Source organism: Clostridiales bacterium (assembly GCA_018333995.1).
In the GTDB taxonomy this organism is placed as follows: Bacteria; Actinomycetota; Coriobacteriia; order Anaerosomatales; family SLCP01; genus JAGXSG01.
This window is the reverse complement of record JAGXSG010000008.1, coordinates 57672-115151: the sequence shown is the minus strand read 5'-3', so window position 1 is coordinate 115151 and position 57480 is coordinate 57672. Positions and strand designations below refer to the sequence as shown.

The window sequence follows — 57480 nt, the reverse complement described above, 5'->3', positions numbered from 1 at the left end:
GCAGCCAAGCATGTCCGCGAAAGCCGCCGCGGGCAGTTCTTCCAGCCGCCCTGCTTGAAACTCCTTGAACACGTAATGCTTTTTCGTCCTCGACACGATCCGCTTCACATCGTTCGGACGACCACTGGACGATGGTGCAGAACGGCCTAACCGGGCTGCCACTTTGTCGCCATGCACTGCGAACCACTTCACGCCAGCCGGCGTGAGCCGCCAGTAGCCAGCCTTTACCGAGCCGATGACCAAGCTGCCACACTTATCTCTCGAAGCGTCTACAAGCGCCACGCGGGCAATGTCTTTGTCCGGCAGGTGCCGGTATTCGGGCAAGGTCCACGAGAAGCGATCTGGCGCAAGTTCGAACGCCCTGTACGCGAGTGCCTCGTGCGCCACCTGAGTCACTGTTCCGCCCAGGTCAGCAAGCGCGTACACGATCACGTCGACGTTGGAGAGCGAGGACTGAGCGACCATCTGCGACTACGCCTCCATCTCGAACGGAGGCAGTGAGTCAAGTACGTCCCACCACTCTTTGGGACCTCCGGTGTTCGGACCAAGTGAGTACATGCCTCGCTTGACTTGACGAAGGACTCCCGCGGAAGACAGCGCCGCGATCAGCAGGTACGTCTGATAGGCGGGAACGTGCTCACTCAGCTCTAGGTCTGCATCCTTAGCCAGCCATTCTCGACGACCGGCAACCGATTGAGATTCGATCCACCGAGCTAGCTGATCAAATGATCTCTTCGTCGCCTCGTGCCGGTACTCCTTGGCCGACTTCTGCTTGCCTTTGCCAATCTTGACAACGCGGTCAGAGCTGACGAAGAACCGAGGGTACTTGGCGAGGGCGGGCTTCCGACCATTCGCTCGACGCTTCGGTTCAGATGAGGTCCCGCTGGTGGCCGTGGTAGTAGTCACCTCTTGGAGAAGCTCATCCAATCGCGAGGCAATCCTGCTCACATCGCTCGCCACCACAATCAGACTTTGGGCTCGGTCGTACGACCCCTGGACTCGCAGCAGTTCGAACGCGTGCTCTTGGATCGCGGTCTCCAGCTGTCGGGCGCTTCTAACAAGTTCCTCTTCGGTCAACACGGCGAATACCTCCTGCATGTCGGTTAGACAGTAGGAGTATATTGCGCTCTACTCTATTATGTCAACTCTCTCTAAACTCTGTCTAACTACGACGGGGAACAAGTACTCCGTCCACGAAGTCGTAGAAGTCCGAGTTGCGGTCTGCCACGATGCTCAACAACTCTGCGAGTACGTGACTCGCGTCAAGGGCGGGTTCATCGAAACGGCCAGCTTCACGAATCTCAATGCTTTCGCTTCCTGGCGTCGCGTCGTAGGTGACGACGTAGAGGCGCTCCAGCTGCTCTTCTCTTCCCGCTGGATCCGGCCTGCCGCTGAAGAGGCGCAACAGGTCATGCGCGTTCTGTACGGTTGAGGAGCGCCGATCCGTGTGGTCCGAAGTGGCACCAACATCCAAAAAGAAGAGTCCGCCGAGCACAGCAAACGGAAACCGCCGGTGCAAGGTGACCGCCTCAAAGAGCATGTCACCGCGCCGATTTGAGAGGTTCTTCTGATAGTTGCCGGAGCGAGCATCGGGGAAGCTGATCGTCTTGATCGAGATACCCAGCAGCAACCCACTGGTGTCCGTCGACCATGACACGTCCACCTTCTTCGCACCTATACCGCCTGCGATTCGACGCTCTGAGCCGTACGCGGCTCCGTCTTCCTTCACGAGCGGTGCACAATCCATCACGCCAGCCATACGCAGCTCCCCGGCGAAGGCTCTCGCGATCGTGTTCGAGAGCCGCTCGGAGTAGTTCTTCTTCTCAGACTGCTTCGCCGACGCATCCGGCTTCGGAGCGGCCGCTCTGATTGCCCCTATGAGCGCCTCGTGTACCCCCATCGCTCTCCTATCCTTGGCTGCGCTTCTTGCGCCGACCGAACAAATGCTCTCTACCGTGCCGCAGCCCCTCAACGACACAGGGGTGGAGCGACATCCCCTGCACGAGGATGATGTCGTCAACGACCTGCACCGCGTCCTCGAAGCGGCCCTGTCTCAAGTACAGGTCCACTGCGGGCTTGGCATTCATAAGCTTCTTCTTGCAGCTCTTGATCAAAGCGGCCGATGGAATTGGGAGGTTCAGCGCCTCACGCGGCTCGAGTTTCAACAGACCGCCGCCGTACGACCTGCCCACGAGTTCTGCCCCGAGTAGGGTGAACGTCGAGAGCGACGCCGTCGGTAACACTGAGGCCAAGCCCCGACATGCTGTATTAAGGTACAGGCCGTGAACCGAGTTAACGTTGAGTACCCTCAACGGATTCTCAATGAACCGAGGACCCGCATCGGCCATATAGACCATGAAAAGATCCGGTGCCTCCACTGTCGGGACACGGAACCAAGGTGTTCGCACACGACACTTGTACGCTTGGTCTAACTCAAGTTCTTCACCTTTTCGGATATATGCTCGCGCCGCATTGCTTGGATAACCCGACGGAGAGAACAGCCAGACTCTCGAGCCTTCGTCCCTTGCGTGCTCCCAGTGCGCGGATGTGTACTCGATGCCGCGTGCATGCTTGGACCCTGGCGGCAGCATCCTGCGCAGCTGAGCATGACTTAAGTTGTGAGCGATCCTTTCAGCTTCGCTGATGCAGAAGTAGTCGTTGCGTCCCGTGACCATTCCAATTGAGAGCGTGCCTGCGTCACTGAGTGAAGTGAACCCTCCGAGAGCGTCGATCGCAACAACCGCTTCACGCGTTGACTCCGGAAGCAACAGCCTTGTCCACTTCCCGGCATCGGGCGACGTTGACCACTCCCGCTTCTCGAGGGTCACAAGATCGGACAGGCCGGCGACTTGTACTATGTCGAACCTGTCACACGGTCCTTCACCCTCGGCGAGCAGGAGAACCACTTCCTCGAGTACACCCGGGAACACCCGTTCTTCGAAGAGAATGACTCGAACACACCCAAAATGATCGAGAAAGTGCCGACGAACGGGGGCTGCGTAGTTGACCGATAGCAGCTCTGCGGGCAATACAAGTCCTAACCGACCGCCAGGCTTGAGGAATGACGCCGCATGCACTGTGAACGGCGCCCATGAGCTAGCGAGCCCATCTATTGGGACGCCAGCCGCAAAGGCTGCCTCTCGACCCCGTTTGCGGGCATCGCCGACAAAGGACTGGTAGCGGATGTACGGCGGATTGCCGATGCACGCATCCATCAAGGGCAAGTCGCGCCCTGCACGCGCCTCGAAAAAGTCACCCACGCGGACCCGATCAGAGATGCTAACGCCGGTGGATGAAAGAATTGCCTTGCAGGCGATCTTGGCAGAAGGGGCATGAAGTTCGGCACCCCACACCTGCTGCGAGATGCCCAGATCGTTCTGGCCGAGTGCGCGCAGCCGTTCGATAGCGGGCAACAAGAACGCGGCTTCGCCGCAAGATGGCTCCAAGACCCAATCTTCCGGTGTTCGGAGCGCCCAGTGTGCAATGAACTCGGCCATCTCCGGGGGGGTGAAGAACGCTCCCCTCAACTTGCTCGCCGCCTGCGGATTCACCCTTCACACCTCCTCGACCTCGGGTCGCCAATCCTAGTCTCTCAGTCTGACATGAAGTGGTTTGCCGCGCGACACGACCGGCGGCGGTCCGAGATCAAAGCGGCGTGTTAGGCAGGGGTTAGACAGGGGTCTGACATGACAAAACAGGCCAGCTCCCGTTTCCGGTGCTGACCTGCAAATTTCTTGGTAGCGGGGACAGGATTCGAACCTGCGACCTTCGGGTTATGAGCCCGACGAGCTACCAGACTGCTCCACCCCGCAATATCCGATTCGCCGTGCGGCGGAACGTATGTATACCACACCGCCCGAGCGTGGCGCAAACGCCTGTCCACGCCCTGTCCGCAAACCCCCGTCCGCGCCCTCTACCACCACGATCGCCTTCGCACCGCACTCTCCCGCCGAGCGCTCGCAAGCGCGCCTATCGCACGATCTTCGTGATGGGGATCTCGAGGATGTCTTCGGCGCCGGCCGCCTTGAGGGCCGGGATGAGCGTGTTGACCAAGCACTTCTCGGCGACCGTCGTGACCTCAAAGTCCTCCGACCCGTACAGCATATTCACGGTGGGGCGCTTCATGGCGGGGAGCACCGCGACCACGGTGTCGATCTTTGAGGCCGGAACGTTCATCGAGAGCAGCACACGTCCCCTCGCCTCGATGACACCGAGCAACAAAGTGCGCACTTCTTCGATCTCGCGGCGCTTGACCGGGTCGGCCCACGACTCCCTGTTTGCCACAAGGCGCGTGGTCGAAGTGAGGATGACGTCAATGACCTTCAGACCGTTCCGGCGAAGCGTGGAGCCCGTCTCCGTGAGGTCGACGAGCGCGTCCATCATCTCAGGCACCTTCGCCTCGGTTGCGCCGTAGCTGAAGTAGACCTCGACCGGTATGCCGAGGTCGTCAAAGAATGCCTTGGTAGTTCGGGGGAACTCGGTAGTGATGCGGCTACCTGGGGCGATGTCTCGTGCCGAGGTCACCGGCGAATCCTGCGGCACAGCGAGTACCATCTGTACAACGCCGGCACCCGTCTTCGCGTACGGGAGCTCAGCGATCTCAACCACGTCCGCACCGGACTCGCGAATCCAATCGTGCCCACTGATCCCCAGGTCGAAGTAGCCATCCTGCACAAACACCGGAATCTCCTGTGGACGAAGAATCTTCACGCGTTCAACTCTGGGATCAGAGCAGGTGGGATTGTACGCGCGGCTCGATTTCTTGATCTCAATGTCAGCTTGCGCGAATAGGAACAGTGTCTGCTCTTCGAGCGATCCTTTGGGAATGGTGATCGAAAGCAACGTAGTCTCCCTCACTCTTAGTCGTGCCCGAGGCGATGTGTACCAGCTTACTACCACTCACCTGTCGACCACGACTGCCTCGTTCGCTCGTTGCTCTTCAATCGGAAGTTCGTTTAGGTCCTCGCGTGTAAGGAACACCGTGTCGTCCTCGTGACACGCCTCACACGAGGCGTTCTGCCCGGTCCGCCTCGCTATCGAATGCGGGGTCGCGTACTTGTATGTGGGCAACACCTCAAAGCGGTCGAGCGCATCTTCGACGTAGTACTCAAATGTCTCCGAGAAGACCGGCACTCGCCGCACAACCACGTAATCCCAGGGCCTCTCGGCAGACCTTGCTGCGTTGCGACCGATGTTGAAACCAAAGTACGACCGCTCGTTAACATAGTACGGCAAGCCTCCGTCGTCATCTGCCACGTGACAGTTCGCGCAGTTGTTGTAGGGTTGCGCGTGGCACACCTGGCACTGGAGCCAGACCTCAGCGAGCGGGTGGGCGTGTTCGCGGTGGTACTCCACGGCCATGAACTGATCTGAGGCCTCGTGACAGTTGACGCATCGCGGCGGCTCGGGGTTGTCGTAGCGCGCGTCGTACGGCGGGCCGTCCCCGTGTATCCACTCGCGGGTGTGACAATCCACGCACTCCTTCTCGGCCTGGAGACGATGCACGTCAGGTTTCCGCTCGCCCCGATCGACGTCCTCACCTCTGCCGATGAACTCTCGCTCAACCCTGCTGCCATGACAGCCCACGCAGTTGAGCGTCGTGCTCGGCGAACGCTGGAAAACGTGCCCGTCGATAAGCCCGCCTTCCGCCTGACGTGGTCGAGAGACGTGGCAGTCGCCGCACCCGCTCACATGACACTGGCCGCACTGCCTGTCGAGAACCGGCACGAGCGCCGAGCGGTTCTCGGCCCCGGCGCGTCCCAGCACGATCGCCTCGGTGTCGCCCGAGAGCCCGCGAGTTTCAGCGTGCAGCGTGCGGGCGAACCGCGATACGGTGGCCGCATGGCACGCATAGCAGACTGAGTCCTCGTATCCCGCCGAGGGGACCGGATCCATGTCTGAGTGCGCCTCCCGACGGCTTGTCGCGGGTTCGACACCGCCGTGGCACTCCACGCACCTGAACCTCGCGTGCTGCGTGTCGAAGAACTCATCGCTCACGAGCACCGCGATGTCGGGCCCCAACTGGGGCAGTTGTCCGCCTCAACCCTCACCGCTTCCCTGCACGGATGTCTCTACGATTTCGCAAGGATGCGCCATGATGTCGGCGCGGAGCATCTGACGGGTGGTGTGGCACTCTGCGCACGTGACCGAGTCACCGTACACGACGTCTCGGGCCGCAATCCCCATCTCGGGATAGACGTTTCGCTCGTTAGTGTGGTACGCCTCGCGGTGACACGCCCCGCAGCGGGCATCGACGGTCGGATGCGACGCCGCAAACGCCTCGTCAGCCCACGCATCGGCATGGCATCGGACGCACCGCTCGGAAGGAACCGTGGCGGCAAGCTCGTGATTCGCAGGAGCATCGACCGCGTACCTCACGAGTTCGTCCGCGCCGTTCAGGATCGCACCCGCCCAACCGGCCGGGCCAAAGTCCGCGTGACACTGGATACACCACACGTCCGAGTGCGCTGACGCCTGCCAGCCCTCGTACGACGGTGCGACCGTGTGACAGGATCCGCACAATAGTGGCGTCGTCGACACACCAGCCACCCCGACCAAGGCGACAACGGCGAGGGCTATCGCGGCGACAAGCATGAGCCTGCGGTTTCGAGGTCGTGTGGTCCCGGACTCCTCAGACACGGACACGGAAATGATCACCCCTGCGTGTGCGAAGCCCGCGCGCACCACTTCGGCGCGGGCGGTGACTTGGTCATGACGTATGCGAATATCGGCAGCTACACCGATGGACTACAGCGATTCGTTCACATGCCAAGACCGGCTCAGCGCGACAGCTCGTTTAGTGAGGCGAAACGATAGCCCTCCGCGCGCAGGCGCGTGATGATTCCTGGCAGCGCCTCGGTGTTGCTCGACGAGACCGCGTGCAGAAGGAGGATCGCCCCGGGGTGCGCTCCATTCACGACACGCGCAAGCGTCGTCGCAACCGGCGGCTGCTCATCGGTAAGCCAGTCCCTGTGAGCAAAACTCCACATTACGGTCGTATAACCGAGCCGCTCGGTCATACACAAGCTACGGGCGCTGTACTCGCCCATCGGCGGCCGGAAGAAGGGCGCCATGCTCACGCCAGTGAGTGCGCGATATGCATCCGCGCAACGCGTAAGCTCCGCTTCGAACGCCGCTGGGTCGTGCGCGATCTCGGGCATCGACGGATGCGTGGCGCTGTGATTCGCCACGACGTGACCCTCGGAGGTCATGCGCTCGACGAGATCCGGGTTGTTTTCGATGTAGCCACGCGTCACAAAAAATGACGCCGCAACCCCCTCGCGTTTGAGCACGTCGAGAATCCGCCCCGTGTGGCCTGCCTCGTACCCCTGATCGAAAGTCAGGTACACGACCTTAGCCGAGGTATCAGCGCGCCACACCCCTCCGTACCGGCCGAGGAGGGCCGCCGCATCCCGCGGCACGGCCGGACGGCCTCCGGACGAAGGCGAGGGCGTGTAATACCAGCTCCGTGACACGTTGTCGTCGGTACACTCCGCTAAAGGCGGCGTTTCAGCTGGAGGGGGTGCGGGCAACTGAGCTCGGGCACCAGGCGTCGGCACTTTGTCGACGGGGTCGTCGCCGCGTGGCGTCACCGTTACCGGATCACTTCCGGCAAGCCCGGAAAGAGACGGCGGCCCTCCTGAGTGGCGCGAACCAGGGGTAGCGCACGACATCAGAACCGCAATGACACCAAGTGCCACAACGGCCATGACAGCGGTTGGAGACACGTGCGCCGGGCCGCGCGATGGCGCCTTACGCGGACCGTGCGTGCCCGTATCTTTGCGTATGGTTTCCATGTGGGTTCAGACGAGCCCAGACGCCGATCCGTTCACCGCGCGCATATACGGATGTACCCGCCTGACAGCGCCTAATCTCCCGCGAATCTCCATGCATCGTCCTAAGTCTCGCCATGCGCATCGTTAGAATTGATGATAGGCGTACCACACCGCTCCCACCCAGGCGATTTGGCCCGCGGTTTGCGTGTGTTTCGTGATAGAATTGATGATTGGGGGCGCGGTGTGACAGCCGATGCGTACGGAGTACCTCGGCTACGTCCCGGGAAACAGAAGGGCAACGCGTGACGGAACGGATGAGGGTTCGAACCTCCCTCTCGTCCCAAGTGATGACTATCACACTGGCGGCGGTTCTATTCGTTGGCGCGGTCACCGCCTACGCGGCCCCGATCACTGGAGAATCTTCCACAAGCGAGTCGGCGAATCCGGCATCGGAACTCCGCACCCCGCCGTCCGCTGACGCCACCACCCCCGTAGATGTCGCGGTCAATTCCGAGACACTGCGCTTCCGGCAAGAATTGGCCCGTCGTCAGGCTCTGCTCGATGAGTTCCTGGCCCAGCTTGATGATCTCGACCGCGAGCTCGCGCTCGCAACGGAACAGTACAACGCCGCGGTCTACCGCCTTGACGCCACCCATGAGCGCGTCTCAGTAGCCGAATCGGACCTCGACGAGGCGCGCGAAGCCTACGAACTCCAACACGAACTGGTCGGAAAGCGCGCGACAAGTCTCTACAAGCACGGCTCTTTTGGCGCGGTGGAGCTCTTGTTAGAGGCGGAGTCGTTTTCGGATCTTGTGTCCCGCGTCAAGTTCCTCAACACCCTCGGCACGGCCGACGCGGATATCGCTCACGGCCTGCGCGCGCAGCAGGAACTCCTCGAGAAGACGGCTGAACGCCTGAAGACCGCGTCAACCGAAGCCGAAGCTCTTGAGTTCGAACTGCGCGCCCGCCAGATCGAGATCATGCTGCGCATACAAGACCGTCAACAGATGCTGGCCGAGGCTCAGGGCGAGCTCCTCGAACTCCTCGACGCGGAGGCAGCGCGGAGACAGCGCGAGGAAAGCGAACTTCTGCGGCAGATTTTGAGCGGCGCGGCTTCCTCGGGCATCGTCGTGGGGCCGGGCTCCCCAGTTGAGACCGCCCTCGCGTACCACGGGATCCCGTACCTGTGGGGAGGCAAGACGCCAGCTGGTTTCGACTGCTCGGGGCTGTTGTACTGGGTGTTCAAGCAGCACGGCGTCAATCTGCCTCACTACTCCGGAAGCCAATTCCTGGTGGGCGAGAAGATAGTCCCTGCGGCACTACAACCTGGAGACGCGGTCTTCTTCGGTTCGCCGATCTACCACGTGGGCATCTACATCGGTGCCGACTACTTCATCCACGCGCCGAGAACTGGCGACTTCGTCAAGATTGCTCGGCTCTCAACGCGACGCGATTACGCGGGTGCCCGCAGATATGACTGGACGCCGAGAACAGCGCCGCCTCTCGGTGCCGCGACACCCCGTACGGCTCCGAACTTCTAGCACGGCGCTTTCGGTAGCGACCAGCTCTAAAGGGGGGTAGCATGTGGGACCTGATCGATGCCGCACTCGACGCGGCCCGATTCGCGGGCGCGACATACGCTGACGCACGGGTGGTAACGACGCGCACCCAGAGTGTCGCGATAGCTGACGGGCGGCTCGACGCCGCCGAAGCCAACGAATCCGCAGGCATCGGCGTCCGGGTCATCGCGGATGGTTCGTGGGGGTTTGCCTCCACGCGCGACCTAAGCGTAGCGGCAGCTACTCGTGTCGCGCGCGACGCAGTGATGCTGGCTCGCGCGAGCGCCCGCGTGACGCGCGGTCCAATACGTCTCGCGCCCGTGGCCGCGTACCGCGACACGTGGCAAGGCCCATGCGAACGTGACCCGTTCTCCGTTCCTCTCGAAGACAAGATCGCGCTCCTCATGGAAGCAGATGCGGCGCTTCGCAATCATGACTTGGTTAAGCTGACCCGCGCATCGATGGGGTTTTTCGCGGTCCACACGTATTTTGGTTCGACCGAGGGTAGCCGCATCGAGCAGAACCGCACCGAGAGCGGTGGCGGTATCGCGGCCTACGCAATCTCAGACGGCGAGGTACTGACGCGCTCGTATCCCAATTCACACGGGGGGAACTGGCGTCAGGGAGGCTACGAGGTAGTCGACGGCTTCGACCTCATCGCTCACGCCCCGCGCGTAGGAGACGAGGCTGCCGCACTCCTCTCGGCCGCTTCGTGCGCACCGCGGACGACGGACCTCATCATCGATGGTAGCCAGCTCGGCTTGCAGGTGCACGAATCCGTGGGGCACCCCACCGAACTCGACCGAGTGCTCGGTGACGAGGCTGCGTTCGCCGGAACGTCGTTCCTGCAACTCGAGGACCTCGGCAGACTCCGGTACGGATCAGAGCACGTCTCGATCTCCGCCGACGCGACAATCCCCGGCGCGCTCGGCTCGTTTGGATACGATGATGAGGGCGTTCCCGGCCAACGTGATCTACTTGTGACCGATGGCATTCTGACCGGCTTCCTCACCTCGCGAGAGTCCGCTCTCGCCATCGGACGGACGAGCAACGCCTGCATGCGCGCTGATGGATGGAGCCGCATCCCCCTCATACGCATGAACACGGTGTCCCTGGAACCAGGCGAATGGTCGCTGGACGACCTCATCGCAGACACGGAACGCGGCCTTTACGTCGAGACCAACAGCTCATGGTCGATCGACGACAAGCGACTGAACTTCCAGTTCGCATGCGAGATCGGATGGGAGATCGAGAACGGCCGGAAGACCCGCATGGTCAAGAATCCAAATTACACCGGGATCACCCCGCGCTTTTGGAACTCGTGTGACGCCGTGTGCTCGGCGGAACACTGGGACGTATGGGGACTACCCAACTGCGGAAAGGGAGAACCGATACAGGTTGCGCACGTCGCTCACGGTGCCGCTCCCGCCAGGTTCCGCGACGTAGAGGTAGGAGTGGGCCGATGAGAGCAAAGCCCTGCGTCGCCGCTCAGGAACTGGCGTTGAAGAGCACACAGTATGTTGATGCCGACGCGGCCGAGGCCGTAGTCGTATCCAAGGATTCGGCTCTCACTCGTTTCGCGGGCAACCGTATCCATCAAAACGTCGCTGAATTCGACACGAAGGTCTCAATCCGTGCGATCGTGGGATCGCGCACAGGGAGCGCATCCACCAACCTGCTCGATGAGCGGTCCTTGCGCGAGTGCGCCGCCTCCGCGGTCGCGGCCGCGCGAGTCTCTCCGCCAGATCCGGACTTCACCAACTTGCCCGGTCCGGGCGAATCAGGCGCGGCGGACGTACGCGAGCCCGGGCTCATGCTCGACCCGGATGAGCGTGCGGATGCGATCCTGTCGATCGTCGAGCAGTCGCGCGCGCGTGGTCTCGAAGCCGCCGACGGGATAGAGACGTCGATCGACACCGTGGCTGTCGCCAACTCTCTCGGAGTCATGGCGTGTGCTACGGTCGCGACATTGCGTGCGACCGTGCTCTCATCTGGCCCGGCCGCCGGCACCGGATGGGCGTCCTACTACGGCGCGGACATCGAAGGTTTCGACGCTGTTGCGATCGGTGACGAAGCGGCCACGCTTGCACTACGCGGCGCGAACCCGATCGACCTTGAGCCCGGCGCGTACACCGTCGTGCTGGCGCCAGAGGCGGTCGCCGATATCGTCGACTTCCTGGGTTACGCTGGCTTCTCTGCAAGATCGTACAGTGAAGGCCGGTCGTTTATGAGCGGGCGGCTCGGGGAGACGATCGTGAGCCGCGCGATCACGATCGAAGACGACGCGCACGCCCCCGGATCATGCGGCATACCCTTCGACTTCGAAGGGCAGCCCCGTCATCGAGTGACGTTGATCGGCGATGGCGTCGCCATGACTCCTGTCACAGACTCCTACTGGGCTGCGCGCATGGGGTCGCACAACACCGGTCACGCCCTTCCCGCCCCCAACTCCCTTGGACCGTTGCCGCTCGACATGAGGATGCGTCCCGGAGACGTGTCACTTGACGCGCTCATCGCGCGCGTGGAGCGCGGTGTCTATGTGACACGGTTCCACTATGTGAACATCGAAGACCCCGTCCCGGTGACACTCACCGGGATGACGCGTGATGGCACGTTCCTCATCGAGAACGGAGCGCTGACCGCGCCTCTGAAGAACCTTCGTTTCACCCAAAGCGCGATCGAGGCGCTCGGCCAGGTAAAGGGAGTGGCTTCGGGCCTCCACCGGTACAAGATTATGCTTGGATGCGCATGCGTACCCGGACTGCTCATCGACGGATGGACATTCACCGGCCAAACCGGATGAAGGGGATGCTTGGCTGATGCACGCGGGTCCCGGCGATCGTCTCACGCCGGGACCCGGTGGTGAAGACGGTCCCTCACGTTGGAGGGGCGCCGACGAGTCGGGGCCGTCTTCTTGTCGTCAGGAGGCTCGTAGTATCCCTGACATCCCATTTATCGGCCCCACGCCCGTCGAGCTTTATACCCCGCCCGCCGATGGCGGCCGCTGTGTGGCGGAATCACGTCGGCCCTGCGCCTCAATGATCTCCTTGACTTTCATGAGCCTAACGAGATTAGCGCGCTCGACCTCATCAAGTCTCATGCCGATGCCTCGGATGTCCTCGTCCAGCCGAGGAATGAGCACGTGTTCGATCGCGTTGACGCGGCGCCGGGTGCGCTCGATCTCGGCGGCGAGCAGCTCTATCGCCTTCTCCTTCTCGGCCAACTCCACCAGCCGAGGCGCCACGCCCGCAAGCGCGCTGAGCGCCGTATCCATGAGCACCGGAGTGGTCGCCAGGGAGTAGCCGCCAGGCCTCGGCAACGCACCCATGTTGAACAGCGGAATCCTTACACCCATGACGGCACGCTCGGTGACGTTGATGAGGCCTGTTGGGCTACCACTCGCGAGCGCGCCAGCGAATGTCGTCCGCCCCGCGCCACCTCGGGCGAGCGCGAGGATTCCGTACGCTGCCGAAAGCTCACGCTCCACGAGAGCGCGCAATGTCCGCACCTCACCGATACGGGAGAGGAACTCCTTCATGAGCTCATCGAGTTTGTCTTTGAGCAACTTGTGACCGCGCTGGGCCACTTGGCGGCGGCGGCGGAGCCTCATGAGCTCCATCCGATTAGGATTCACCCGGAGCTGGGCCATTTCAGCTCGCCTGCTTCCAGTACGCGAACACGACGACCGCAACGAGAGCGACGACGTTCAAGACCCGCAAAACCTGTACGGCCGGCGAGGGCGAAACTCCCCATGACCGCAGAGCGCGGGCGCCCGCGACCTGCAGCACAATGAACACCGCCACCAGCACCAGCACCGCTGTCCACATCACCGTCACGACGCGTCCATCGCCGCCTCAACCGCTACGGCCTCCATCGCCGGCAGATACTGATCGATGTACTCGTCCTTGATGCGCTTAAGCTCACCGCGAGGCAGCAGCGTCGCAAGCTGCCAGCCTATCTCGAGCGTGCGCTCGATAGTGCGGTTCTCGTGTCCACCCTGACGGATGAAGCGGTCCTCAAACGCGTTCGCGAACGCCGAGAACGCCTTGTCGGACTCGGACAGAGAGGCCTCACCGAGGATGACCGCGAGCTCCTTCGCCTGGATTCCGCGAGCATAGGCTCCAAAGAGCTGATTAGAAAGGTCGGCGTGATCATCGCGTGTCTTGCCCGCCCCAATGCCCTTCTGCTTCAAGCGCGAGAGCGAAGGCAAGACAGCGACCGGCGGATACACGCCACGTCGGTGCAGGTTGCGGTCGAGAATGATCTGGCCCTCGGTGATGTAACCGGTCAGGTCAGGAATGGGATGGGTCTTGTCGTCCTCGGGCATGGTCAAGATGGGTATCTGAGTGATCGAGCCCGCCTTGCCCTTGATGCGCCCCGCCCGCTCGTAGAGTGTTGCGAGGTCTGTGTAGAGGTAGCCCGGGTACCCTCGACGGCCCGGAACCTCTTTGCGTGCCGCCGAGACCTCTCGCAACGCTTCGCAGTAGTACGTCATGTCGGTGTAGATCACGAGCACGTGCATGTCACACTCGAACGCAAGGTACTCGGCGGCAGTCAGCGCCATGCGCGGGGTGGCGATTCGTTCAACTGCGGGATCATCGGCAAGGTTGAGAAAGAGAACCGCTCGTTCGATTGCTGCGGTCTGCCGCAGCTCGCTCATGAAGAAGTCCGCGTCCTCAAATGTAACTCCCATCGCTGCGAACACCACAGCAAACGCTCCCGCCTCCTCGCCAGCAACAGCGGCCTGGCGCGCGATCTGCGCGGCAAGCTGGTTGTGCGGAAGTCCGGCGCCCGAAAAGATCGGCAGCTTCTGCCCGCGCACGAGCGGGTTCAAGCCGTCTACCGATGAGATACCTGTCTGGATGAAATCGTCGGGAAAGTCGCGAGCGGTGGGGTTGATCGGCGAGCCATGGATCGAGAGGCGCGCCTCAGGAAGTATCTCCGGACCGCCGTCGCGCGGACGCCCAAGGCCATCGAAGACGCGTCCGAGCATGTCGCGCGACACGCCGAGGGTCATGCCCCTGCCCAGGAATCGCACAATCGTCTCCAGAGGGTTCGATCCGCGCGTTCCCTGGAACGACTGTACGAGCGCTACATCCCGATTCACCTCGAGCACATTGCCGAGAGTGCGTGTGCCATCGGGAAACTCAAGTTCAACAAGCTCACCGTAGGTAACGCCCGTGACGCCCTCGACTAAGAGCAGCGGCCCGACGATGTCGCGCGTGGTCCTATACTCCCGCTCCACCCTAATCCCTCTCCTTACGGCATAACGCCAGAAGCTGCGTCTTGATCTCGTCCTCGATCAGGGCAAACTCACCGGTTTGTTCCTCGGCCAGATACTTTGCACGGCCAATGCGTTCCCGCACGGGCACCGAGAACAGTTCCTTGAGTCCCGCGCCGCACCGCCACGACTCCAGCGCGGTATCGTGGAAGTGCAAGATCAGCTTGAGCAAGCGGTCTTGCTTGGCAAGCGATGTGAACTGATCGTCGTCGCGAAACGCGTTTTGCTGGAGAAAATCCTCCCGGATCGACTTCGCGCTCTCGATGATGATCTGCTCTTCGGCCGAGAGCGCCTCGACGCCCACGAGCCGAGCGATCTCAGCAAGTTCGCTCTCGCGCTGCAATAGCTCCATGCACCGATCGCGCCGTCGGCGGTACGCCTCGCTCACGTATTCGCGCCAGTAGCCCTCAATCTTGTCGAGGTACAGCGAGTAACTCACGAGCCAGTTAATCGACGGGAAGTGCCGCTCATAGGCGAGCCTGTCCTCCAGCGCCCAGAAGACTTTCACCACGCGCAAGGTGTTCTGCACGACCGGCTCGGAGAGATCGCCTCCTGGCGGTGACACCGACCCTACAATCGACACCGATCCGGCGCGTTCGCCGTGACCGGCGCCGTTCGCGCCGTCGTCTTCGATCGGCCGTCCGAGTGCCACGACGTTGCCCGCTCGTTCGTAAAACGCCGCCAATCTGGTGCCGAGGTACGCAGGGAACCCTTCTTCACCGGGCATCTCCTCGAGGCGGCCGGAGATCTCGCGCATCGCCTCGGCCCAGCGCGAGGTGGAGTCCGCCTGAAGCACGACGCTGTAGCCCATGTCACGGAAGTACTCGGCCATCGTGATGCCGGTGTAGACGCTCGCTTCACGCGCCGCGACCGGCATGTTCGACGTGTTGGCGATGAGCACGGTACGGCGCATCAGCGGCTCGCCAGAGTAAGGGTCGTTGAGTTCCGGGAACTCTTTGAGGACGTCGGTCATCTCGTTACCGCGCTCCCCGCACCCGATGAAGATGACGATATCAGCGTTCGACCACTTGGCGATCTGGTGCTGGGTGACGGTCTTGCCCGCGCCGAAGGGGCCCGGAATGCAGGCGACACCTCCTTTGAGCAGCGGGAAAAACGTGTCTATGATGCGCGTCCCGGTCACGAGCGGCTCGCTGAGCGAGATCTTGCGACGGTACGGACGGGGCACGCGCACGGGCCACGTCTGCATCAGCAGAAGTTCGTGGGGGGTGCCGTCATCGGCGATCAGGCGGCCCACCGGGTCAGTGACGGTGTAAGTTCCGCTCTCGAGGTGCTCGAGTCGTCCGTTGACGGTCGGCGGCACCATGATGCGTTGCGAGATGACGTTGTTTTCCTGAACGACTCCGATGATGTCGCCAGCCTCAAGGTGCTCACCAGCTCGCGCCAGTGCGTGAAACGTCCAGCGCCTATCTCGATCAAGCCCCGGCGCGCTAATTCCACGAGCCAAGAACGCGCCTGCCATCCGTTCGAGCACATCGAGAGGGCGCTGCACGCCGTCGTAGACCGCGCCCATCATGCCGGGCCCAAGCTCGACGGAGAGCGGCGCGCCTGTCGAGATCACCGGATCCCCCGGTCCAAGACCCTCGGTCTCCTCGTACACCTGCACCGAACACAACTCTCCGCGCATCTCGATGATCTCGCCCATGAGCCCCTCGGCCCCGACGCGAACGAGGCCGTACATCCGGGACCTCGCGAGCCCCTCCGCCACCACAAGCGGACCCGCGACTTTGACGATGCGTCCCTGTTCGATCTGTGTCATCTACCTGTCCTCTGCTCCGATGGTGACGGCGGCACCGAGCGCACGCTCGATCGCGGCACTGATCCTCGCTTCTCCGGCACCGCCCGCGCTCCCTGCACCCGGTATGATCGTGATCGCCGGTAGCGGCTGCTCGGAGCGCGCCGAGACGAGTTCGGCAATCTGTTCGTAGACCGCCTCGGTGATGAGCACGACAGCGTAGTGGCCGCTGGTGAGCTCAGGCCACAGCTGCCGAGCCGCCGCGGGGACGGCAAGCGGGAAGACCGCAAACCCCAAGGGCCGAAAACCAGTTACGGTCGCCTCGTCACCCACGATGGCAATGGTGCGCGCGCTCATCTCACATCACATCCTGAAGTCGCGCTCTCAGCGCGTTCCGGTCAACACCGGCGAGGGAGCCTAGGAGTAACGTGCGTACCGCGGTCACCTCGGCAAGCCGGGACATCACGTAGCCAAGCACCGGCTCAGGGCCGATCGCGAACATGCGGCTTGTGCGCACCTTGCGCGCAAGCAGGGCGCTCGCGGCGACATCGAATCGCTCGATGTCGATGACGGCCTCAGGGTCCATTCCTCTAAGCGGCCCAGCGGAAGTCAGGCGCCGCGCGACGTCCTCAAGCGGCAAGCGATGCGCGGCCACAAGCGCGGAAACCGGGATCCGGCCCCCAGGCACCAAGCGCTCCTCGGCATACGCCGCTGGCGCCGCGCGTACCCGCGCACGCAGGATGACCCGCACGTTGGCGAGATCGGCTTCGAGGGCGAGAAGGTCGTTGAGAAACGGATTCCTCACGCGCTTCGCGATCCTCCCTAGCTCTGAGAATAGTTCGGCGTCGATCATGTCATCGATGCGCCCTGGTGCGAGTGCGCCGTCTTCGCCGGTGGCTGCGGCACGGATGCGGGACTCAGCCAACCTGAGCGGGCCGGAGAGCAGCTCGGCGGATCCGGTGAAGACATCGGGCGGTTTGGAGCCAAGCCGAGTGAGCATGCCGGACACATCCACGCCCAAGGATTCCGCCTTGAGGCGGCCCTTGAGATTGTCGAAATCGTGGCGGATACGGAAGTAGGCCACGACCTCCTCGGGTAGATGCGAGCGGCACAGGAAGCTCTCGTACAGTTCAGTGACGGCCGCCTCGAGCCCTCGCTCGACGCCCTCGGCGTTGTTCGCACGCTCGAGAAAGCCGCCGTAGACCGTCTCGCTCAAGATTCGACGCTGGCTCGTGATGTCGCGCGCGTCGATGAGGCGCTCGTACGTTGCCGACGAGAGCATTCGCGTCTCAAGTACGCGCACTCGGCCCACGGCAAAACCGTACCTGACTGGGTCGCGCACCATCCGGACGACGCCAGCGCCAGCGCCCGCACTGGTCCTGGTCCCGGTCCCGGTCCCGGCCCCGGAAAGCACCTCACTCACCTCGATCGAAGAGCTCGGCGGCGATTACGGACACCATATCCTCGGCATGACCCGCTACCACCGCGGCGGGCGAGACCTCGACGCGCACACGATCACCCTCGAGCACGACCCCCCTCGAAAGCGCCGCGGTCGTACCAGCCTCTTCGATTTCGATGCCGGCGTTAGCGAGCGCGACGGCGAGAACGTTCACGAGGCGATGAGCGTCCGCTTCCGCCACAAGCAACCGCTCCCCTCCGCGCGCCACACCCGCGACCTTGCGCACGATGAAGTCGGCGTACTCATCTGCGGGAAGCGACTCGAGCCGGGTGACCGTTTCCGCGAGCGTCCGGTCCACCATCTCGCGACGAGACGCTAGCGCTCGGTCCCGGGCCGTGATCCGGGCGCGCGCAAGCCGCGCCTGAGCGCCTTCTGTTGCCGCTCGCCGCGCGGACTCGACCGTGCGCTCGTGTTGCGCGGCCGCCTTCGCGTACGCGTCCGCGCGTGTGCGCTCGGCGGCCTCCTCGGCGCTACGGACGATGGTGTCCGCCTCGTGAGATGCGTCCTCGGCGATACGGCGCACTATATCTGCAAGCGCCACAGCAACCTACCCGGCGGTCACGTAGAGCATCATGATGATGGTGACGATGAGCGAGAAGACCGCGTACGTCTCAACGAGCGCGGGAAAGATGAGCGCCTTGCCGGCGTCTTCGTCGCGGCGCGCCACCATCCCAGCGGAACCAACCGCCGTCGATCCCTGGTAGATGCCGGACACGAGACAGACAAGCGCAACCGGGAGGCACGAGAAGAACACGCGCAACCCTTCGTGAGCACTGAGGTCGACCGAGCCGTCGAAGACGCCAAAGAAAATGAAGACGAGTAGCGCGGTGATGAACCCGTAGATGCCCTGCGTCCCCGGCATCGCCGCCAGCGGCAAGATGCGGCCGAACTTCTCGGAATCCTCGGAAACGACCCCCGTCGCCGCGTGGCTCACGATGGTGATGCCGATGGCGGAACCTATACCGCCCCCGCTCGCGGCGAGCGCCGCCCCAAAGTACGCCCAGTCGATTCCGGACAACCCCATGATGGTCTCATCCACTACCGTACGCCTCCTTTCGCCTCACCCGTCGCCGGGTGCAAGACCACTTGTTTGGTGCGCGGAGCAAACGGCGCAAACGGCCGTCCTCCGCCTTCGTAGAACTTGCTGAAGAACTCGACGAACTGCAACCGGGTGGGGTGCACGAACGCGCCGAGCAGACCGATGACCACGTTGAAGGTGTGGCCCACCACGAGGATCAGCACAGCGGCAAGGATCCCGATCCCAAATGGCACGTCGACCACAAGGCCCGCGAGCCGGTTCATCGTGTCGCCAACAAGCAGGCTTGCAAGCCCGAGTGCGGCAAGACGCGTATAGGACAGGAAGTCCGACGCGTACCCCACGAGACCATACAATCCGAGCAACCCTTTTCCCACGCCGAGAAGGACGCCGCCCACAGACCGGTCAAAAACTGCCCGCTCGATCACCCTGCCCTTGAGCACAACCGCCGCTACCAGCGACCACGGCAGCAGCCACCCGGCGGTAGACGGAAACGCCACCACCACGCCGACAGCCACAAAGAGAGCGAGCGTGGTCACGTCCTCGCAGAGTGCGCCGAGCACGTCTCCGGCCTTCACTTTCCGATACGCGTTGACGGCGACCCCAAACGAGATGTGCACAACGCCCAGCGCGACCGACACCACGAGCATCACCATGACGTCGCGCAGCGGGTCCAGCAACGGCTCGTAGCGCAGAAACGTCGGCAAGGCCTCCTCGGCGAGCGCAAAGTACGAGCGTGTGGCCACACCAACCATCACTGAAGCGACGCCGCCAAGCATGAGGAGGTCCATGAATTTGCGCACACCGGGCGCTACATCGAGCCGCGTCTTGATGAGCCAGGCGGCTACCGCGAGTATCACTCCGTATCCGACGTCGCCTATACACATGCCAAAGAAGATGAAGAAAAAGCCGGCGAGCAGCGGCGTGGGATCGATGTCTCCGTAGCGCGGACGCCCGTAGAGGTCAGTGAGCACCTCAAACGGACGGATAAGAGCGGCGTTGTGGAGCCGCACCGGTACGCGATCATCGGGTGCGGGGTCGGCGAACTCCAGATCCACGGCACCGCTGACCGGCGCAAGCGCTTCGATGAGCGCCGAGCGCTCGCGCGCAGGCATCCAGCCGCTCGCGACGAACACGCACTCGGAAGTGCAGACGTGCTCGATGACCTGCTCTGCGTCCCGGCGCGTAAGGAGGGCCTGCACGAGGGCCATCGCGTGCGTGTAGTACTTCGCCGCGAGCCGCGTCGCGGACGCCTCAACCTCGACGAGCTCAACGTCCAGTGCCGAGGCCTCCGAGAGCGCGCGCTCCCGCTCGGCCGCGGGCGTCCCGGCTATGCCGGCGAACGATACCGCCGCGAACTCCGTGTGCGCGAGGGTCGCGCGCACGTCGTCGAGCGCCTCCCGGTGCGCGATGACCACCCACGCCTCGCGCCCATCGGCCCGGCCGGCCTCAACGACACTCACGAACTCGCTTGCGTCACGCAGCATCTGGCGGATCTCCTCGGCCGAGGACTCCGGAACCGTGCCGCAGAACAGGGCCGTGTGCACCGTTCCGCGCCACTGCTCGATAGGTAGCGAAAGCAGCTCCCACGGCGCAAGCTCGTGAGCGAGCGCGCGCAACCGTATCCGCTCGCGATCGATCGTCGCTACCCGCTCGGCAATGTGCTCACACTCACGATAGACGCGCTCGAACTCCTCATCGGGGGCGAGCGCGTCAAATTCACCGCGCGTCATGTGCACCTTCTCGGCGATAAACGTCGAGAAGGGTGCGGAGCGTTTATAAAACCTGCCGAGAAGATCGCGCACGAACGTGGCGTCCGCGACCTTCTCATCGAGTTCACTTATACGCACGCGGTCGAGTGCGGCTGAAGAGAGCCTCTCATCGGGAACGATTGCCGTCTCGATCTCCACGACTCCCGCGGACTGGAGCAGATCGATCGCTGTTCGCCGAACGCTCTCATGACCGATCACCGTCACTTTGAGCATGCGGTCAACAGCCACTACCGGTTCACTCCATCACCGAACGCACGGCCGCCAAAACGGCGCGCTCGAAGCGTGACTCGGCGATGCTGACTTCTGACGCCCGAGCCGATTCACCGTGCGCGAGGACCTTCTTGGCCTCAGCGTCGGCTTCTCGCAGAATCGCGTCGGCCACCCTATCGGCCTCCTGCGCGGCGTCCCTCGCGGACTCGGCGGCAATCCGTTCCGCCTCTGCGATCGCGGTGTTGCCGATCTCCGCCGCCCGCTCGCGCGCCTCTGTGATCGCGCTGCGCGCCGCTTCCTCGGTCCGCAGAATCTCATCGAGTCTCTCCACGGACGGCTCAAACCCCCGGTCCCGAGTGGTGGACGAGTGCGATTGTAGCACTCTCGCAGGCGTAAGACGCGCACCAAATCGAATCACGCGAGGTGCTATACTCGTCGCGTCGCGTATCCCTTACTGGCCATGATTCGACATGCCTCTACGCTCAACCTCCTCCATTTCCGAGTCATCACGCGACGCCGCGCGACGCAGGCGCGCCAGCCGCCGTCGCTCGCGTATCGCTGTCGCGCTGACCGCTTTCGCCGTCGCGGCACTCGCCGTCGCCGCGCTCTCGAACGCTGGCAGCCAGAGCAGCCCTCGCACGGCAGGAGCGCCCGTCAAGGCGACGGACACATCCGGAACGCTCGGCACCGCGGTCGAGCCGTCAGCACCGGCGACGCGGCCGGCCTCCGTCAAGCCCGCCCCCGCGCTTCCCGCCACCCTCACCGTCGCCGCCGTGGGCGACATGCACTTCGACCGTCAGGTGAAACAGCTCATCGAACGGGAGGGAGGACTGGCGCCGCTCGTACACGTCGCTGCGCACCTCTCGGCGGCGGATGTCACCGTGGGCAACCTCGAAAGCCCCCTTTCGAACGGTGGCACCCCCTGGCCTGACAAGGACGTCCGCTTCCGAGGCGACCCTCGCGCGATCGAGGGCATCAAAGCGAGCGGGTTCACATTCCTCTCGCTCGCAAACAACCACATCCTCGACTACGGCGCCGAAGCGCTCAGGGACACCGTCCTTGCGCTCGACACCGCTGGTGTGAGGTACGCCGGAGCGGGCGCGAACCGCTCGGCCGCATGGAAGCCCGCCGTCGCGGCGTACGGCGAAACCACCGTCGCTTTCCTCTCGTTTAGCCATATCCTGCCCGCCGGATTCATCGCAACGGATTCGAGGGCCGGACTCGCACCGGGCCGCACGGACATGGAGGCGGTCGCACGGGCGATCTCGGCGGCCAAGGAGGAGCACGACTACGTCATCGTGTCGTTCCACTGGGGTGTCGAGTATAAGGACAACGCGAACGCCGGCCAGATCCGCGACGGGCGCGTCGCCATCGACGCGGGCGCCAACATGGTGCTCTCACATCATCCGCACGTCATCCAGGGGGTCGAGTTCTACAACGGCGGGCTCATCGCCTATTCCCTCGGCGATTTCGTGTTCGACCACTACTCGCGCAGGACCGGCGAGGCGTTCATCCTCGACGCCGAGCTCGGTCCGCACGGTGTCGCCAACGTTCGCGCCACGCCAGTCTACCTGCAAGGATTTGGCCAGCCGAAGTTCGTTCACGGCACCGAAGCGACTTCGATCCTCGAGCGCCTGAAGGCGATATCGGGACCCCACGGCACCTCGGTCATCATCGAGGGCGACACGGCGCGGCTGGTACCATGACGTCTCCATCGCGCACGAAAGGATCGCCTGGGCATCCCATGACACCGACCCCCAATGCAGAGCACACCGCAGCCGCCGATGCCGCGCGCGCCGCTAGGAGGAGCCGCTGCCGGGCCTCGGCGATCCGCACCCGGCGGGCGCGCCAGATCGCGCTTGCCACCGTCGCGACCTTCTCCGCGATCGCCGCTCTCTGGTGGACGTGGCCGACCGGCGGGGCGGCGTCATCGGGAGACGCGTCTGGCAGCTCCCACACGGCGACCGAAAGCGTCGCAGAAATGTTCACAACACCCGCGCCACCCACCCCGATCTTCGGGCACGGCGAGGGCATCGAACTGCATCTCGCGGTCGCCGAGGAGGACTTGACCGAGATCGGCTTCCATCGCGCCGCACGCGACAACGCGTTCGTCATCGAGTCATACCTCCCTGATGCGGACATGAAAGCAGCCGACGAGAATCGCGGTACCGGTCGAGTTCCCGCTAGGGTGGATACCGGCGCGACGGAGCCGCGGATTCTCGGGGGCACGGTACTCAGGATGTGGCGCTCGAGCCGCCCCGGCCCCCCTAACACCGCGGTCGACATCGGAGCCGCGCCCGGTTCGGTCGTCTTCGCTCCGATATCAGGAACGATCACCGCGATCACCCCGTATTCGCTATACGGGGAACACGACGACATCGAGATCCACATACAACCAACCGGCAGAGCCGACCTCGACCTCGTCATGATTCACGTGGAAAACATCTCCGTGAGTGTCGGAGATCAGGTGCTTGCCGGAGTCACGCCGATCGCGAGAGTACGGCTGCTTTCGGATCGAATCGACCATCAGCTCGGACAGTACTGCACCAGCCCGGGCGACCATGTGCACATACAGCTCAACCGCGTTGAAACACCTGGGCAGACGATACCCACCGAAGGGTCGTAGGCGCCTAGGAACCCGTGGGCTACTTCTCCTCGGTGGGCTCCTGCGCCGCGTCTGCGCGTAGCGGCAACCCAGGCGTGTCCGCCGCTGGCTCGCCGATGAACCCGCGAAACCTGCGGTCGAACTCGTAGCGGACGAGGCGCACCTTGCGGCCGCACCCTCGGCACTCGAGCAGGATGTCCATTCCCACGCGGACAACCCCCCACTCATTCGCCCCGCAGGGATGGGGTTTCTTGAGCCGCACGGTGTCACCCGCTCGCACAGGGGTTATCGGAAGGGCCACTCTCGTCTCCTCACGCGATCTTGTCTCCCTCACACGGGGAAAGATCGTCCGCCGCGCACAAGACATCTCCACACGGTATATGGGAGTATAGCCCCCAACATGACCGCTACAGGAAGGGGCCAGGCATGCGGACGCCCGCCATCCTCTCGGTGCTTGGCGAAGACCGTGTCGGCATCGTCGCCGCGATATCGCGCGCACTCGCTGACGCAGGCGCGAACATCGAAGACATCCGGCAGACGATCATCAGCGGGATATTCTCGATGACGATGCTTGTGACCGTTGACGAGGAGAGCACGCCCTTCGACGTGCTCCAGGAGCGGCTTTCCGGCGTTGGCAGTGAGCTCGGCGTCCAGGTCACACTGCAGCGCGAAGACGTCTTCCGATTCATGCACCGCATCTAAGATCGCCCCGCCACCGCAAGCGGCCTGCCGACCAGCCGCGCACACGCCAGGAGATTTCATGCTCAGCATCTCACCAGAGGAGATCGTCGAGACGCTGCTGATGGTCACGCAGCAAAACCTCGACATCAGGACCGTCACCCTCGGGCTCGCGCTCGACGCATGCGCGCACGATGAGATCGACGTGATAGCGGCCCGCGTGTACGACCACGTGACTGCGCACGCCGAGCGCCTCGTCCCCGTCTGCGAGGCCATCAGCATCGAGTACGGCATCCCCATCATCAATCGCCGCATCGCGGTGACCCCGATCGCGCACATCGTCGGAGCGTGCCGCGAGAGCGACCTGACCCCAATCGCCACCGCGCTCGACCGGGCCGCCGCGGAGATCGGGGTAGACTTCATCGGGGGCTTCTCGGCGCTCGTACACAAGGGAACCGGCGACGCTGACGCGCGCCTTATCGACTCCATCCCCTCCGCGCTGGCAACAACCGAGCGAGTCTGCGCGTCGGTCAACGTCGCGTCAACGCGGGCGGGAATCAACATGGATGCGGTCATGCGCATGGCCGAGGTCATCGTCGAGACATCGAAAGCGACCGCCGAGCGCGACAGTTTTGGCTGCGGCAAGCTGGTGGTCTTTGCGAACATGGTCGAGGACAACCCCTTCATGGCCGGCGCCATGCATGGAGCGGGCGAGCCCGATACGGTCATCAACGTGGGAATCTCGGGGCCCGGCGTAGTGCGCGCGGTCGTCTCCTCGCTCCCGGAAGACGCGGACCTCACCGCCGTGGCCGAGGCAATCAAAGCGACCGCGTTCAAGATCACCCGTGCCGGCGAGCTCATCGCGCGTGAAGCGGCGCGCAGAATGGGCGTCCAGATGGGGATCGTCGATCTCTCGCTCGCACCCACACCCGCCGCGGGCGACAGTGTCGCGGCGATCATTGAGGCGATAGGAGTCGAGCGATGCGGCGGACCCGGCACCACAACCGCGCTCGCGCTCCTCAACGATGCGGTCAAGAAGGGCGGGGCGATGGGGACGTCGAGCATCGGCGGCCTGTCCGGCGCGTTCATCCCCGTCTCCGAAGACACGGGCATGGTGCGCGCGGTCAACGACGGCGCTCTCACGCTTGAGAAGCTCGAGGCGATGACGGCGGTGTGCTCGGTGGGACTCGACATGATCGTGGTGCCGGGCGACACCTCCGCCGAGACACTCGCCGCGATCATGGCCGATGCGTTTGCCATAGGCGTCATCAACCACAAGACGACCGCCACGCGGCTCATCCCAGCTGCCGGGAAGCGCGTAGGCGACGTCGTGGAGTACGGTGGGCTCTTCGGATCGGCACCGGTGATGGCCGTGAACGGGTGGGCCGGAACGCGCCTCATGCGTCGCGGCGGACGCTTCCCCGCTCCTCTCGGAAGCTTAAGGAATTAGCGCCAACAAGGCGCTGCGCAAAGCCGGGCTCACCGCCTTTAGTCATTCCGGCCCGGATGAACGGTCATTTGATGCACATGTAGTGCCGTTCATCACGTTATCCTGCCGAACGGCTAAACTACCTTCATTCAGTGCACCGCCCGATCCGATGAATCTCGCGTACAGCACAACCAACCGCGGTGCCGAGCCGCACCAGACCGAGGAGGAAACGCAATGAAGAGGACCGCCATGATCGCAATCGTGATCGCGGCCCTGACGTTCGGCGTCGTGGGATTCGCTCTCGCTACCGACCGTACCGTCGTGGTAACCGCTAACGTCACCCCCGCGTTCGAATTCACGCTTCAAGGACCGGCCGCTCTCACCCTCACAGCAGATCCGCTCACAACCCCCGTCGCCACTGTGGGCTCGTCCCTGCGTGTACGTTCTAACATGCCGTGGACCTTCACCCAGCAGACCCCGGTCTATTCGAATGCGCTGTTCGGTACCTTCATGAGCGACACTGTCAGCGTCGCAAACGGCTTGCAGACCCGCGGAGTGACTCCGATCACCACGAGCTACACGCTCAACCTGGGTAGCGACGCCGCGTACTCACTGCCTGTCGGTGCCTACACGGCGACCTACGTCTACACCGCCGTCCAGAACTAGAACCCGCGTATAACGTCTGACCCGAAACCCGGGGCGTATCGCCCCGGGTTTCGCGCTTTCAGCACAACTGAATCACCGGCGGCCAATTGATCACACCCTGCTGATCTTCGAACCGCAGGTTCCACCCATTCGTCGCCCTTCTGCAACCGTTCGTCCGTTTGTCCCTCCATAGAGGCCGTTCGTCACACTATTGTAGCCTTTCGTCTCCGATCTACCTGTCAGAACCGCTGACAGGAGGTGCACCGGTGAGAGCGGGACGTGTGATTGGAGTGACGGCGGCCACGGCCCTCGTCATTAGCGCGCTCGCGCTTCCTCGGTTCGCGGTCGGCACCGGCGTCTCGGTATCGTTCGAAATGGCACCGATCGTGAGCGCCACTTCCGTCGATAACGGACTCGTGATCCGCTCCAACACCCAGTGGGAACTTACCGGCATCGCACGAGCGGCGTGCGGCTCAACAGAGATCGTCTACGCGAGCGGAGGGAGTACAGGCGCTGCGGGCGCGCTCGTGGAAACCGGAGACCTCACCGAGTACACCCTCGTGCCGGTCACTCCGAGGTAGCGAGGCACTCGCCCGCGTCGCTCTACAACGACTGCTCGCGCTCCTCGGCCAAGCGTTGACGCTTCTCGGAGCGTACTTGCTCCCGTGCCACCTGCTTGCGTGCGGCGCTGTTCACACTCGCGCGCCACGACAGCCACAGGAGCGGAAATCCGACTCCAAGGATGACTGCGATCGCAAACCACAGCGGAATGACAAAGAATGTCCGGTCCTTGTGCAGGCGTTCTGACACCACCGCCCCCGCGTCTCCGGTATCCCGCTCATGCGCGATCTCGACCCGGAGCGTAAACCTGCCAAAGCCCGCATTTTCCAGCGCGAGCCCGCCCACGTACTCACGCTGGCCTTGCGCGTAGACGATCGCCTCCGTCTCCACAACCGAGCGCATGCGCTCGGCCTCGCTACCATCGAGCACGACGAGTTCCGGGACGTAGCGCTTGTCTATGTTTCCCTCGTTGACCACGCGGAACGAGTACGGAATCACGTCACCGATCACAAACGAGCGCGCCGAGAACGGCGCCACATCGATCCGGTCGACGATGTCGCCTATCACGCGCAGTACCACACGAGCACCGATCCGCCCGGAGATGCGAGACGCCGTGCCCTCGGTGCCTGCCGTTTCAAACATTTCAAAGAAGATGATCGCGTTGTAGTCGCCCGGGGCGGCGTTGGCAGGAACGGTGAGGTCGAAATCGACCTCGATCTCCTGTCCGGGCTCAAGCTCGATGTACGGAGTGTTGGCGATGATCTTCGTCATGTCCGGCGCACGCACCACCATCCACGACGCCGGACTGCGCAAGAACTCTCCCGCTTCGCCGGTCGGCCGCACGTACGTTGGCTGCCCTTGTGCGTCGTAAGTGACGTCGCTCGTGTAGAGCAACGCCTTGAGCGGCTCAGTGCCCGTGTTCGCGACGCTGATCGTCTCGGACGCTGAACCTCCTGGCGCAAGTGAGAGCTCCACCGTACCGGTGCTGAGCGCGATCGTCCGCTCGGCGTACGCGGAGCCCGGGACGAGCGCTGCCGCACACAGGACCGCGGCGACACACGCGACCACCAATCGACGCGAACCATGAGCACCCATCAAATCCCTACCGCCTCACGGAACTGGCGCACCTGCCGCCTCGCCACCGGAATCTGCGTCTCATCACGATCTGTCGCGATTACCACGTACGCACCCTCGGCCCGCACGATCTCTTTGATCTTGTTGAGGTTCACCATGTAGCTGCGATGCACCCGTACAAACGCGTCTGGGCCAATCCGCGCTTCAAGCTCGCCAAGCGTCATGTCCACGAGGTACTGGTTTTCGAACGTGTGCGCGTACGTGGACTTATTGCGAGCCGAAAGGAAGACGACATCGTCGATCGAAAGCAGCACCGTCCGTCCACCCTTGCGCACAGCGAGTTTGCGAAAATCGCCCTCACCGCCCCGCCCTGCGTCGCGGACCTGTCTACGGCGGCCCTTCGCCAGCGACTCTACGCGCGCGGACAGCTCGAGAATGTTGAACGGTTTGGTGACGTACTGCTGCACGCCCTGCTTGAACGCGAGGATCTTCGCGAGGTCCTGAGTCTTGGCCGTAAGCATGATCACAGGCGTGTCGGCAGTTGCGGGGTTGTTGCGGATCTCCATGAGCGCCATCCAGCCATCGACCCGCGGCATCATGATATCGAGCACGACAACGTCGATGAGCTCCCGGTTGAGGACCTCGATGCCTTCCGCGCCGTCACCTGCCGAAAAGACACGCATGCCATCGGCTTCAAGGCCCATCCGGATCATCTCGACGATCGACTCGTCGTCGTCGATGACGAGTACACCGACTTGATCAGTCATTGCCACCGCCACGTCACTCGCCGAGCGGAACGCGTGCCGCTCGTCAACCTGTCTGAACCGTCAGTATACCGCATGAAACTCCTCACACGCACATCCGTCAGAGCAAAATCACCGTTCGGCGGATGAAGATACCGTTCGTCAGATAGGTACTAGAATTCACGCCGGTAAACACCGAATGTGACCACTCGCGCGCTTGACCGTACACCGGCCCCTAGAGGATGCCGATAGTGTGAGCAAGGACACATCTCCACATCCGCCGATGAACCGCGCCGTGGGATTGTGACCGGCACCGTCACCCAGACAAGGGACTGACCGCACGATGAACGGCTCATCCACGCATGCTCGCGAGCACTTGGGGCGAACAGAGTCCGCGATACGTCGCACACGCCCTCGCTCTATCACAACGTGCGCGCTCACAGCGTTGCTGTTGATATCCTTCCTGCTCGCACCCACCGGATCCCAAGCCCTCACTTCAGCGCGTATCACCATCGACGGCACCATGACCGATTGGGACGGCGTGTTCCTCGACGCGGACAACGCCGTCCTCGACACCACCGGACCTGGGGATCCGGACACTCCGGACCAACCTGACCGCGACTTGGATCTCACGGCTGCCACGTGGGACGAGCAGAATCTGTACTTGTTCTGGCGCCGCACCACCTCAGGGACCCGTGCTGTCACGATGTTCGCCTACATCGACCGCGACGGCGACGGCGTCATGCGCAGCGGTGATGTCGTCGCCATCATGGGATTCTCCAACTCTGGTTACCAGCCGAATCCTAATTCGAGTAACGTCGTCTACTACAGTGCCCACAACTCTTCATCTAGCGACGTGATGCGCGGTGACGGCCACACGATGCCGGGCCAAGCCCGTCCAGGCCAGAACCGTGTGCCCGGTGCCGTATACAGTGGCGCTATGGACAGCTCGGGCCTGCGATTCGAGGCGTCTGTCTCGTGGGCCGCGCTGGGAGTGCCCGCTGGCAGCCCGATCTCGATCCAGTTCGCGGTGGGCAATGGATCGCAATCACCCACACACATCGAGGACAACGCCGGTCCGAGCGGAGGGCTTTCCTTCGCACGACCCGCTGTGTCGCTCTCACCAGCGCTCACGACCGCAGGCGGGGTGCCTGGCACGGTCGTCACTCACTCGTACACCATCACCAACAGCGGCAACCTTCCGCAGACGTATACGCTTGGAACATCCTCTCTGGCTGGATGGAACGCGAGCACGTGGGTGGCTGGGGCACCCGCGACTTCCGTGACACTTGCCCCGGGAAGTTCGGTACCCGTCAATTTGCGCGTCGCGATCCCGTTGGGCACCGCACAAGGTGTCGCCGCAACGACGGCACTCGCTGTGACATCGACCACGCACGCCAGCGTCGTCGCGCGCGCCACAGCCCACACTGTCGCGGGCGCACTTACCCTCACGCCGAACCACTCCGCTTCGATCCACTCCGGAGCGGCGATCGACTACAGGCACACCGTCGCGAACAACACCGGTGCTTCGGCGGTCGTGAACCTCTCCGCAACCTCGTCACTCGGCTGGCCGGTCGAGCTCTACCTCTCAGACGCTATCACCCCAGTCAACTCACTCACCCTTGCCGCGGGCGCCTCGGTCGACGTGGTCGCACGGGTGCGCGTCCCGGCTGGGACGGCTCATGGTACTCAGGATGTCACCGCGGTACGGGCTGTCCTGGCCACAGACCCGACGATCCTCGGTGCGGCCCAGGACGCCACAACCGTACGCCCCGAGTTGGAGATCACGCCTAATCTCGAGTCCGTCGGCGGTCCTGGCACAGCCGTTTCCTACACGCACCGCGTCACGAACAACGCCGCGGCCGCCCGCTCAATCAACCTCTCCGTACGGTCTTCCTCGGGCTGGCCGGTGAGCCTTTTTGCGGCTGACGGAGTGACTCCGATCAGCTCGGTGACGCTCGGACCGTACGGCGCGAGCGTCGACATCGTGGCCCGAGTGCAGATACCTGCGGGAGCGAGTGAAGCCGCGACCGACATCATGACGGTGACCGCCTCACACGGATCATTCTCGGCGTCCGTGACCGACACCACACGGGTGCGCAGGCTTGCTACGTACGATGGCCCCGGCTTCGGCAGTGTGGCCACGAATTTCAACCCAGGCGACACCGTGTACGCGCGTGGCATGGGACTCACCGGCTTTTCACAGGTACGCTTCCGCTGGATCAACGCGAGCGGCACAGTCGTCCACACCTCGCTCCCCGTGGGCGTCAACACCTTGCAGACAGCGCACAGCTTTTACACGCTGCCAGCGGATGCCACGCATGGCACATGGAACCTTGTGCTCCTCAACTCCTCAAACAACGCCGAGATCACGCGGGTCACCTTTAACGTGTCGCCAGCAGCCCGTATCACGTCCCTGAGCGCTAGCAATGCGCCGGGTTTGGGAGACATGGTGCACGTCTCATCGACAGCCGCCAACAACGGTGCCCAGTCGATCTCAGGTTCGACGATGACGTACGTCATCTGGTGGGACACCGACGGAAACGGCGTGTTCGGAGCTGGAGACCTCTTCATCGACTCCTCTGGCGCGAGTCGTGTCTACGACGGCTCGGCGCCAGTGAGCACGCGCACGACAACCGGCATCACGGTGCCTGCCGGTGCCACGTGGACCGAGCCGCAGCCCTGGGCTATCTCCAACACTGGATTTCCCAACCAAGGAACCTACCGGGTCACAGCCACGTGGAGGACCACGTCGGGCATGCTGATCGACACCCGGACGACAGAGTTCTACTCGATTCCCGCACTGGGCTGGCCCCTTTTCGCTCTCACGTTGCTCATCGGAGTCGTCTTCATGTGGCACTCCCGGCACCGGATGACACCGGCGCTCGCGAAGGCAAGTGCGCCATGATCATGTCGCCCTACATGCTCCTGTTCGCGACCGCCGTGTGGGCGCTGCTCACCTGGCGGCTCTGGAGCACTCGTCACTGGCTGGTCTTCTACATCACGGGCGCACTCGGCTTCGTGCTACTCGGCATCTCTGCACTTCGAACCTTCGGACTCGACACCGCTGTGGAGTACGCACAGGCACAGCAGGTGATCGCCCTTGCGGGACTGCTCGGAATCGAACTCTCCCATCTCGGCACCTCGGGACTCGCCATCCCAAACCACACGGGTTGGGCGATCTTCGACATCGGCATCGAGTGCTCGGCTCTGCTCGAGACGCTCGCGTTCACCGCGCTTGTGGCGTTCTACCCAGCGTTCCGGCCGGGGAACAAGCTCTGGATGGTGCTCGCGGGCGTGGCCGCGACGTGGGTGGTCAATCTCCTGCGCATCCTGCTAATCGTGGGCATCATCAACGCACTCGGCACCTCGTGGGTGTATCCGGCGCACGCCGTGTTTGGACGGTTGTTCTTCTTCGCCGCCACCGTGGCGATCTACTGGTTCCTTGTGACGCGGCCGACGATCACGATCGTCTCAGGCAACCTCAAGGAGGCATGATGGACAGCCTCCTAGTGTTCATGCTCGTCTGGGGCGTGTGGCTGATAACGCCGGTGCTCATCGACGGGGTGGACGCCGTTAGCCGCTTGGTGGTGGTCAAGACACGTGAACGAGGTCTTGCCCGCCGCCGAGAAGTGCCCGACGACGAGTTGCCGACAGTCTCGCTGATCGTCCCGGCGTACAACGAAGCCGCTGTCATTGACCGTTGCCTAACCTCGATCAAAGCACAGGCCTACCCGCACGAGAAGTTCGAGGTCATCGTCGTTGATGATGGAAGTGACGACGGCACGCCGGAACGGGTAGAGCACCACGCCAACGGCGGAAGCACCGAGAACGGTGACGCGTTCCGCCTGCGCGGGCGAGCTATCCGAGTGGGCCCATTCCGCGGCACCATCACCCTTATCCGGCGCCAGCGCGGCGGCAAGTCCGAAGCGCTCAACGCGGGCATCGACGCGAGCTCGGGAGAGATAGTCATCAACATCGATAGCGACGTCGTGCTCCATCCGATGGCGATACGCAATATCGCGGCGGCGTTCGTGCGCGATCCGAAGCTCGGCGCACTGACAGGAAGCATCGAAATAGACTGGGACGTTCTCGAGTCTCGTGATGAACACGGCCGTCTGGTGCTCGACGAAGAGGGCCACATAGTGCCCCGCACTCTGACGGCGATGGAACGATTCCTCGCAAAGGCGCAGTTCCTGGAGTTTCTATCTTCTTTTGACCTCGGCCGCCGGGCACAAGCGCTCACCGGAACCATGTTCACACTCGCGGGCGCGTGCTCGGCGTTCCGGCGCGACATTCTCCCCTGCGGACCATGCTACTCGAACACCACAGTCTCAGAGGACACGTGCCTGACGTTCGCACTTCATCGAAACAACGTCACCATTGGCTTTGCCGAGGACGCGAAGATCTACCTGGAACCAGTGGTGACCTGGGACGAACTGTACGCGCAACGCGCCCGTTGGACGCGCGGCCAACTCGAGGTCTGCGGTTTGCACGAGGAGATCATTGGCACGCACAAGCATGGTGCCTTCTCGCGACGCTCTCTCCCGAAGACGCTCTTGCTCGACCACACGCTCGCGTTCCCGCGACTCATCTGGGCACCACTCATCCTCTTCTTTCCGATGTTTGGGTACTCCTGGAGTGTCATCGGCATGGCGCTCGCAGGGATGTACGCGTTCTACGTTGCGATCGAGGCCGTCAACACCACAACCGTGTTCGCAATGTCCGACGAGCATACGCGCGGACGCATCGAACAGTGCGGGTGGACGCTGCTGTTCTTGCCTCTCTTCAGATTCATCGTGTTTCACTTCCGTTTTTCGGGCTTCCTCGTCACTCTCATGGAGGAGCCACAATGGACCATCCAAGGACCGGTTGGCGGAATGCAGGACGGACTTCGTCTCATGCGTGTGCGCTCGATCGAGTTCGTCACGATGGTGGCCAGCTCGCTTACCACCGCGGTACTGCGCATGGGCAGAGTGACGCTCTCCGTGCTGGGTCCGCTTCTGGTCACCGTCATCGTACTGGCTGGGCGTCTTGAGGCACTGTGGAAGCGATCGGCATAAGATGAGGGTGGGAGGAACTGCCGTCGTCCCCAAGCAGCACCGACGCGCGGCGTTGTTCCAGGTAGGACTGGTCTTTGCGATCACGACGATGGTCGTAGCCTACAGGCTCCCTCATGCGATCTTGTCTGGGCCAGGGTGGGACACGTATGCGTTCCTCTGTAACGCGGCGGAGTTCGCACAGTCGGGCTTTGGGTACTCTGAACTTCATCGACCCCCCTTCTTGTCGCTGCTTACCGCGCTCGCGTTTAGCCTCGGTGCACCAATGCATGAATCGGTCATCCAGTGGATCGATGGCGCGCTCTCGATATCGGGAGTGGTAGCGCTGTATCTCCTCGTGAGACGCCGCACAGATAGCAAAATCGCCATCGCGGTGGTCCCGATGGTCCTGTCCGTGACCCCTCTCTGGGAGTATCTAGGCAGCGGCTATACGGATTTTCCCTCTGTGGCCATCGGGCTGTGGATGCTACTGGCTCTCATTCGTGCGGCCGACGACGATCCACGTTACTACCTTATTGCGGCGGCGTTATACGTGATCGCTGTGATGACTCGGTACACGGCCATACTTGTTGCCATTCCCGCCTTCGCATGGCTGATGCTAAGGTGGCGTCCTTTCGTTCAGGCGCGCATGCTGACCCATGCTATCGGTGTCGCCGTGGTGACGTATCTGCCTGCGGGACTGTTTTACGCATCACGCTTCGGTGACAGCCTCTTCCCGTTCGCGATCGCGTTTCAGGTGGCTGAGTCCGTGAGCGCCCCAGGCGTCGGCGAGCCCGCGGCGGCAAACGCCGTCTGGTACGCGGAGAACGTGACTCGGTTCCTCGGCCATGATTCCGTCACCCTGATACCGGTCCTGGTCCTCCTCGGAGGGGCGGTGGGGCTGTTGACCTCGGTCTCAACGTACTTCCGGAGAAGTCCGCTAAGAATCGCCCCCTTGATGATCGCCGTCCTCGGCGTCACGTCGGCAGTCTTGGCGCAGGTTCTCGATGCGGGTCTGATTCCACGGCAGGTGAGTATCGTCATAGCCGTCATTGCGGTCTGGAGTCAGCTGGGACCGCGCGCCGAAGACGGGCGCGTTTCCAGTGCTGGTGCACTCGACGCTACTCTGCTTACATGGCTACTGTGCTATCTGGATTTCCATGGCCATCAGAACATCCAGGTTTCTCGATACTTTATAATGATGGCACCCACGATCATCTTCCTGACCATCCTCGGCTGGCACCGCGGTATACATAATCTCACCGGGGAGTCAGGACGGATCTTAGGGTCGTTGGGCGAACGTTCATCTCGAGCGCTCGGTACCGCAACCACCGTCTTGCTTGTGAGCGTGTCATGCATCTCGCTTGCCGTCGTCATGCAGCGGATCCCCGAATCCCCGAACCCATATGTAGCGGCATCACGCTCCACTGCGGAGTCGTTGCTCGCTTCGGGGGCGAATGAGGGGAGTGTCATCTACTCCGATCTGTGGCCGATGACAGCATGGGATGGAAGGCTCCCAGCGCGTGCGATGCCCTTTTTCAGAGATCCGGACGCTTTCCGGCATCAGCTCGACAAATCCGCAGCGGACTACTACGTAACCCTTAAGGGCCAAGACTTCGCTGGATTCTCTGAGATACGAAGAGTCGAGGTCGAAGGGGTCGACACGGTTCGCGTGCTAAAACGCACACAAGATTCCGCGCCGTCACGACCAAGGATCCTCTACCTTGGCGTGGGATGGGAGCGCTATCTTGAAGAACTCACGGAATACCGGTACTACCTCGATTTCGACATGGGGCGCTACGGATGGGAAGGCACGGCGTTTATAGACGACCCGACCCTCACCGAGCTGCAGGAATACGATGTCGTAGCTCTCTTCGGAGTGAAGTGGCGTGACCGCGCACGTGGTGAGCAAATCCTCCGCGAATACGTGGAGGACGGCGGGACGCTCATCCTCGACGCTTCCGGCAACCTGGGCGATCTGTCGTATCAGATCAGGGACACAGCCATCTTTGGCATGACCGTCAGACGCGAAGCTCTGGCGAGAGAGGCGAGAGTGCGGATTTTGCCTTCGCTAGCCGTTGAAGACTCTGCGACGTTGGGTGCCTCGATTCAATTCGTCGATGAGGCCGGAGGTGCTTGGTATGGAGCGGCCTATGAGCCACTTCCTAGCTCATACTCCCCCGAGGTGTTGGCGACCGCTGACGGCAAACCACTTGTAAGCATGTTGACCGTGGGCGAAGGACGCGTCTACTTCATAGGCTACAACCTGGTCTGGCATGCCGCGGTGAACCAGGATCCATTTCAACAAGAGCTGGTACAAGCGGTGTTCTCTCACGCGCTGGAGTCGAGATGACGGACATCGAGAACCCGTCGAGGACGCGCGACATCGCCGTGTTTATGACGCGAGCCGCAGTCTCGATGCTCTTGGTCTCGGTCCTCGTCTCGCGCGTCGACTGGGGCTCTTTTAGTCACGCGATCAGACAAACGAGTCTCATCGAGCTACTGTTAGCTCTGGCCGTATTCTGGCTGGCGGTGATGTTGCGGTCGGTGAGTTATGCGCTTGTCGTGAATCGTTCCAGGAGACTCATATCGAGCTCAGATTCACTTGCCCTCACCCTCATAGGCAGTGCCGCTTCCCTCGTGATGCCAAGTGGTACCGGTGAGCTTGTCAAAGCTCACTTCGCGTGCCGAACGCATGGCAAGCCCGAGTACCTGGTTCCGGCGACGATGATCGACAAGCTTACTTCGCTTCCTGCCCTCGCTGTCGTAGCGGCTCCTTCGGCGTTCGCTAGCGGTCTTCATCTCGTCGGAGCGCTGGCGATCCTGCTAGGTATAGTGGCGTTGATCCCGATTATCAAGCCCTCTGTGGTGCCGTGGCGCCTCGCCATCAGAGCCGTGGGAAGCATGCAGGCTGATGTGACGCCGCGCATGATCGCGGAGGCTACGCACGTGCGCCCGAGTCGCCTTGTGGGGGTTGTCGCGATCTCCGTACTGGGATGGCTGGTGTCGTTTGCCGCTATCCACACGGTCGCGCACTCACTGGGCTCAGATATCCCGATCGCGCACACGATCATGAGCGGCGCGATCATGACGCTTGCGAATCTCCTCCCAATTTCACTTGCCGGATTGGGCCTCAGTCAATTCACGCTAGTCGCCGTGCTTGTCGGTCTGGGAGTGGACGATCAAGCCGCGACCCAGATAGCCATCGTTCACTTGGGGATGGTGCTCACGCCAGCATTGGTGGGAGCCGCACTGATTCTAACAAGAGCATCACCGGTCGCCGACGGAAGAATGAATCGTGCATACAACGGGGAACCGCTGAGTGTCGCACTGGTCACAACAGTGTTCCCACGCAATTCAGGGGACTTTACCGGAAGGATCGTTCACCAGCTGGCCATACACCTGGTCAGGAAATCCGTGAACGTCAGCGTGCATGCCCCGCACGCACCGGGCTTGCCGGTTGTCGAGGAGATGGATGGCGTTGAGGTCAACCGTTTTCGCTACCTGCCACAACGGTGGGAGCGTCTCGCCTACTCAGAAACCGGGATTCCGGGCGCTCTCCGCCGAGCTCCCGCCCTCTGGCTGACGGCGCCATTCTTTGTCGCGGGTTTGGCTCGTGCCGCTCGCCGTGCCGCTCGCGACAGCGACATCCTGCATGCGCAGTGGGCACCGACAGGACTCGTGTGCTCAGTGGCCGCTCCTCGAATCCGCACTGCGCTCACGATGCGTGGAAGCGATATCTCTCTTGCCCACAAGTCCGTCTTCTGGCGGATGGTAACCCTCGCCGCTTTGCGCAGGTGCGAGCCTCTCATCTGTGTTTCGGAAGCGATCGCTCACGATGTGCGCTCACTTCCGGGAGCACCGCCTATGTGCATCCATGTGGTGCACGACGGAATCGACGCTGCCGTGTTTGATTCCCTAAAACGCCCATCACCTGAGCCACGGCTACTTCCGCATGTCCTTTTCGTCGGCCGAATGACGGTCGAGAAGGGTGCATCCGATCTGCTCGTCGCACTTGCCGATCCCAGGGTTCGTCCTGTATCGCTGACGATGGTGGGCGATTGCGGCATAGAGGAACGCGCCCAGCAAGCTGCCGCACTCGGACTCGCTCGGCGCACGGTTTTCACCGGACGTCTACCCCACAGTGACGTGCTGGCCCTCATGAGAACAAGCGACATCGTCGTTGTGCCATCGCACGCTGAAGGATTCTCGCTTGTGGCCCTCGAAGCCTCGGCGGTTGGATCACCCGTCATCGGAGCCGCCGTCGGAGCCATTCCCGAGTTCGTACATCCCGAAGCCCTCTTCGCGCCGGGAGATATCGACGCCCTCGCCATGCGCGTAGAATCCCTGCTGTCAGATCCCAAACTCGCGAAGGAAGTCTCTGCCTACGGGATTCGACAAGCGGCGAGGTTCACATGGGAAAACACTCTAGAACCGCTCATCTCTGCGTACGCGCACGACTGCGATCATCGCTAACACGCACGCTATCCTCGGCTTCCTTCGCGCTGAGCCATGCTACGGAATCCCTTCGTTCGATCCCCGCAATCGAAGAACCTCCGCCTGAAGACGAGTGATGGAGCGCCGCAACTCGAGCAGCTGGGAGGCAAGTATCGCAAACCCGAGTGCTCCCGCACCACCCAGAAGGAGAAGCACCATCAAGGTCATGAGCGGACGCTCCGGGTTCAGGTCCCCGGACAGAAACACGCCGAGGAGGAACGACCCGACCGCCACAGCTGCCAAGAGGAGCAGTATCCCGAAGACGCCAAAGAGAGTAGCTGGCCGAGCAAGCACGCTAAAGAACAGATGGCTCGCGACTGTCGCCTTGGGACGAAACTTTGATCGCCCCTTCTTGCGAGCCCTGAGGGTCGCGGGCATCTCGACGATCCGGTAACCGAGCGCCATCGCCTCGGAGAGGATCTCAAGGTGTATCTCTTTGCCGTCAGAAGCAAGATTCAACGCGCGAACGGCATCCCTGCGGTACGCGCGCACAATCCCGGTACTCGTATAGACCCGCTCGGGAAGCGCCTGACGCAGCACGGCGTTTCCAACGCGGGAGAACGCGAGCCGAGCGAAGGGAACCCCCTCGACCGCACCGCCTGGCATATACGGCGACGCCAGCACGATGTCGGCCTCGGGATCGCCGAGGAGCGTGTCGACCATGCGGACGAGGTGATCGACGGTGTAGCTCAGGTCCGCGTCGATCGACGCGACGATCTCCCCGCGCGCTCGTTCGAACCCCTGCCGCAACGCATACCCTCGCCCGCGATTCACACGATACGAGATCGGGCGGATGCAGTGGTCAGCCGCTCCCGCGACCTTCAGAATCGCGCCTGTGTCGTCGTTACTGCCGTCATCGACGGGGATGAGTTCGTAGGTCCACCCGCGCTCGACCAGAGCTGTCCCGACCGCCGTAAGCGTCTCGATCGCATTTTCCGCTTCATCGTGCATGGGGATGACGACCGAGATGAGCGGCTCCACTGAGTCCTCCCGTCACACATGGGCTGCCCCGGCACCGCGGCAACCGCTCCTTCTTACTGTGCGACAGTATAGCGCTCCACTACCCTCGCCACCGCCCTGGCCTCCTTGTAGTCAGCACGACACTCAACCCGCACTCATACCCGAACTCATACCCGCGATGGATACCCACTCCTACCAGCCGACCGGTACGCTGCAAGTAGGCCTGAGAAGGTCGCATCGCATGTGCTCGAACGCGGGGGCTAGGAGCACAGCAAGTATCGGTTCAGACCGTTCGTCCCTGCTAAACGGTTACCTTCTGTCGCAAACGGCTCATCATTACCGCCTAGCGGTCCGATAGCACGGATGAAAGGTGAATACTTCCGAACGAGGGAGCACCATGGAGACGCTCATAGGCATCGTGGTCTACGGCACGTTCGCTCTCGGATATGTCCTCATGCTCATTCTCACCGAGCGCAGTGCGGCCGCGTACGTCTCACGGGATTCTCATGGCGCAAGCGAGCGCACCACCATCGTCCTCATCACCCCACAAACCACGCGCACCGTAGCAGCTTCGAGGACGCGCACCGCTCACGCGGCCCGCTGAACACTCACACGCGCCCCTCAAGCCACCTGTCCATCGCCCCCGCCGCGCGCTTGCCCGCGCCCATCGCCTCGATGACCGTCGCCGCTCCCGTAACGATGTCGCCGCCCGCGTACACACCCGGCAGGTTGGTCGCGCCATCGTCATCGGTCACGATGTAGCCCCACTTAGAGAGCTCAAGGGTCGGCGCAGCCTGCTTGAGGAGCGGATTAGCCCTCGTTCCCACGGCGATGATGACCGTGTCGCACTCGATCTCGAACTCGCTATCGAGCACGCACAGAGGCGCGCGACGGCCGCTCGCATCCGGCTCACCGAGTTCCATCCGATTCGCCACTAGCCCGGTCACAAACCCGTCACGTCCCAGAATCTCTACCGGGGAGCACAACATCTTGAACGCAACGCCTTCCTCGGCAGCGTGATGGACCTCTTCGCGGCGCGCCGGCATCTCGTCTTCGGTGCGCCGGTAAACGAGGAAGACCTCCTCGGCCCCGAGACGCAGCGCGGTGCGTGCCGCATCCATCGCGACGTTCCCGCCGCCCACCACCGCGACCTTGCGCCCGCGTGCGACAGGCGTGTCGGCGTGTGGGAACTCGTAGGCGCGCATGAGGTTCACCCTCGTGAGATATTCATTGGCCGAGTACACCCCGTTCAAGTTCTCTCCAGGGATGCCAAGGAACACCGGCAAGCCGGCCCCCGCGCCGATGAACACGGTGTCAAAGCCTTCCTCGCCGAGGAGCTCATCGAGCGTGTACGTCGCCCCGATAACAGCGTCGGTCACGATCTCGACCCCCATCCGGGTGAGCATCTCGATCTCCACCTCGACGATCGACTTGGGAAGCCGAAACTCAGGTATTCCGTAGGTGAGCACGCCGCCGGTCGCGTGTAGCGACTCGAAGATCGTGACTGAATGGCCGAGGCGGACTAGCTCGCCGGCGCACGCGAGGCCTGCCGGACCCGAGCCGACGATCGCAGCGCGCATCCCGGTCGCAGGCGCTACCTCGGGCACGCACCGGTGCTCGAGCTCGCACGCGAGATCGTAGTCGCCAAGCCAGCGCTCGAGACGGCCGATCGCCACCGGCTCTCCCCTGCGCGCGAGCACGCACTGTACCTCACACTGCTCCTCCTGCGGGCAAACGCGACCGCAGATGGCCGGAAGCGCGTTTCGCTCCTTCAGGACAGCAACGGCCGCTGGGTAGTCCCGGTCGATCATATGTCCGATGAACGACTTGATGTCGATGTTGACCGGGCAGCCGAGGATACACGTGGCGTTCTTGCACTGAATGCACCGCTCAGCCTCCGCAATAGCCATCCGCTCGGTGTACCCGAGCGCCACCTCGTCGAAATCGCGGCCACGTACGGTCGCGTCGCGCTCCGGCATGGGGGTTCGCGGTGCGCGGGAAGGGCGGTGGCGGGGTTTCTCGGCCCCGGGCTCTATGTGTGGCATGAGCACCCCCGCGCATACTCGGCGTCCGCCTCGCGCTCCTCTTCGGCGTAGACGCGCTGGCGGCTCATGAGTTCCTCGAAATCTACGGCGTGCCCGTCGAAGTCCGGGCCATCGACACATCCAAACCTCGTCTCGCCGTCCACCGTCACGCGGCACGCTCCGCACATGCCCGTGCCGTCGACCATGATCGGGTTGAGCGACACGACCGTTGGAATGCCATACTCGCGCGTGGTCTCGGCGCAGAACTTCATCATGACCGCGGGGCCGATGGCCATCGCGCTGTCGATCGCGCCCGCCTCGCAGAGGCGCTTGAGCGGAGCGGTCACAAGCTCTCTTGCTCCCACCGAGCCATCGTCCGTACAGACAATCAACCGGACGGGCAGCGCCTCGAACTCCTCGCGCAAAATAAGCAGTCTTTCGGTCCGCGCGCCAAGGATCACCGTGACATCGGCGCCGGCGTCAGCCATCGCGCGCGCGACGGGGTAGGCGACCGCCGCTCCAACACCGCCGCCAACCACGGCCACGCGCCCGAGCCCTTCGGTGTGCGTCGGCACGCCGAGCGGCCCGACCACGTCAGCGAGCACATCGCCAACACCGAGGTGCGAGAGCTTGTGCGTGGTCTTGCCAACCTGCATAAAGATGAAGCGTATCCAGCCCTCCCTAGCTGACCAGTCCGAGAACGTCAGAGGGATACGCTCGCCGGACTCGTCGACTCGCAGGATGAGGAACTGTCCCGCGCGGGCCTTCGCCGCAATGCGCGGCGCCTCGACACCCATCTCGAAGACGGCGTCGGAGAGCTGACGGGTGTGTACAATCGGAAACATCTGTCCTCCGGGCTGTTGACGGTGCGACACAGTATACTCATTTACCGCGCCGCCGAGGGAGGTAGTGTGTACCGGCTCACCCACAAGCCTCTCGCTACAGCGCTCGCACTTGTGGTGGCCGTCTCCGCACCTGCCACACTTACGGGATGCGCCGATCGCCCGGCGAACTCCGTCGTCTCAAGCCGAGAAGCCCTCGGCACGGTAGTCTCGGTCACCGCGTACGGCTCTGAAACGGACCCGGAAGGCGCGGTCACGCGGGCGATAGACAATGCGTTTGCCGCGATGTCGGCGGCCGAAGCGGAACTCGACGCCCATGACCCGGAGTCCGCGATCGCACGCATTAACGCATCGCCGCAGCCACAGACCGAACCGCTTCCTGCCCGGGCGCAAAGGATACTTGACGCCATATGCGCCCTTGAGATGCGCGAGTGGTTCTCTCCGCAATTGTGGGCGGCCACGCAGCTGTGGCGGTTTGAGGACGGGGGCCACGTGCCACACGAAGCGCAGCTCGCCGCCGCCCTCGCCGACGCGCGCTACGACTTCGGAGGCGCGGCGAAGGGAGTCGCGCTTGACGAGGCCGCTGGCGCGCTTCGCGACTCAGGCGGCGTGAGCGCGGCGCTCATCGCGTCCGGATCGACGACTCTCGCCATCGGCTCGAAACCGGACGGCGAACCTTGGCGCATCGGCATTGAGGATCCGCGCGAACCGGAGAAGTTTATCGCCACCGTCGAAGCGACCGGCGACATCACGGTCTCGACATCCGGTGACTACCAGCGCTTCTTCGAGCGAAGCGGAGTGCGCTACCACCACATCCTCGACCCGGCTACCGGCAAGCCGACGTTTGGGTTCCGTTCGCTGACGGTGGTTGGCGACATCGATGGCCTCGACTCTGACATCCTCTCGACCGCGCTGTTCGTGGCGGGCCCGGCCTTCGCCCTGCGCTACGCCGAGGAGCACGGTCTCGGACTCGTGGTGGTGGATGCGGGGGGCCGGACACATATTGTGCCCGGCCCGGATGACCGCACCTATCAGATCGTGCCGGTTGCACAAGACGCCGGGAACACGCTCCCGCCGCCTCCTTAGCGATCGATGTACCCTTTCACCACACCGTGCACGATCGGCACCTCGTACCACTTGCCCTGAAACGCGTTGATGGCAGAGATGACGGCGAGCACGAACACCGTCAAGCCACCGACTACCGCGATAATCCAGCCGATCAGGGGCACGATGCTCATGAGATTCAGCGCGAATCCCGCCACCCACAGTCCGAGCGCCTGTATCGCGTGGAACTTCGAGAATCGCTGGTTTTTGTAGGGCTCGATCAGCAACACGATGATCGCCACGATCCCGAAAATGTAACTGAGCGCGGCAAGGATCCTTGTTGTGCTGTCCTGATCACCTGAGACCGCCGAGATCGGCGGAGGAGGTGGTGGAGGCGCGGGAGGTGCCACAGGGATCTGGTCAGACATACGGATCATCCCTTCGTCTCAAGCCGTGCTCCCATCACAACGCGGCCACCACGTGGCGGAAAGCCGGTGACCACATGTGCGCGGGGCTGGTAGCCCCACGTTTGGTGTATACCCGCCACGCCTGATATCATCTGTATGAGAACTGCGCCTTCCGGGGCGACCCGTCGACTCGATATAGCACCGCCCACCGGAGGTACCACGATATGCATCTCATCCGCGCATATGTCGCATCTTTTCTGATCATCGCCTTCACCTTCACAGGCGCACCCCCTTCCGTAGCAACATCACGCGCCGACATCGACGCTTCACTGCGCCGTGCTGCCGAGGCGCGCGAAGCTGCCCGCCAGGCCGCGGACTCCGCCGAGCAGTACCGCACGGAGGCGCGTGCACTCGATGAGGTCATTCGGGATCTGCAAGGCGAGGTCGCGGATATCGAGCCCAGGATCACCGAAGCCACGGGACGCACTGCGCGTCTGCAAGCCGAGCTCGAGACGCTCCGCACACAGATCTCGAAAAAGGAAGAAGAAATTGAAAAGACGGTCGCCGAGCTTGAACGTCAACAAGAGCTGCTCAACGCCCGAATAACGGCATCGTACAAACAGGGCACATGGTTCTTTCTCGATCTGCTGCTCGACTCCGATACGATCAGCGACCTCATCACACGGACGACGCTCGTCCAACGGGTCATCTCGGCGAATCACGACATTACCGTGCAGCTTGCCGACACCAATGAACGGCTCACGATGCAGCGAGCGGAGCTCGACCGTGCCCGCGAAACCGTTACTTTGAAGCGCGCGGAGGCTGCGGCGGTCGAAAAGAGCCTCAAAGACCTTCGCTCCCAGCACCAGTCCGCCCTCAAGCGTCAACAGACCGCGCAAAACGAGAAGACCGCCCTCATGGAGGCGAGCGAGGACGATGCCGAGCGGCTCCGCGCCCAAGCCGAAGAGGAAGAAGCTACCGCCCGTCGGCTTGAGGCGGAGTTGCGCGCCCAGGCCTCTTCAGGAAGCGGGCAGTACCAGGGCGTGATGGCGTGGCCGGTACCCGGCGGCTCGCTCACATCCCCCTACGGCTGGCGCACGCACCCGATTTTTGGCACGCGACGTTTCCACCATGGGATCGACATTAGCCGAGGCGACAGCACAATCGTGGCTGCGGGAGACGGAACAGTGGTGCGGGCTCAGTACGGATGGAACGGCGGATACGGGAACATGATCGTTATCGACCATGGCGACGGTGTCACGACGGTCTACACGCATATCCTCGACGGGAGCTTCGTGGTGTCCAGCGGAGAGAGGGTCACGAAAGGCCAGCGCATCGCGCTCGTCGGCTCAACCGGCTACTCGACCGGACCGCACCTGCACTTCGAGGTTCGCATCAACGGCGCATCGACGGACCCGATGCCCTTCCTCCGTTAGCGACACGTGGTGACGGCTCGCCACGCGCGGAATGATGCGCGCGGCCCTACTCCGCGAATCACTCCGCCCCCATCTCGCGTACGTTGAACTCGTTCATCGCAGAATCGACGCCGTGCTCGATGATGTGGACGACCATGGCCTGCCCGCGCAGAACCGCCGCTCCGAGGTCTTCTGCCGCCTGACGCCCGAGCGGTTCGAGCACGTAGTCAGCGGGATCCTGCCTGCCCGGCGGACGTCCCACTCCCACACGCACCCGCAGGTAATCGCCACTGCCGAGCTTCGCGTGCAGCGAGCGCAGACCATTGTGTCCGCCGTGACCGCCACCCCGCTTGGCCCGGACCGTCGCGGGCGGCAGGTCGATGTCGTCGTGAACCGCGATGATCCGCTCAACTGGAACGTCGTAGTGTGCGGCGAGACGCGCAACTGAAGCGCCCGAGACATTCATGAACGTCTGAGGAAGCGCGAGAACGACCGTATCGCCGCCGAGCCGCGTCTCCACGATCTTCGCGCCGCCAAGGTCCTTCCAGTACGCGCCACCCAACTCCTCGGCGAGGTGGTCGATGACCATAAATCCGGCGTTGTGCCGGGTCGCCTCGTAACGCGGCCCCGGATTGCCGAGTCCCGCGACAAGCCACGTCATGCGACCCTACTCCTCGCCCGACCGCTCCTTGCCGACAAGGGTCGGCTCGGCGGCCTCGCCAACTGCTGAGAGCTCTTCCAGAGTTGGCTCCGCGACCGGAGTCGTGATCGAGCATACGACCGTCTCCGGATCGTCTAGGATCGTAACGTGGGCAATAGCGACTACGTCGGCCACGGTCAACGTGTGGCCTATCTCCAACGCCGAGATGTCGACGTCAAGCGAGTCGGGCAGATCGGCCGGGAGAGCTTCTACTGTGACTTCACGTACGCTCTGCATGAAGATTCCGCCCGCCTTCACTCCCTCAGCGTCGCCTACGAAGCGCAGTGGCACGGCAACGTTGAGAACCTGATCCATCCGGATCACCTGGAAATCGACGTGCAGGATCGTGCCCTTGACCGGGCTCGTCTGCACTTCACGGATCATCGCGTTGATCCGTTTCGCCTCGCCCTCGATCGCTATGGACACGAGGGTCGCGCCCGCGCCGTGGTGCGCCATCATGAGTTCGAAGGCGTGCCGGTCGAGCGCGATGGAAAGCGTCTCTCGCCCGGCTCCGTACAGCACCGCGGGAATCTGGCCGACAGAAACCATGCGGCGGTTCGCTTTTCCGATCACCTCTCGCCGGTGTGCCGTGATCGCGGTCGTCTCGGTCATGTTGACATCGCTCCTTCGGTAAGATGGGCGGTTGTGATGTGTCGCGTCAGAGCTGGAAATCGGGGTCGAACAGCTCGGACACCGATTCGTCGTTGTACACGTTTTGGATCGCGTGCGCGATAAGAGGCGCGACGCTCAACACCCGTATCTTGCCACCGAGCTGCGCATCGGGGACGGCAAGCGTGTTTGTCACCACGACCTCGGTAATCGGAGACGACTTGATGCGCTCGTACGCTGGCGGGGAAAACACTCCGTGAGTCGCTGTGACGTAGACCATCTTCGCGCCCTTGTTGATGAGGCTCCTGGCCCCCTCGGTCACCGAGCCGCCCGTGTCGACCATGTCGTCGATGATGATGCAGGTCCGGCCGTCCACCTCGCCGATGACGTGGGTGATTTCCGCGACGTTGTGATCTGGGCGGCCCTTGTGCATGATCGCCAGACTCGCCCCAAGCATGTCGGCGAACTTCTTGGCCACCTTGACCCGCCCGACATCCGGGGAGACGACACACACCTCCTCAAGCGGCAGACTCTCGAAGTAATCCGCAAGGATTGGCAGAGCCGTGAGGTGGTTGACAGGCTGGTCAAAAAATCCTTGGATCTGCCCTTGATGCAAGTCCATCGCGATGACCTTGTCGACTCCGGAAACCGTCATGAGGTCCGCTATCAGCTTTGCCGTGATCGGCTCACGCGCGGCCGACTTCTTGTCCTGGCGGGCGTATCCATAGTGGCTGATCACCGCGGTGATACTGCGGGAGCTCGCGCGTTTCGCGGCATCCGCCATGATAAGCAACTCCATGATGGCGTCGTTTACCGGCTCGCACGCTGAGTGCAAAAGGAACACATCGGCGCCGCGCACGCTCTCAAGAAACCTTACGTAAATCTCACCATTGGCGAACTTCGATATCTTGACGTTGCCAAGCTCTACACCAAGATGCCGAGCGACCCCCTCGGACAGGCCACGATTCGACGTGCCGCTAAACACCATCATGCGCTTGCCGGAATCCGACATCACTCGCCCTTCGTCCGATGATCTCCGACAGTGCGCCGTGCCACCCATCCCTCCACAACTCGCTGCTCGCACCGCTCAATCGCGAGCGATCCGGGCGGGACGTCGTGCGATATCGCACTCGCCGCAGCGGTGACCGCACCCTCACCGATCGTCACTGGCGCCACCAGCATGGTATCAGAGCCGATGAACGCCCCGTCCTTAATTGTGGTCCGATGCTTTCTCGCACCATCGTAGTTGCACGTGATGGTTCCCGCTCCCACGTTGACCTTACGACCGATCTCGGCATCGCCGATATACGAGAGGTGCGGCACTTTGGAACCTTCCCCTATCGTCGAGTTCTTTATCTCGACACACGTACCCGCCTTCGCGCCATCCGCGAGCACGGTCCCAGGCCGTAAGTACGCGACCGGGCCCACACGGGCGTGCGGTCCCACCGCCGCTTCCAGTACGACCGATGAGTCGACCACGGCGTCAGCGCCAATCTTCGAGTCGGTGATCCTCGTGTTGGGACCAAGAACGGTTCTGTCGCCAACTGTCGATGAGCCGAGCACAAACGTCATCGGCTCGATCACCACGTCGCGTCCCATCTCGACGTGCGGACCAATCCACACGAGCCGGGGATCGATCATTGTCACCCCGGCCAACATGTGGCGCGCGTTGATGCGCTCCTGAAGGACAGAAGAAGCCTCGGCAAGTTGTATCCGCGAGTTCACACCGAGTGTCTCTCGTGCGTCGTCTGCGACGAGCGGCACCACCCCGAGACCTTCGGCGTGCATCAGCGCGATCATGTCGGTCAGGTAGAACTCGGCTTGTGCGTTGTCGGCGGTCAGCCGATCGATGCGCCCAAAGAGATCTTCCGCATCGAAACAGTACGTCCCCGTGTTGACCTCGGTTATCTTAGCCTGCTCAGGCGTGCACTCCTTCTGCTCGATGATCGCCGTGACTTCCCCGGCTTCATCGCGCACGATCCTGCCGTACCCTGCCGGGTCTGGCATGAGCGCGGTGAGAACCGCAGCGCCCGCTCCATGACGCTCTCGCTGTGCGATGAGCGCCGCGATAGTCTGCGGCCTCACAAGCGGAGTGTCCCCTGACAGGACGACTAGCGAGCCACGCACCGGGATGAGCGTTTCCTGGGCGCACATCACCGCGTGGCCGGTACCGAGCCGCCGGTCCTGCCGAGCGAACTCGACGCCGCTCAACAGGGACTCCACGAGGTCCGCACCGTGTCCGGTGATCACCACGACTCGCTCGCAACCTGCGTCGCGAGCTGCGTCTACGACGAAGCCCACCATCGGAATGCCGAGGATGCTGTGGGCCACCTTGGGGAGGTCCGACTTCATTCTCGTGCCCTCGCCGGCTGCGAGGACGAGTGCGGTCGCGCCCATCGCGTGCGCTCCTTGTCTATCCGCGGACTTCACTATCCCGGATGAGGTAATCGATGTGGCTGGGGCGGTAGGATTCGAACCTACGAGTCGAGGATCCAAAGTCCTCTGCCTTACCGCTTGGCTACGCCCCAGAGCACACCGATAGTAGGTAGCTCTTCGGCTCAGGTCAAATCTGTGTTCGTTGACGCGATCCTGCTACGCCTCCACGGGGAGGCCGATCCGTGAGGCGAACGCCTCGACGCCCCCCTCAGCTTCGAGCTGGCTGAGGACAGACTGCTGGATGCGCTCCCTGGCTTCAGCGTTGATCGGATGACAGATATCGCGGAAGTCCCCGTTGGGAAGTCGACGCGACGGCATTGCGACGAACACGCCTTTATCGCCGTTGACTACCCGCAGGTCATGAACCGCAAACGCATCATCAATGACGATGCTGGCGATAGCGCATACCTTGTTCATCGTGACAGGTCTGAGTGTGACCTTTGTTATGTTCATCGTGACCCCCTCGTTCGCGTGCGGGTTCTGCGCGCTCACACCCTATCGTTCCCCCCGGTGGGGCGAAGAGCGACGCTACTCAACCTATTCCACTTTGGAGACCGCCCTGTCCCTCGTTCGCTCGTAAAGAGCCTTCTCGGCGACCACCACGTCTTCTCGTTTGTCGACGTCCGCCCCGACCGACGCGTACGCCGTGTAGACGGCCGCCCCGGTACCTCCGATGAGCTTCCCGAGCTTCTGTTCGACCTCCGATACGGTCAGTCTACCAAAAACGAGTTTCACAACGAAACGTATACCGATGATGTGGGCCATCGCTACCGGACTCTTGCGCGTCGCGAAGATCCGTCCACCGATCTCACGGTTCGCAAGTAACAAGACGGGATTGACGAGCATCATGTTCCCCCCGGTCACCGGACCGTCAATAAGTCTGATGTAGGTGCGCTTCGATCCTGGAAACTGGGTGAGGACGTCTTCCTTCCGCACCAGCGGGTACGTCACATCCGCGCCCGTTGCCAGGCTCGATCGCACAAAATCGTCGATCGCTTCCGGAGTGATAGCGGGGATGTCGCCGGTGACCAGCAACACCGGCCGCTCCCCCCTAAACGCACCAAGTCCAGCGACCACGTTGTCGACGAACGACCCGTCAGACACGACGATCTTGCCTACGTCATCGACCCACTTGCCAAGGTTTTCTGCGGATGGCACCACCACGGCGACCTCACGAATAGTCTCGGCGGCGAGAAGCGCGTCCGCGACCCACTCGACCATCGGTCGACCGGCTATCGGAAGCAGCCCCTTAAAGCGGCACGCAGGGTCGATGACCGCGCCATCGCCGCCGGCAAGCACTACCGCATCGACCATATGTCACGCACGCCCTTCCGCTATCCGCCGGACGACATCCGCGCGGGAACGCGTCGCACGCGCCCAAAGACCTTGAGCCTGACCGCGCTCTGCCAAGCCACTAGCTGATTCGCTTGAGTCACAGACGGCAAACACCGCCGAGCCGCTACCTGAAAGCAGGCAGCCGAGAACTCCAGGGTGAGCATCGCACACCGCCATGACATCGGCTATCTCAGGTACGAGCGCGACAGCCGCCTCCGTCAAGTTGTTGTGCAACGCGCCCGCAACCGCTCGCGGGTCCCCCGATCGGCACGCCGCGATGATCGTTGCCGCGCCGGTGCGGGACGACACGCCGATACGGTCGAACATTGCGTACGCGCGCGCGGTCGACACGTGCGACCGCGGTTTGACCAGCGCAACGTCGAGCACCGGGACGTCGATCTCCTCCACGAAGACATCGCCGCGCCCCGAGTACAGCCCACTACCTCCACGCAGAAAGAACGGCACGTCAGCACCGAGTCCGACGGCGATCTGACGGAGCGTATCGCCGGAGACCTCGACCTCCCAAAGTGAGGGAAGGCCGGCTAGCACCGCCGCGGCGTCCGTGCTTGCCCCGCCGAGACCGGCACCAGCGGGAATTCGCTTCTCTAGCGTGATGCGCACATCGGGCACCCTGTTCAGCACAGTTGCGAGCGCCACGGCCGCGCGCATAGCGAGATTCGCCTCGGCGGGAATTCCTAGATCAACATCACACACAAGCGAGAGGCCACGCGAGCGCTCGAGCGTGACGGTGTCACAGAGATCGAGCGCATGGAGCACCGTCTCGACGTCATGGAATCCATCCGGCCTGACATCCCCCACGCTCAGATGGAGGTTCACCTTGGCAGGCGCCTCCACTACGATGCCGACGTCACCCGGCACGATCGAAACCTTCCACTACACGAGACGCGGAGCCGCGAATGCTCCGCGCCGGACGATGCCATGCGTGATGTGGCCCGCTAGTTCAGCCACGGGAGCAGGCTCTCCCCGCTCTCGACGCAGCTCAACTCGACCGTGCCAGTAAGGACGTCGACGTAACTGTAGGATACCCGCGCGGTGCGCTCCCGCTTCTCGTCGACTTTGACGACGAACAAACTTGGGTGTGTCTGTTCGAGAACCCCCTCGCGCTCGACGATCTTCGAGCGACCCATGTTCGCCTTCAGGCGCATCCTCGTACCCATAAGCCCCTTGAGGTCGTCTCGGATACGGCCGACGACCTCAGTCTGCTGCGCTACATCCATACACCGCCTCCTTTGTACGAAAGAGTAGTGTAGCGCAAAGCGGCTGGAAACTCAACGACCGAAACGGTTTCGGGAAGCATCTCAAGGCTATGGATCGGGCGGCGGCGAGGCGTTCAGCTCCGCAGTGGTGCCATTGGCCAACAGACGGCAACGTGTTGCCTGAAGAGCTAGTTGGACGAACTCCTCGACCGAAAGCGTTTCAGCTCGCCTCCCGCCATCGATCCGTGCCGCCGAGAGCGTACGGTCAACACTCTCCGGGTCTGCGCCAAGCGCGGACGTCAGCGAGTTTCGCAGCGTCTTGCGGCGCTGTGCGAACGCGGCGTCAGCAAGGTGGGCGGCTGTTACCTTGAGTTCGTCCGGGTATCCGGAGCCAACGCGATCGAGTCGCACTACAGCAGAGTCCACTCTCGGCGGGGGCAGAAAACACGTCCGCGAGACCGAGAACCGTCCAGTCGGCTCGGCGTGTAGCCGGAGCTTGACCGTGTAGGCCCCGTACTGCTTGGTGCCAGGTATCGCAAACATGCGATCGGCGACTTCGGACTGCACCATCACCACCGCAGTCCGAAGTGAAGGCAGCTCCTCGAAGAACCGGAGCACGACGGTCGCTGCGACCGCGTACGGAAGATTGGCAACCAGCGCGACCGGGGGTCCGAGCGGTGTCTCCAGCATGTCAATGGGCACGCGGACCGCATCTCCCCTGACGATCCGCACTCGCTCGCAACCAGCCATCGCTTCCGCGAGGACAGGCAACAGCCGTTCGTCGCGCTCCACAGCGACGAGCGTCCCCACAGACCGGCACAACGCGACCGTGAGAGTACCGATCCCCGGACCGACCTCTAAAACGGGCTCGTCGCCAGAGAGCGCCGCGAGAGCGAGAATCTTGCCGACAACGTTGTCATCCACGAGAAAGTGCTGACCGAGCGACTTGCGAGTGAACAAGCCATGCTCGGCGAGCACCTTGGCCGTCGCCCCAGGGTTGGCGAGTGCCGAATAGGGCATCGGACAGACCGCTCTAGGGGAGAATGATGATCGTCACGGTGCGCCGGCCCCAGTTGAGGGCCTCCGTGCGCGTGTCGAAGCACAGGTCGATCTTGTTGCCCTTGATGGCGCCACCTGTGTCCGCCGCGACCGCATAGCCGTAGCCGGGGACGTAGACTCGGGTTCCAAGCGGGATGACCGACGGGTCGACAGCGATGACGCCTCGAATAGCACGAGCGCCGGTGGCCGTCCAATCGTCCACGCCGGGATCGCCCGGCGTATAGCCGGTGGCGACAACCGTCAGCTTAGTCCCGCCACGCGGAGGCGTAACACTCGCTCCGGCGCGCGCCGCGACAATGCGACCCGCGGAACGCTTCGTCCCGAGGAGGACCACCTCGTCGACGGGCTCGCTCACGATCCGCTCGGCCACAAGCGAGCGCGGTCCCTCAACCCCGTCTGTCACCACGACACGGTAGACTTTGACGGCCTTCCCGGGCTCACCGTGGTTCTTGATGGCGCGGGCGCCCTGCGGCAAGGCGGCGTCATTCTCTGTGACGACTTCGTACTCGACGTCAACGTACTCCTCGACGACGCGTACAAAGACATCCGTCACCGTGATGCGCATGTCCTCAGCGAGTGGAGTTTCGAGCGAGGGGTCCACCGATATCCCGGAGGTCGGATCGATGCCGGCCGCGATAAGCGCATCCGTGACGTTCGTTCCTACCACATCGAGCTCGATCGCACCGCCGGATAAGTCGACGGTTACGGAGGTCGCGTGCCGGACGACGATAGTCATCCCGTCAACAAGGGGTGTTGAAGCAGACGGGGACACTACGTCTGCAGGGTCAACGCCAACGCCCACCTCAGCGAGAAGATCCGAGACGCGTTCGACATTGGTTGTGAGATGACGCGTCTCCCCGTCAACGACCAGGGTGACGCCCTTATCGGCCCATACGAATCCGGTTACACTCACTACGACGAGCGCTGCTGCAAAGAGGGCTACAAGTATGTGGCGGGTCTTGAGAAACCGTGCCGGGCCATCCGGCGATGCTCCCATGAACCCCTCTTCGTCGGTCGGTCACGATCAGCGAACGAGCCTCGATTATAACCACGGGGGAGAGCCTCCACAAATGCCCAGGTCGCTACGGATCCTCTGTGGCGTCGGCGATGGAAGACCCGATCGCGCGCGCTTCGACGCACGAGTCCGGGTATCCCTCGATGTCGCCCCGTGCGTCGGGACCCACGACCACGAGCTTTTCTGTAAAACGGACGCCGACGGATGCGAACGCGCTTCGTGTGGTAGTCTCCGCGCACTCGTGGCCATAGGGGTCACCACCCGCCGCCGCCAGAAGGATCGCGCCGGGCCGGTACCTCGTCACCGCCTCGCCGAGGACGTACCGCCGTGACCAATACGGCTGAAGTCGGTCGTAAAACGCTTTGAGGCCTGCGGGAACCGACGCGAAGTAGACCGGGGAGGCGACCACGATCGCACTCGCGGTGTCGAGCCGCTCAAGTAACGCGGGCATATCATCGGCGATCACGCACGCGCCAGTGCGAGCACACGCGCCACACCCCGTGCACGGGACAATGTCGAAGTCAGCGACGGCAAGCTTCCCTGTTGACGCACCCCGTTCCTCCACCCCGGCGAGACATGCGTCGAGCAACCGTTCGCTGTTGCCCCCGCGACGCGGCGACCCTGCGATACCAAGCACGAATGTCGCGCGGTCATCCATCATCGTCGCCCTCGCGGACGTGAGAAGATCGCGCGTGCGTTGGCCGAAAGACTGCTCGCAAACGTCAGTATGTCCTCCCCCCGCGCGCGCGCGAGCGCAGCGGCCGTATAGGTGACGAAAGCCGGCTCGTTAGCGCGCCCCCGGTACGGCTCAGGCGCTAGAAACGGGCAGTCGCTCTCGACAAGGAGCCGATCTGCCGGGACTGCCGCAGCGGTCTCGCGCAACGCCGCGGCCTTCTTGAACGTCACCGGACCTGCGAATGAGATGTGGCACCCCATGGCCACGAAGCGCTCGGCGAGCGCCGTGTCCGCCGTGAAGCAGTGGATGACACATCCAGCCTTCGGAACGCCAATCTCCTCAAGGATGGCGATCCCCTCGTCGTGAGCCTCACGCAAGTGAACGACCACCGGCACATCGAACTCTCTCGCGATAGCGAGCTGAGTGCGAAACGCTGCGCGCTGCTTGTCTCTCGGCGAGTTGTCGTAGTGGAAGTCAAGGCCCGTTTCGCCGATCGCCGCGACACGCGGATCAGCGGCGTACATCCTCAGTAGCGCCTGAGCCTCCGCCGAGAAGTCCTTGGCGTTGTGCGGGTGACAGCCCACGATGATCCTCACCTCGCCGGGTGCGGGATCAGCGGCCGCGAGCCATCCGGCGAGGCCGTCGAATGTCCGGCCGGGTTCCTCTGTGACGTCGACCACCGTCGCGACGAAGGTCACGCCCGCGCGTGCGGCCGCTGTCAGCGCCGCGACCGGGTCGTCAAGCATGTCGAGATGGGCATGGGTATCGGGAACCGGCGCGCCGAGGTCTGGTGTCTCGATGGGTCTGGCACTCATCGACGCGCTCACTCCTCGTAGATGCGCGGAAAGAGCGGGGCACCCTTCGACACGCGGTTGCCTGCGGGCAGCTGGCCCCACGTGGCGGCGGCCGCGATACCGTCGCCCTCGTGGATGTCACCAAGGTCGAGGCGTCGCCAGACCTCCGCCGAGGTCACCGGCATGACGGGCGCGCAGAACAGCGCGGCGATACGCACCGCTTCAAGCGAGTTGTAGATGACGGCCGCAAGGCGTCCGGCTGTCTCTTCGGACTTAGCAAGGTTCCACGGCGCCTCGTTCTCGATGTAGCGGTTTGCGTCTTTGATGAGATTCCACGCGGCCTCGAGAGCGCTCGCGTAATCGAGCCTATCCATCGCTTCCCCGTACGCGATAGGCAGCGCCTCAGCGCATTCGCGCAGGGCGGCATCGGCCTCTGAGGTCTGCTCGGCGAAAGGGACGGATGGCACTACGCCGTCGAAGTACTTCTCAGTCATGTTGAACAGGCGGGAGCACAGATTGCCCCAGTCGTTAGCGAGGTCGCCGTTGTAGCGCTGAACCATCGACTCCATCGAGATCGAACCATCCTCGCCAAAACGTACATCACGCAAGAAGTAGTAGCGGTACGCGTCGACACCAAACCGCTCGACTAATGAGGCGGGCGTCTGCGCGTTACCTTTGGACTTGCTCATCTTCTCGCCCTTGGTGAGCAAGAAACCGTGCGCGTATACGCACTCGGGAACCTCGAGACCGGCGGCCATGAGCATCGCCGGCCAGATGACGCAATGAAACCGGATGATGTCTTTCCCGACAAAGTGATATTGCGCCGGCCAGCGGCGCGCAAACTCCTCGGCCTTGCCGGGATCGCCGTAGCCGATAGCGGTGATGTAGTTGAGGAGCGCGTCGATCCACACGTACGTGACGTGCCCCTCCCCAAACGGCAGTGGAACACCCCAGGAGAAGGTGGTGCGCGAGATCGAGAGATCCTTCAGGCCGCTTCTGACGAAAGATACGACCTCGTTGGCGCGGGTTTCCGGCCGGATGAACGGGCGTCCCTCGGCAGCCCGGGTCTCGTAGAGCTCGAGAAGGCGGTCACCAAACTCCGACAACCTGAAAAACCAGTTGTCCTCCCGAATGAACTCGACGTCGCGACCGCACGAAGGACACTCGTGCCCGATGATCTGGTCAGCGGCGAAGTACGTCTCGCATGGCACGCAGTACCAGCCCTCGTAGTGGCCCTGGTAGAGGTGGCCCGAATCGTGCAACTCCTGCCAAAACGCCTGCACTCCCCGCTTGTGACGCTCCTCGGTAGTGCGGATGAAGTCGTCGTTCGTGATCTGAAGCATCTCCCACGCTTCGATAAAGCGGGGCGCAATCGAGTCGCACCACTCTTGCGGCGTGAGACCGGCCTCCTCAGCAGCCTGGGCGACCTTCTGTCCGTGCTCGTCGAGACCGGTGAGAAAGTGCACGTCATCGCCGCGCATCCGGCGATAGCGGGCGAGCGCGTCCGCTGCCAACGTGGTGTACGCGGTGCCGAGATGCGGGACAGAATTCACGTAGTAGATGGGTGTCGTGAGATAAAACGACGCTGCGGTCATTAGTTTGGGACTCCGTCCATTGGGTGATATTGGAAACATCTAGCACGTGCACTCGAAGTGATTCTAACCAATCTGTGCATCACGTCACTGACCACACCTCCTAGCGGAGCGGAAGTGAAATGAAAGACACCGGCATCGTCAGGCGAATCGACGACCTCGGTCGCATCGTGATTCCGATGGAACTGCGGCGCACACTCGGACTGCGCGTTAAGGATCCGATCTCGATCATGGTCGAGGGAGACCGAGTGATCTTGCGAAAGCATACCGCTGTATGCGCGATCTGCGGAAACGCCGAGGACACTTCGCTTTTTAAGGAGCGGCCGATCTGCGCCGAGTGCGTCGAAGACATTAAGGCGCGGTAGAACGGCAGCCCGTAGGAGCGGGGTGGGCGACACCTATCTCAGAACCCCTATGGGTTCACTCCCCCTCTTCAAGCGCGATGCGATAGACATCATTGCGTGGCACCCCAAATTCAACCGCGACCCTCTTGACCGCTTCGGAACGGCGCACGCCTGCGGCCGCGAGCGTGGCAAGCCGGGCGCGCACGGCATCGACGTCTATCGCTAGTGCTCCCGCGTCCGGCGGACCCACAAGGACCACCACCTCGCCTTTCAACTCGCGCTGCGCGAAAAGCTCCGCAAGTTCGCCCGCCTCGGCCCGGACCACCTCCTCGTGCATCTTGGTGAGCTCCCTGGCAACGCATGCGCGCCGGCCGGGAAGCACCGCTGCGATCGATGCGAGAGTGGCCGCCGTGCGCCGCGGCGACTCGTAGAACACGAGTGTCGCGTCGAGGGTGGCGAGGGAGGCGAGCCGCGACGCGCGCTCACCCGCTCTCCTCGGCAGGAAGCCGCCAAAGTAAAACGCATGCGTGGGCAGTCCGCTTGCAACGAGCGCCGTGATAATCGCCGAGGGACCCGGCAAGACCTCGACAGCAAGGCCCGCGGACAAACATGCGTCGACAAGATGGGTGCCGGGGTCAGATACGCCGGGTGTGCCCGCGTCCGACACGAGCGCGACGTGCGCCCCTTCCGCGATGCGTTTCACGAGCACTGGAGTGCGTGCCGCCAGGTTGTGTGCGTGATACGCCTGAGCTGGCGTGTCGATACCATAGCGTGCCAGCAGGGTGCGCGTGACGCGGGTGTCCTCGGCGGCGATCACGTCGGCCTCGCGCAGCCTTTCGATCACGCGCGCCGTGACATCACCCAAGTTGCCGATTGGCGTCGCGCATACGGACAG

The 57480-nt window shown here is 63.0% G+C and carries 57 protein-coding genes and 2 tRNA genes (2 of these 59 running past the window's edge); 18 read left to right on the top strand and 41 right to left on the bottom strand.

Features of this window, described 5'->3' with window-relative positions:
* The 9 genes from KGZ40_02805 to KGZ40_02765 all read right to left on the bottom strand — a co-directional run.
* Positions 1 to 465, bottom strand: the 5' portion of a protein-coding gene (locus KGZ40_02805; GenBank protein ID MBS3956445.1) for a hypothetical protein. Its footprint begins 159 nt before the window's first position; 465 of the gene's 624 nt are visible here — the first part of the coding sequence; its start codon is at positions 463 to 465; the stop codon falls past the left edge of the window.
* A 6-nt stretch (positions 466 to 471) separates the two neighbouring features.
* Positions 472 to 1080 (bottom strand): hypothetical protein, encoded by a 609-nt coding sequence (locus KGZ40_02800; GenBank protein ID MBS3956444.1) that lies wholly within the window; start codon positions 1078 to 1080, stop codon positions 472 to 474.
* Between the two features lie 82 nt (positions 1081 to 1162).
* Positions 1163 to 1900, bottom strand: a complete 738-nt coding sequence (locus tag KGZ40_02795) for a hypothetical protein (GenBank protein ID MBS3956443.1) — start codon at positions 1898 to 1900, stop codon at positions 1163 to 1165.
* Positions 1901 to 1907: 7 nt separating this feature from the next.
* Positions 1908 to 3551 (bottom strand): N-6 DNA methylase, encoded by a 1644-nt coding sequence (locus tag KGZ40_02790; protein MBS3956442.1) that lies wholly within the window; start codon positions 3549 to 3551, stop codon positions 1908 to 1910.
* A gap of 184 nt (positions 3552 to 3735) precedes the next feature.
* Positions 3736 to 3812 (bottom strand) — tRNA-Met (locus tag KGZ40_02785).
* Between the two features lie 157 nt (positions 3813 to 3969).
* A complete protein-coding gene (locus KGZ40_02780) occupies positions 3970 to 4842 on the bottom strand; it encodes an ATP phosphoribosyltransferase (GenBank protein ID MBS3956441.1) in 873 nt (290 codons plus the stop codon).
* Positions 4843 to 4899: 57 nt separating this feature from the next.
* Positions 4900 to 6021 (bottom strand): hypothetical protein, encoded by a 1122-nt coding sequence (locus tag KGZ40_02775; protein ID MBS3956440.1) that lies wholly within the window; start codon positions 6019 to 6021, stop codon positions 4900 to 4902.
* 18 nt (positions 6022 to 6039) lie between these two features.
* Entirely contained in the window at positions 6040 to 6645 is a 606-nt protein-coding gene (locus tag KGZ40_02770) for a hypothetical protein (protein MBS3956439.1), read from the bottom strand.
* Positions 6646 to 6779: 134 nt separating this feature from the next.
* On the bottom strand, positions 6780 to 7421 hold the full coding sequence (locus KGZ40_02765; protein ID MBS3956438.1) for a polysaccharide deacetylase family protein: 642 nt from the start codon (positions 7419 to 7421) through the stop codon (positions 6780 to 6782).
* A 668-nt stretch (positions 7422 to 8089) separates the two neighbouring features.
* Between KGZ40_02765 and KGZ40_02760 the strand changes: the two genes are divergently transcribed.
* The 3 genes from KGZ40_02760 to KGZ40_02750 are packed head-to-tail and all read left to right on the top strand — an operon-like array spanning position 8090 to position 12137.
* Entirely contained in the window at positions 8090 to 9316 is a 1227-nt protein-coding gene (locus KGZ40_02760; protein MBS3956437.1) for a C40 family peptidase, read from the top strand.
* Between the two features lie 41 nt (positions 9317 to 9357).
* Positions 9358 to 10800: a TldD/PmbA family protein gene (locus KGZ40_02755; GenBank protein MBS3956436.1), complete on the top strand. Its 1443-nt coding sequence runs from the start codon at positions 9358 to 9360 to the stop codon at positions 10798 to 10800.
* Positions 10797 to 12137 (top strand): TldD/PmbA family protein, encoded by a 1341-nt coding sequence (locus tag KGZ40_02750; GenBank protein MBS3956435.1) that lies wholly within the window; start codon positions 10797 to 10799, stop codon positions 12135 to 12137. Before KGZ40_02755 ends, KGZ40_02750 begins: the two co-directional genes overlap by 4 nt.
* A gap of 174 nt (positions 12138 to 12311) precedes the next feature.
* Here KGZ40_02750 and KGZ40_02745 read toward each other — a convergent pair whose 3' ends face one another.
* From KGZ40_02745 to KGZ40_02700, 10 genes are read right to left on the bottom strand one after another with little or no spacing between them, the layout of a single operon-like run.
* Positions 12312 to 12983, bottom strand: coding sequence for a V-type ATP synthase subunit D (locus KGZ40_02745; GenBank protein MBS3956434.1), 672 nt, complete (start codon positions 12981 to 12983; stop codon positions 12312 to 12314).
* Position 12984: 1 nt separating this feature from the next.
* Positions 12985 to 13170, bottom strand: coding sequence for a hypothetical protein (locus KGZ40_02740; protein ID MBS3956433.1), 186 nt, complete (start codon positions 13168 to 13170; stop codon positions 12985 to 12987).
* Complete coding sequence (locus tag KGZ40_02735; GenBank protein MBS3956432.1) at positions 13167 to 14579, bottom strand: V-type ATP synthase subunit B; 1413 nt, start codon at positions 14577 to 14579, stop codon at positions 13167 to 13169. Before KGZ40_02735 ends, KGZ40_02740 begins: the two co-directional genes overlap by 4 nt.
* A gap of 1 nt (position 14580) precedes the next feature.
* On the bottom strand, positions 14581 to 16392 hold the full coding sequence (locus KGZ40_02730) for a V-type ATP synthase subunit A (protein MBS3956431.1): 1812 nt from the start codon (positions 16390 to 16392) through the stop codon (positions 14581 to 14583).
* Positions 16393 to 16725: a V-type ATP synthase subunit F gene (locus KGZ40_02725; protein ID MBS3956430.1), complete on the bottom strand. Its 333-nt coding sequence runs from the start codon at positions 16723 to 16725 to the stop codon at positions 16393 to 16395.
* A 1-nt stretch (position 16726) separates the two neighbouring features.
* Positions 16727 to 17782, bottom strand: a complete 1056-nt coding sequence (locus KGZ40_02720) for a V-type ATPase subunit (protein ID MBS3956429.1) — start codon at positions 17780 to 17782, stop codon at positions 16727 to 16729.
* A gap of 1 nt (position 17783) precedes the next feature.
* Complete coding sequence (locus KGZ40_02715; GenBank protein ID MBS3956428.1) at positions 17784 to 18368, bottom strand: hypothetical protein; 585 nt, start codon at positions 18366 to 18368, stop codon at positions 17784 to 17786.
* A 6-nt stretch (positions 18369 to 18374) separates the two neighbouring features.
* Positions 18375 to 18851, bottom strand: a complete 477-nt coding sequence (locus tag KGZ40_02710) for a V-type ATP synthase subunit K (protein ID MBS3956427.1) — start codon at positions 18849 to 18851, stop codon at positions 18375 to 18377.
* Positions 18852 to 18865: 14 nt separating this feature from the next.
* Positions 18866 to 20863: a V-type ATP synthase subunit I gene (locus KGZ40_02705; GenBank protein MBS3956426.1), complete on the bottom strand. Its 1998-nt coding sequence runs from the start codon at positions 20861 to 20863 to the stop codon at positions 18866 to 18868.
* Between the two features lie 7 nt (positions 20864 to 20870).
* Positions 20871 to 21176, bottom strand: a complete 306-nt coding sequence (locus tag KGZ40_02700; GenBank protein MBS3956425.1) for a hypothetical protein — start codon at positions 21174 to 21176, stop codon at positions 20871 to 20873.
* Between the two features lie 139 nt (positions 21177 to 21315).
* On the opposite strand from KGZ40_02700, the gene KGZ40_02695 reads away from it, so the two are divergent.
* Positions 21316 to 22551 carry a CapA family protein gene (locus KGZ40_02695; GenBank protein ID MBS3956424.1) on the top strand — a complete coding sequence of 412 codons (1236 nt, stop codon included), beginning with the start codon at positions 21316 to 21318 and terminating at the stop codon, positions 22549 to 22551.
* 38 nt (positions 22552 to 22589) lie between these two features.
* Complete coding sequence (locus KGZ40_02690; GenBank protein ID MBS3956423.1) at positions 22590 to 23471, top strand: M23 family metallopeptidase; 882 nt, start codon at positions 22590 to 22592, stop codon at positions 23469 to 23471.
* 19 nt (positions 23472 to 23490) lie between these two features.
* On the opposite strand, the gene KGZ40_02685 is transcribed toward KGZ40_02690, so the two are convergent.
* On the bottom strand, positions 23491 to 23817 hold the full coding sequence (locus KGZ40_02685) for a DUF951 domain-containing protein (protein MBS3956422.1): 327 nt from the start codon (positions 23815 to 23817) through the stop codon (positions 23491 to 23493).
* Positions 23818 to 23876: 59 nt separating this feature from the next.
* On the opposite strand from KGZ40_02685, the gene KGZ40_02680 reads away from it, so the two are divergent.
* The 4 genes from KGZ40_02680 to KGZ40_02665 all read left to right on the top strand — a co-directional run bounded on the left by KGZ40_02680 (position 23877) and on the right by KGZ40_02665 (position 26783).
* Complete coding sequence (locus KGZ40_02680; protein MBS3956421.1) at positions 23877 to 24152, top strand: ACT domain-containing protein; 276 nt, start codon at positions 23877 to 23879, stop codon at positions 24150 to 24152.
* Between the two features lie 58 nt (positions 24153 to 24210).
* Positions 24211 to 25578 carry a PFL family protein gene (locus KGZ40_02675; protein ID MBS3956420.1) on the top strand — a complete coding sequence of 456 codons (1368 nt, stop codon included), beginning with the start codon at positions 24211 to 24213 and terminating at the stop codon, positions 25576 to 25578.
* Positions 25579 to 25791: 213 nt separating this feature from the next.
* On the top strand, positions 25792 to 26223 hold the full coding sequence (locus tag KGZ40_02670; GenBank protein ID MBS3956419.1) for a hypothetical protein: 432 nt from the start codon (positions 25792 to 25794) through the stop codon (positions 26221 to 26223).
* A gap of 245 nt (positions 26224 to 26468) precedes the next feature.
* Entirely contained in the window at positions 26469 to 26783 is a 315-nt protein-coding gene (locus KGZ40_02665) for a hypothetical protein (protein MBS3956418.1), read from the top strand.
* Positions 26784 to 26805: 22 nt separating this feature from the next.
* Here KGZ40_02665 and KGZ40_02660 read toward each other — a convergent pair whose 3' ends face one another.
* Both KGZ40_02660 and KGZ40_02655 read right to left on the bottom strand, forming a co-directional pair.
* Complete coding sequence (locus KGZ40_02660) at positions 26806 to 27858, bottom strand: hypothetical protein (GenBank protein ID MBS3956417.1); 1053 nt, start codon at positions 27856 to 27858, stop codon at positions 26806 to 26808.
* Positions 27858 to 28604, bottom strand: a complete 747-nt coding sequence (locus KGZ40_02655) for a response regulator transcription factor (GenBank protein ID MBS3956416.1) — start codon at positions 28602 to 28604, stop codon at positions 27858 to 27860. The genes KGZ40_02660 and KGZ40_02655 overlap by 1 nt, the downstream gene beginning before the upstream one ends.
* 319 nt (positions 28605 to 28923) lie before the next feature.
* On the opposite strand from KGZ40_02655, the gene KGZ40_02650 reads away from it, so the two are divergent.
* Genes KGZ40_02650 through KGZ40_02630 form a run of 5 tightly spaced genes read left to right on the top strand, consistent with a single transcriptional unit; the run spans position 28924 to position 38095 of the window.
* Complete coding sequence (locus tag KGZ40_02650) at positions 28924 to 31488, top strand: hypothetical protein (GenBank protein MBS3956415.1); 2565 nt, start codon at positions 28924 to 28926, stop codon at positions 31486 to 31488.
* Entirely contained in the window at positions 31485 to 32078 is a 594-nt protein-coding gene (locus KGZ40_02645) for a hypothetical protein (protein ID MBS3956414.1), read from the top strand. Before KGZ40_02650 ends, KGZ40_02645 begins: the two co-directional genes overlap by 4 nt.
* Entirely contained in the window at positions 32078 to 33643 is a 1566-nt protein-coding gene (locus KGZ40_02640) for a glycosyltransferase (GenBank protein MBS3956413.1), read from the top strand. Before KGZ40_02645 ends, KGZ40_02640 begins: the two co-directional genes overlap by 1 nt.
* Positions 33644 to 33650: 7 nt before the next feature.
* Positions 33651 to 35972 carry a glycosyltransferase family 39 protein gene (locus KGZ40_02635; GenBank protein MBS3956412.1) on the top strand — a complete coding sequence of 774 codons (2322 nt, stop codon included), beginning with the start codon at positions 33651 to 33653 and terminating at the stop codon, positions 35970 to 35972.
* Complete coding sequence (locus tag KGZ40_02630) at positions 35969 to 38095, top strand: flippase-like domain-containing protein (GenBank protein ID MBS3956411.1); 2127 nt, start codon at positions 35969 to 35971, stop codon at positions 38093 to 38095. The genes KGZ40_02635 and KGZ40_02630 overlap by 4 nt, the downstream gene beginning before the upstream one ends.
* A gap of 39 nt (positions 38096 to 38134) precedes the next feature.
* Here KGZ40_02630 and KGZ40_02625 read toward each other — a convergent pair whose 3' ends face one another.
* Positions 38135 to 39097, bottom strand: a complete 963-nt coding sequence (locus tag KGZ40_02625) for a glycosyltransferase (protein ID MBS3956410.1) — start codon at positions 39095 to 39097, stop codon at positions 38135 to 38137.
* Positions 39098 to 39473: 376 nt separating this feature from the next.
* Between KGZ40_02625 and KGZ40_02620 the strand changes: the two genes are divergently transcribed.
* A complete protein-coding gene (locus KGZ40_02620; protein MBS3956409.1) occupies positions 39474 to 39680 on the top strand; it encodes a hypothetical protein in 207 nt (68 codons plus the stop codon).
* 4 nt (positions 39681 to 39684) lie between these two features.
* On the opposite strand, the gene gltA is transcribed toward KGZ40_02620, so the two are convergent.
* Together gltA and KGZ40_02610 are read right to left on the bottom strand one after the other, a co-directional pair.
* On the bottom strand, positions 39685 to 41055 hold the full coding sequence (gene gltA, locus KGZ40_02615) for an NADPH-dependent glutamate synthase (GenBank protein ID MBS3956408.1): 1371 nt from the start codon (positions 41053 to 41055) through the stop codon (positions 39685 to 39687).
* A gap of 53 nt (positions 41056 to 41108) precedes the next feature.
* The gene (locus tag KGZ40_02610; protein MBS3956407.1) at positions 41109 to 41945 is read right to left on the bottom strand and encodes a sulfide/dihydroorotate dehydrogenase-like FAD/NAD-binding protein; all 837 of its coding nucleotides are present in this window, start codon (positions 41943 to 41945) and stop codon (positions 41109 to 41111) included.
* A gap of 66 nt (positions 41946 to 42011) precedes the next feature.
* Here KGZ40_02610 and KGZ40_02605 point away from each other — a divergent pair, with 66 nt between their 5' ends.
* A complete protein-coding gene (locus KGZ40_02605; GenBank protein MBS3956406.1) occupies positions 42012 to 43028 on the top strand; it encodes an FAD:protein FMN transferase in 1017 nt (338 codons plus the stop codon).
* Here the strand turns inward: KGZ40_02605 and KGZ40_02600 are convergent.
* Positions 43025 to 43414, bottom strand: coding sequence for a hypothetical protein (locus tag KGZ40_02600; GenBank protein ID MBS3956405.1), 390 nt, complete (start codon positions 43412 to 43414; stop codon positions 43025 to 43027). The genes KGZ40_02605 and KGZ40_02600 overlap by 4 nt on opposite strands.
* A 203-nt stretch (positions 43415 to 43617) precedes the next feature.
* Here KGZ40_02600 and KGZ40_02595 point away from each other — a divergent pair, with 203 nt between their 5' ends.
* A complete protein-coding gene (locus KGZ40_02595; protein MBS3956404.1) occupies positions 43618 to 44829 on the top strand; it encodes a peptidoglycan DD-metalloendopeptidase family protein in 1212 nt (403 codons plus the stop codon).
* Positions 44830 to 44887: 58 nt separating this feature from the next.
* Here the strand turns inward: KGZ40_02595 and pth are convergent, their stop codons facing one another.
* From pth to metG, 14 genes are all read right to left on the bottom strand, one after another.
* The gene (gene pth, locus KGZ40_02590) at positions 44888 to 45469 is read right to left on the bottom strand and encodes an aminoacyl-tRNA hydrolase (GenBank protein MBS3956403.1); all 582 of its coding nucleotides are present in this window, start codon (positions 45467 to 45469) and stop codon (positions 44888 to 44890) included.
* A 6-nt stretch (positions 45470 to 45475) separates the two neighbouring features.
* Positions 45476 to 46120 (bottom strand): 50S ribosomal protein L25, encoded by a 645-nt coding sequence (locus KGZ40_02585; GenBank protein MBS3956402.1) that lies wholly within the window; start codon positions 46118 to 46120, stop codon positions 45476 to 45478.
* Positions 46121 to 46166: 46 nt separating this feature from the next.
* Complete coding sequence (locus KGZ40_02580) at positions 46167 to 47129, bottom strand: ribose-phosphate pyrophosphokinase (protein MBS3956401.1); 963 nt, start codon at positions 47127 to 47129, stop codon at positions 46167 to 46169.
* Entirely contained in the window at positions 47129 to 48514 is a 1386-nt protein-coding gene (gene glmU / locus KGZ40_02575) for a bifunctional UDP-N-acetylglucosamine diphosphorylase/glucosamine-1-phosphate N-acetyltransferase GlmU (protein ID MBS3956400.1), read from the bottom strand. The genes KGZ40_02580 and glmU overlap by 1 nt, the downstream gene beginning before the upstream one ends.
* 56 nt (positions 48515 to 48570) lie before the next feature.
* Positions 48571 to 48645, bottom strand: a tRNA-Gln gene (locus KGZ40_02570).
* A 64-nt stretch (positions 48646 to 48709) separates the two neighbouring features.
* Positions 48710 to 49006: a SpoVG family protein gene (locus KGZ40_02565; GenBank protein MBS3956399.1), complete on the bottom strand. Its 297-nt coding sequence runs from the start codon at positions 49004 to 49006 to the stop codon at positions 48710 to 48712.
* 84 nt (positions 49007 to 49090) lie between these two features.
* Complete coding sequence (locus KGZ40_02560) at positions 49091 to 49867, bottom strand: nucleotidyltransferase family protein (protein MBS3956398.1); 777 nt, start codon at positions 49865 to 49867, stop codon at positions 49091 to 49093.
* Between the two features lie 3 nt (positions 49868 to 49870).
* Positions 49871 to 50767 carry a 4-(cytidine 5'-diphospho)-2-C-methyl-D-erythritol kinase gene (gene ispE / locus KGZ40_02555; GenBank protein ID MBS3956397.1) on the bottom strand — a complete coding sequence of 299 codons (897 nt, stop codon included), beginning with the start codon at positions 50765 to 50767 and terminating at the stop codon, positions 49871 to 49873.
* Between the two features lie 77 nt (positions 50768 to 50844).
* Positions 50845 to 51126: a Veg family protein gene (locus tag KGZ40_02550; GenBank protein MBS3956396.1), complete on the bottom strand. Its 282-nt coding sequence runs from the start codon at positions 51124 to 51126 to the stop codon at positions 50845 to 50847.
* A gap of 87 nt (positions 51127 to 51213) precedes the next feature.
* Entirely contained in the window at positions 51214 to 52125 is a 912-nt protein-coding gene (rsmA, locus tag KGZ40_02545; GenBank protein ID MBS3956395.1) for a 16S rRNA (adenine(1518)-N(6)/adenine(1519)-N(6))-dimethyltransferase RsmA, read from the bottom strand.
* A 13-nt stretch (positions 52126 to 52138) separates the two neighbouring features.
* Positions 52139 to 53161, bottom strand: coding sequence for a G5 domain-containing protein (locus KGZ40_02540; GenBank protein ID MBS3956394.1), 1023 nt, complete (start codon positions 53159 to 53161; stop codon positions 52139 to 52141).
* 85 nt (positions 53162 to 53246) lie between these two features.
* Entirely contained in the window at positions 53247 to 53837 is a 591-nt protein-coding gene (locus tag KGZ40_02535; protein MBS3956393.1) for a flavodoxin family protein, read from the bottom strand.
* A complete protein-coding gene (locus tag KGZ40_02530) occupies positions 53837 to 54670 on the bottom strand; it encodes a TatD family hydrolase (protein MBS3956392.1) in 834 nt (277 codons plus the stop codon). The genes KGZ40_02535 and KGZ40_02530 overlap by 1 nt, the downstream gene beginning before the upstream one ends.
* A gap of 8 nt (positions 54671 to 54678) precedes the next feature.
* The gene (gene metG, locus KGZ40_02525) at positions 54679 to 56244 is read right to left on the bottom strand and encodes a methionine--tRNA ligase (GenBank protein ID MBS3956391.1); all 1566 of its coding nucleotides are present in this window, start codon (positions 56242 to 56244) and stop codon (positions 54679 to 54681) included.
* 119 nt (positions 56245 to 56363) lie between these two features.
* Between metG and KGZ40_02520 the strand changes: the two genes are divergently transcribed.
* Positions 56364 to 56606, top strand: a complete 243-nt coding sequence (locus tag KGZ40_02520) for an AbrB/MazE/SpoVT family DNA-binding domain-containing protein (GenBank protein ID MBS3956390.1) — start codon at positions 56364 to 56366, stop codon at positions 56604 to 56606.
* 55 nt (positions 56607 to 56661) lie between these two features.
* Here the strand turns inward: KGZ40_02520 and rsmI are convergent, their stop codons facing one another.
* Positions 56662 to 57480 carry the 3' portion of a 16S rRNA (cytidine(1402)-2'-O)-methyltransferase gene (gene rsmI, locus KGZ40_02515; GenBank protein MBS3956389.1) on the bottom strand. 15 nt of this gene lie beyond the right edge of the window, so the window shows 819 of its 834 coding nt (coding positions 16-834); its start codon lies off the right edge, out of view; the stop codon is at positions 56662 to 56664.

What these genes read in the sequence shown, in the direction of transcription:
- KGZ40_02795 (MBS3956443.1), bottom strand. Translation starts at nt 1,900, where the DNA reads ATGGGGGTACACGAGGCGCTCATAGGGGCAATCAGAGCGGCCGCTCCG.
- KGZ40_02760 (MBS3956437.1), top strand. Translation starts at nt 8,090, where the DNA reads ATGAGGGTTCGAACCTCCCTCTCGTCCCAAGTGATGACTATCACACTG.
- KGZ40_02755 (MBS3956436.1), top strand. Translation starts at nt 9,358, where the DNA reads ATGTGGGACCTGATCGATGCCGCACTCGACGCGGCCCGATTCGCGGGC.
- KGZ40_02750 (MBS3956435.1), top strand. Translation starts at nt 10,797, where the DNA reads ATGAGAGCAAAGCCCTGCGTCGCCGCTCAGGAACTGGCGTTGAAGAGC.
- KGZ40_02745 (MBS3956434.1), bottom strand. Translation starts at nt 12,983, where the DNA reads ATGGCCCAGCTCCGGGTGAATCCTAATCGGATGGAGCTCATGAGGCTC.
- KGZ40_02730 (MBS3956431.1), bottom strand. Translation starts at nt 16,392, where the DNA reads ATGACACAGATCGAACAGGGACGCATCGTCAAAGTCGCGGGTCCGCTT.
- KGZ40_02725 (MBS3956430.1), bottom strand. Translation starts at nt 16,725, where the DNA reads ATGAGCGCGCGCACCATTGCCATCGTGGGTGACGAGGCGACCGTAACT.
- KGZ40_02710 (MBS3956427.1), bottom strand. Translation starts at nt 18,851, where the DNA reads ATGGGGTTGTCCGGAATCGACTGGGCGTACTTTGGGGCGGCGCTCGCC.
- KGZ40_02695 (MBS3956424.1), top strand. Translation starts at nt 21,316, where the DNA reads ATGCCTCTACGCTCAACCTCCTCCATTTCCGAGTCATCACGCGACGCC.
- KGZ40_02690 (MBS3956423.1), top strand. Translation starts at nt 22,590, where the DNA reads ATGACACCGACCCCCAATGCAGAGCACACCGCAGCCGCCGATGCCGCG.
- KGZ40_02685 (MBS3956422.1), bottom strand. Translation starts at nt 23,817, where the DNA reads ATGTCTTGTGCGCGGCGGACGATCTTTCCCCGTGTGAGGGAGACAAGA.
- KGZ40_02680 (MBS3956421.1), top strand. Translation starts at nt 23,877, where the DNA reads ATGCGGACGCCCGCCATCCTCTCGGTGCTTGGCGAAGACCGTGTCGGC.
- KGZ40_02675 (MBS3956420.1), top strand. Translation starts at nt 24,211, where the DNA reads ATGCTCAGCATCTCACCAGAGGAGATCGTCGAGACGCTGCTGATGGTC.
- KGZ40_02670 (MBS3956419.1), top strand. Translation starts at nt 25,792, where the DNA reads ATGAAGAGGACCGCCATGATCGCAATCGTGATCGCGGCCCTGACGTTC.
- KGZ40_02660 (MBS3956417.1), bottom strand. Translation starts at nt 27,858, where the DNA reads ATGGGTGCTCATGGTTCGCGTCGATTGGTGGTCGCGTGTGTCGCCGCG.
- KGZ40_02655 (MBS3956416.1), bottom strand. Translation starts at nt 28,604, where the DNA reads ATGACTGATCAAGTCGGTGTACTCGTCATCGACGACGACGAGTCGATC.
- KGZ40_02650 (MBS3956415.1), top strand. Translation starts at nt 28,924, where the DNA reads ATGAACGGCTCATCCACGCATGCTCGCGAGCACTTGGGGCGAACAGAG.
- KGZ40_02645 (MBS3956414.1), top strand. Translation starts at nt 31,485, where the DNA reads ATGATCATGTCGCCCTACATGCTCCTGTTCGCGACCGCCGTGTGGGCG.
- KGZ40_02640 (MBS3956413.1), top strand. Translation starts at nt 32,078, where the DNA reads ATGGACAGCCTCCTAGTGTTCATGCTCGTCTGGGGCGTGTGGCTGATA.
- KGZ40_02630 (MBS3956411.1), top strand. Translation starts at nt 35,969, where the DNA reads ATGACGGACATCGAGAACCCGTCGAGGACGCGCGACATCGCCGTGTTT.
- KGZ40_02620 (MBS3956409.1), top strand. Translation starts at nt 39,474, where the DNA reads ATGGAGACGCTCATAGGCATCGTGGTCTACGGCACGTTCGCTCTCGGA.
- gltA (MBS3956408.1), bottom strand. Translation starts at nt 41,055, where the DNA reads ATGCCGGAGCGCGACGCGACCGTACGTGGCCGCGATTTCGACGAGGTG.
- KGZ40_02610 (MBS3956407.1), bottom strand. Translation starts at nt 41,945, where the DNA reads ATGTTTCCGATTGTACACACCCGTCAGCTCTCCGACGCCGTCTTCGAG.
- KGZ40_02600 (MBS3956405.1), bottom strand. Translation starts at nt 43,414, where the DNA reads ATGTCTGACCAGATCCCTGTGGCACCTCCCGCGCCTCCACCACCTCCT.
- KGZ40_02595 (MBS3956404.1), top strand. Translation starts at nt 43,618, where the DNA reads ATGCATCTCATCCGCGCATATGTCGCATCTTTTCTGATCATCGCCTTC.
- pth (MBS3956403.1), bottom strand. Translation starts at nt 45,469, where the DNA reads ATGACGTGGCTTGTCGCGGGACTCGGCAATCCGGGGCCGCGTTACGAG.
- KGZ40_02585 (MBS3956402.1), bottom strand. Translation starts at nt 46,120, where the DNA reads ATGACCGAGACGACCGCGATCACGGCACACCGGCGAGAGGTGATCGGA.
- KGZ40_02580 (MBS3956401.1), bottom strand. Translation starts at nt 47,129, where the DNA reads ATGTCGGATTCCGGCAAGCGCATGATGGTGTTTAGCGGCACGTCGAAT.
- glmU (MBS3956400.1), bottom strand. Translation starts at nt 48,514, where the DNA reads ATGGGCGCGACCGCACTCGTCCTCGCAGCCGGCGAGGGCACGAGAATG.
- KGZ40_02565 (MBS3956399.1), bottom strand. Translation starts at nt 49,006, where the DNA reads ATGAACATAACAAAGGTCACACTCAGACCTGTCACGATGAACAAGGTA.
- KGZ40_02560 (MBS3956398.1), bottom strand. Translation starts at nt 49,867, where the DNA reads ATGGTCGATGCGGTAGTGCTTGCCGGCGGCGATGGCGCGGTCATCGAC.
- KGZ40_02550 (MBS3956396.1), bottom strand. Translation starts at nt 51,126, where the DNA reads ATGGATGTAGCGCAGCAGACTGAGGTCGTCGGCCGTATCCGAGACGAC.
- rsmA (MBS3956395.1), bottom strand. Translation starts at nt 52,125, where the DNA reads ATGCCCTATTCGGCACTCGCCAACCCTGGGGCGACGGCCAAGGTGCTC.
- KGZ40_02540 (MBS3956394.1), bottom strand. Translation starts at nt 53,161, where the DNA reads ATGGGAGCATCGCCGGATGGCCCGGCACGGTTTCTCAAGACCCGCCAC.
- KGZ40_02535 (MBS3956393.1), bottom strand. Translation starts at nt 53,837, where the DNA reads ATGGATGACCGCGCGACATTCGTGCTTGGTATCGCAGGGTCGCCGCGT.
- KGZ40_02530 (MBS3956392.1), bottom strand. Translation starts at nt 54,670, where the DNA reads ATGAGTGCCAGACCCATCGAGACACCAGACCTCGGCGCGCCGGTTCCC.
- metG (MBS3956391.1), bottom strand. Translation starts at nt 56,244, where the DNA reads ATGACCGCAGCGTCGTTTTATCTCACGACACCCATCTACTACGTGAAT.
- KGZ40_02520 (MBS3956390.1), top strand. Translation starts at nt 56,364, where the DNA reads ATGAAAGACACCGGCATCGTCAGGCGAATCGACGACCTCGGTCGCATC.